We start from the raw sequence: 56057 nt of genomic DNA on the forward strand, positions 1-56057 counted from the left end.
GACCTGGCCGAAGAGGAAGTCGTAGACGCTGAGGTTCGGAATCTCGACGTCCGGAAACGGGCTCTTGAAGCTCACTGGGGCCTCTCCCTCGAAATGTTGCAGCAGCAGTTGTCGACACAAGTTTCTGTGAAAGTCAGAAACATGTACCTATCCTGTGATGACAGTCACAGGCTGCAGCAACTCTACCCGCGCGTAATTCGGTGCCGCGGGCGGTTGTCGAGACCTCATTCCTCCGTGTCGTCGATCAGATGCTCGAACGGTTTGAGGTTGGCGAGCGACTCCCCACGGGAGACCCGCCAGTCCCATTCCCGCTTGATCGAGCTGGCGAATCCCAACTCCAGGAGGGTGTTGAAATCGCCGTCCGCTGCCTCGAGGACCTGCCCGAGCACGCGGTCCAGTTCGTCCTCGTTCACGGCATGGCCGGCAAGCTGCCCGACCAGATAGATGTCGCCGATCTTGTCCAGCGTGTACGCCACCGAGTACAGCCGCCGATTGCGGCGCAACAGAAACTTGTACACGCCCTCGAAGTTCTCGTCGGGTTTGCGGCACACGAACGCCTCCACCCGAACACCGTGCGTGCCGACGGTCAGCAGGGTAGTGGTCTTCAACTTGCGCTCACCCGGCAACTCGACGATGAAATGCGTCGAGTCCTTCCTGGTGAACTCCATCTCACGCTCGGTAAGGGCAGACTCGATGACTTCGGCAAGATCGCTCATGCGCGCACTCCCCCGACCCGGCGCAGTTTCCACAATCCGCGTCCGCGGCGCGGGGAGAACTCGCTCGGCCCGATTCCGTAGTTGTAGTTGACTGTCGCTTTCCGGTAACTCTCGAGAAGCCCGTCCGCGGTGTGCTCCCACGAAAAATTCTCGGCATGCCGCGGTGCCGCGGCGGCCAGGGCAGCCAGCCGCCGGGGATCGGACACCAGCGAGTGCAACGCCGTCGCCCAGTCCCCCGTGCGGTGCCCGTCCACGAGAAGTCCGGTCTCGCCGTTGCGTACCGCGACACCGAGGCCGCCCACGTTCGCGGCGATCACCGGGGTGCCGCAGGCCTGCGCCTCGATGGCGACCAGACCGAATGATTCCGAATAACTAGGTACCGCAACGAGATCGGATGCGCGGTACACGTCGGCGAGTCGGTCGGGTGCCTGCGGAGGAAGGAAGGTGACGTGGGCCGCGATACCCAGAGAGGAGGCGAGTTCGATCAGTGCGTGGGGTCGGGCCAGCCCGGTACCGGACGGACCACCGACGACGAGGACCCGCAGGCTCGACTCGGGATCGCGGGCGATGAGTTCCGCGGCGGCACTCAGCAGCACGTCGGGGGCCTTGAGTGGCTGGATGCGGCCGACGAAGGTCACCACGGTCTCGCGGGGGTCGATGCCGAGCGCGCGCCGGGCCGCACCCTTGTCGCCGGGCCGGTACCGCGTCAGGTCGGCACCGGGGGCCACGACGTCGATGCGGCTCGGGTCGGCGCCGTAATGCCGGACCAGTTGCTCGGACTCTTCGGAAGTATTAGCGACGAGACGGTCCGATTCGGCAACGACCTGCTGTTCGCCGATCTGGCGAGCGGCAGGCTCGGGGGTGTCGCCCTCGGCGAGCGACGCGTTCTTCACCGCGGCAAGCGTGTGCGCGGTATGTACGAGCGGCACGCCCCACCGGTCGCGGGCGAGCCAGCCGACCTGACCGGACAGCCAGTAATGCGAGTGCACGACGTCGTAGTAGCCCGGTTCGTGGCGCGCCTCCTCGCGGAGCACACCCGCAACGAACGCGCAGAGCTGCGTGGGCAGGTCCTGCTTGTCCAGTCCCTCGAACGGGCCGGCCACCACGTTGCGGACCAGCACGCCGGGTGCCGCCTCCTGCACCGCCTGATCAGCGGACGACGTGGCCCTGGTGAAAATCTCCACCTCGACCCCGCGCCGGGCCATCTGCATGGCGGTCTGCAGGACGTACACGTTCATTCCGCCCGCGTCGCCGGTACCCGGCTGCGCCAACGGTGAGGTGTGGACCGAAAGCACGGCCACCCTGCGGGGGCGCGCACCCCGGCCGAGCCCGCCGAGGTCGTTGTACATGGGCGTCACGGGCTCCATACTGCCCCCTCGCTCGGCGGGGCTTCTAATCGAGGTTGCCGACGAACTCGCCGATCTCTTTGACGAACCGGGCCGGATCCTCGACGAACGGTCCGTGGTCGCAGCCGTCCCAGAACGACGCTTGCGCGTTCGGCACGAGGTCGGCGGCGTGCCTGCCTGCCGCGACGTCCACGACGGAGTCCTCGGTGCCGTGGATCACCAGAACAGGAACGTCGAGCCGCCGCAGCAGGTCGTCGTGACTCGCAGCGCGGTCGAAGAGGGCCGCACGTACCCGTGGCGGGGTGCTGAGGCTCGCACCGAACAGCGCCTGAGACTGCGCACCCTTTCCTTCGGGCGGGCCGGTGAGGGCGGTCCCGAACGCGCCGAGCGCGCGAATGGCGACGCGCGGCTCTTCCGACATCGCACCGGGAACCGCTTCCCGCATCGCGGGGCCGACTTTGCCGCCCTTCTCACCCCGGCCGATGCTGGTGATCGCACCGACGAGCACCACCCCGTCGACCGCGGCGCTCCCGTGCGTGGCGAGATAATCGCAGATGACGAGCCCACCGTACGACCATCCGAGGAGGACGGCCCCGGATGTGACGTCTTCGGCGGCGAGGACCGCGCGCACGTCCCCGGCCCAGACCGCGGAGTCGTCGTAGCCGGTGGTGGGCACGCCCGAATACCCGTGCCCGCGCAGATCGGGAGCGATCACCCGGTACCGGGCCGCCAGTTCGTCCAGCACCTCGGCGCCCCAGCACTTCGAGGACTGCGCCCAGCCGTGCAGCAGGAGGAGGGGGCGCGCGTCCTCGGCGCCGGTGACCGAGTAGACGAGCGGCGTTCCGTCGACGCCGAAGGTTTCACGAATAGCCATGCGGCCACCCTAGGGGGCCGCCGCCCTGCCGGGCGCGTGCAAGTATTGCCCTCATGAGTGTCCTGGTGTGTTTCCACGCCCATCCCGACGACGAAGTGTTCACGACGGGCGGTGTGATGCGGCAGGCCGCGGACGCCGGTCATCGCGTGGTCGTCGTCACGGCCACGGACGGGGCGCTCGGCGAGGTTCCCGACGGGATCCTCAGCGAAGGCGAATCGCTCGCCGAACGGCGCAGGCGCGAGCTCGAGCACTCGACCACCCTCCTCGGCGCCGCGCGGGTCGTGATGCTCCACTACGCGGACTCGGGGATGGCCGGGACGCCGGAGAACGACAACCCGGCTGCGTTCTGCAACGCCGACGTCGAGGAGGCGGCCGCCCGGCTGGCCGCCGTACTCGTCGAGGAAGCCGCCGACGTCGTCACCATCTACGACCCCAACGGCGGGTACGGGCACCCCGACCACGTCCAGGTGCACCACGTGGGTGTCCGCGCCGCGGAGATGGCCGGTGTGCCGCACGTGTACGAGGCTGCCGTGAGCCGCGACCACATCCGGGGTCTGCTGGCAGCCAACCCTCAATGGTCCGAGGACGCGCAGCCGCCGGATCTCGACAGCTTCGGCCTACCCGAGTCGGAGATCACCACGGTCGTCGATGTCAGTGGGGTTCTCGAGGTCAAGCGGGCGGCGATGCATGCGCACGCCACCCAAATCGGCGATTTCGGGCCCTTCCTCGCCATGCCGGACGAGCAGCTTCGTGCGGTGTTCGGCCAGGAGTGGTTCCGCCGCCGCGGGGCGCCGGACGGTCTCGCGGAATCGTCGCTCCCGCTCTGAGGAACTCGAGGCCCGTGAACTGCCTGCGGGAACCGGACTCCGCGCCTAGCATCCATGGGTATGGGACCCGCTGATCTCCTCACCAACGTCAGGTGGTCCTGCGACCGGCGCGCTGATCCGATATCTTCGTTGCTGCGCGCCTACCGCGCCACGGGAGCCGACCTGCCGTTCGGCAACCTCCTCGCAGCGCACGGCGTCGCAATGGAGGGTTACTTCTGGCGGTTCACCCAGCCGGCCACTGGCCAGGTGGTCGTCGCGCTGGCCGGCATCAACCGAGCTAAGGACGGCCAGTGGTCGACGCTCGGCCTGGCCGCCCATCCCAGCCGGTTCCTGCGCACCGACGCCTACCCGGAGGGACACGCGGAGTCCGCTGGGCTGGGAGCGTTCGCAGGCAAGGCGTTCCGCGGCACCGCCGACCGCGTGCAGGTAGATCTCGGACCGGATGCGCGGCTCGACGTCCGGGTGACCGATCGGGTCGGGTGGCCGCATCGCCGCTTCGGCGGATCCAGCGTCTTCCAGAGTGTTCCGGCGCTCAACCAGTACTGGCATCCGTGGTTGCTCGGCGGCAGAGCCGAGGGCACGGCGGTGCTGGGCGACGCCGAAATCGATCTCGGCGGCGCACAGGTGTACGCCGAGAAGAACTGGGGCAAGGGCGGTTTCCCTGACTCCTGGTGGTGGGGGCAGGCTCAGGGATTCGCCGACCGCCAGGCGTGCGTGGCGTTCGCGGGCGGGGAGATCTCCGCAGGTCCGCTGCGGACCGAGGTGACCGCCGTGGTCGTCGCCCTGCCCGACGGGACCGTGTTTCGCCTCGGCAACCCCGTCACCTCCCCGGTACGAGCGCACGTGACCGAGGATCGCTGGTCAGTGCGGGGGCGAAACCGCACCTGGAGCGTCGAGATCGAGGGCACTTCCCCGCTGGGCTCCGCACACGTGCTGCCGGTCCCACTGCCCGAGGAACGTCGCAACATCGCGGGCGCCCTCGAACATCTCGCCGGGTCGATGAGCGTCACGGTCCGTCGCCGTGGTCGTCTCGTGTGGGCAGACGAATCTCCTCTGGCAGCGCTCGAACACGGGGGCATCGAGCGCGCCCGCGAGGAACTGCGGCGACGGGGAGCCGCGCCGGACGCCACGTCGGCGCCACCCCTCAGCTGACCGCTGTCCGACGGCCCCATTGCCGACGGAAAGGTCAGCTACGCAGCCCAGTACGCGCGCGGCTGACCGATCCATCCGCACCTACTGGAGAGACACACGCCGCATCGCACCGACCGGGTCCGAGTACAGAGCGCTCAATGACACCACCGTCGACGCATACTCCTGCACCCGGTTTCCGAAGCCCGTGATGCGAATATCCTTGCGCTCCAACGACGACGCTCGAGCGAACGCCTCGGCCACGTGCGGAATTCCGGCCGGATACTCGGTGAAGGCCTGACCACCGAGTATCACCCGATCCGGATTGAACAGGTCCCGCAGCATGGCCACCGTCTTGCCCAGCACCTGGGCGCGCTCGACCAGAAGATCGTGCGCCGCAACCGATCCGGACGCCGCCACCTTGTACAGCGCACTCATCGACGGCAGCCGTGCCGACTCCGGCAGGATGCCCGCCGACACTGCGGCGCCGAGAATTGCACGATCGCTGATCGTCGCTTCGAGGCATCCGCTCGAGCCGCAGGAGCACTGCGCCGAGGAACCGGTGGGGAGGTGCGCGATGGAACCCGGCCCACTCGACGGCGTGTGCACCCGGCCGTCGATGGTGATGGCAATTCCCGCGGTTTCGCGCGCGTAGAAGTACAGCCCCGTTTCACCCTGCGCCACGAAATCCTCACTGTCCGGGCTCAGTAACAGTTCCGAGGCGGCCATCGCTTCGACGTGGGCGGCGACGGACACCGGCAATCCGAGCCCGGCGGCGATGATGGCTCCGACCTGCGCCGACTTCCACCCCAACCGGGGATGATCGACCACACCTGTCTGTGCATCGACGCGTCCACCGAGAGCGACGCCCGCCCACAGCGGACGGCGCCGGTGCCAGCGGGACGCGAAAGCCCGTGCGCTGCGGGCGATACCGGTCAGGGCCTCGGCGGACGGACCGCGCGGCGTCGGAACTTCCACAGCCCCGAGCACCTTCCCGCGCAGATCGCTCGCGAGGATGCTGGTCACCACGGCGCCGATGTGGATTCCCACGGTGAGGTACGGCTCGTGGTTCACCTCGAACGGGACGCGGGGACGACCGATCGCACCGGAGGGCGTAAGATCGCCGCGCTCGCGGAGCAACCCGAGATCGAGAAGCGTCGATACCTGACGATTGACGGTCGCAATACTGAGGCCGGTCGCCTTGGCGGCCACATCCCGCGACAGGGGGCCGCGAGCACGGGCCACACGCAGGACACCGGCGGCGGGACCGTCACTGATCCGCAGTTCGGGAGGAACGATGGTCAGGCGCGGACGAGACAGGGGGCGCTGGAGCCGGGGAGAGGCGCTCAGGTTCGAACTGGAAAGAGTGGGGGTAGACACGAAGTAGTCCTTGCGTACGGAGGCGGTGCGCACCTTCGTCCGAACACGGCGTCGTCCCTGCGGGGACGCGGACGGCTGATCAGGAGAAGACTGCGCGGGTCAGCTGGAGACGCTGAAACAGCGACAACACAGTTCCCGCGCCAACGGCAGCCGCGATCCCAGCGCGGAAGTCACATAGGTGACCCGCAGAGCGGTCGGCTGGCCGGAGGACATGCCAAGAAAAATAGCATCTTCGGTCGCTTTCACCAATCTCTGCCGATTCGGCGGTCCCCGCGACTCTTGCGATCAGAGTGACGCCAAACCTTCCAGCGGTGCCGCGCCGATGGTTCGGTTGCAGGACTGCACATCGCTCCCGATACCCGAAAGGCCCATCATGTCTATCGATTTCGCGCCCGATCAGGTTGCCGACTCCCCTGCCGTTCCGGGTGCCACCGGCGTCGTACAACTGGGCGAACACATCGGAGCCCGGATCGACGGTGTTCGGCTCGGCGGCGACCTCGACCCCGCCACGGTGTCGTTGATCCACCGGGCGCTGCTCACCCACAAAGTGATCTTCTTCCGCGGACAGCAGCACCTGACGGACGATTCCCAGTACGAGTTCGCGCAGCTGCTCGGCTCCCCCACCACGGCGCACCCCACTGTCACCTCCCGGGGAACCACGGTGCTGCCCATCGACTCCGACTACGGCAAGGCCAACAGCTGGCACACGGACGTGACCTTCGTCGACCGCATCCCGAAAGCGTCGATTCTGCGTGCCGTGCAACTTCCGACCTACGGCGGCTCCACCACCTGGGCGTCCGGGGTCGCGGCATACAACGCGCTACCGGAGCCTCTCAAGATTCTCGCCGAGAACCTGTGGGCCACCCACACCAACGTCTACGACTACGCCGCGACGAGCGCGGAGCGGGCGCAGAACGAGAAGACGCAGGAGTACCGCGCCGAGTTCCAGTCCACCTACTTCGAGACGGTGCACCCGGTGGTGCGGGTGCACCCGGAGACCGGCGAACGCACCCTGCTGCTCGGCCATTTCGTGAAGAATCTCGTCGGCCTGAGCTCTGCGCAATCGCAGGCGCTGTTCCGGATTCTGCAGGATCACGCCATCTCCCTCGAGTACACGACCCGGTGGAACTGGCAGCCGGGCGACGTCGCCATCTGGGACAACCGCGCAACGCAGCACTACGCCGTCGCCGACTACGGGGATCAGTACCGCCGGCTCAATCGCATCACCCTGGCCGGGGACGTGCCCGTCGACATCCACGGCGAACGCAGCCGCAGCATCGCAGGCGACGCGAGCAGCTACTCGGTCATCGACGAGCCCGCGCCCGTTCGCGGGTAAGGCCCCCGCCCTACCATGGCCGCATGATCATCTCACCCGACACCCGCGTCGCCGTTGTCACCGGAGCGAGCTCCGGAATCGGCGAAGCCACCGCCCGCACACTGGCTGACCAGGGGTTTCATGTGGTCATCGGAGCGAGGCGGGTGGATCGACTGGAAAAGATCGCCGGGGACATCGGGGGTACGGCGCTCGAGCTCGACGTCACCGACGACGACTCGGTGGACGCCTTCACGGCAGTCCTGCCCCGGGTGGATGTGCTGGTGAACAACGCGGGTGGGGCCAAGGGGCTGGCGCCGGTCCTCGACGCCGACCTCGACGACTGGCGCTGGATGTGGGAGACGAACGTCCTGGGAACCCTGCGGGTGACCAGGGCGCTCCTGCCCAAACTCGTCGACTCGGGCAACGGGCTGATCGTCACCATCACGTCGGTGGCGGCGCTCGAGGCTTACGACAACGGCGCCGGTTACACCACGGCCAAACACGCACAGGCCGTGCTGCATCGGACGCTGCGTGGAGAGTTGCTGGGCAAGCCCGTTCGCCTCACCGAGGTGGCGCCGGGCGCTGTGGAGACGGAGTTCTCGCTGGTGCGGTTCGAGGGCGACAAGGAGCGCGCCGACAAGGTGTACCAGGGGATCACTCCCCTGGTAGCCGCCGACGTTGCCGACATCATCGGGTTCGTGGCGTCGCGCCCCTCGCACGTCAACATCGACCAGATCGTCGTCAAGCCCCGAGATCAGGCCTCCTCGGGACGTTTCCACCGCACGACGTGACCTGAGACGTCAGAGACCGACAAGCTTCACTGCGGCTCGTCACCGGTCCCGTCCGTCGGCGCGGCGATCCTGATATTCGAGCAGTAGGACCACGGCCCACACCGCGGCAACGATCGACGCCACCGATCCCAACAGCATCCATCCCGCCACCGCAGGCCCCCTACCGTTCGACCTGTCCCGAAAATCGGGACTCGTTCAGGTAGACGCAGCGGGGGCCGGTTCGGTTCCCCTACGCGAGCGCGGACATGGACTGCCAGGTCGGCCAATCGATGCCCCAGTCGTAGATGTCACCGTCGGCTGCCGACAATTCGATGGAGGTGCCGGTGACCTCCACAGGATCGCCGTACATGGCCGTGCCGAAATACTGTTGGGCGTCGCCCAGCGACAGATTGATGCAGCCGTTGGTGACGTTCGACGACCCCTGCACACCGAGCGTCTCGGGATTCGCGTGGATGAATTCGCCGTTGTTCGAGATGCGCACCGCCCACCGCTCGCGGACGTTCTCGTAGAACGGCGGGTTGGACATGAGGAAGTCCTCGTGCTTCTCCGTCACCATGTGGATGCCGCTTCGCGTGACGTTGCGCGGTTCGTTGCCCTCGCCGTAGCTGACCGGGATGTCCATGATGGTCTGGCCGTCCCGCACCACCTGCATACGGTGGCTGGGCGCGTTGGCGATCACGATCTGGCTGCGGCCGATGGTGAAGTCGAGCGACAGATCCTCCGCTCCGTAGGCTCCGTCACCGAAGTCGAGCCCGTACAGCCTGGCGTCCAGATTCACGGTGGTGCCCGGTGCCCAGTAGTTCTGCGGTCGCCAGTGCGCGCGCGACCCGTTGTCGTCCGGCAGCCAGGCCCACGACCCCGGAGTGGGCGGCGTCGTCGTCACCGTCATCGCCTTCTCCACCGCGGCCTTGTCTTCGACGGTGTCGTGAAACTGCACGATGATGGGCGCGGCGATACCGACCTCTTGACCGTCACCGATGTTCAGGTTGGCCGAGATCGTCTGCTCGGGTTGCACGGTGGTGAAGCTGCCGTCCACGGTGACCGTCTTGCCGTCGGTACCGACTGCAGTGCCCTGCCACGTGTAAGTGGATCCGTAGCCGAGAGCCTCACCGACAGTGAACGTGGTTCGGTCGGGCGACACGACGCCCTGTACGGCACGGCCCTCCGCATTGACGAGAGCGATATCGGTGAAAGTGCCCTCGGCGGCGGTGGCCGAGACCGGCGACACCGGGTTCACGTCCTGCGAACCGGACTCCGGATTCTGGGTGACCTGAACCACCGGTTCGGGCGGGGCGACGGGCGTCCCGGACTGCGAGCCCACCGTGCAACCGGCGAGCAAGGCGCCGAGAGCGATCAGCGCCGCCGCGACACACGCGACCCGCTTCCGGCTTGTCCGAGAACCCAGTTCATGCACGACTGACACGTTACCTGCGCTACGGACCGACCTTTCAGATCGCGCAGCCCACCGTGACGGGTTCCGGTTCGAGGCGGACACCGAACGCCGACTGGACACCGTCCCGCACGTCCCGCGCAAGGGCCAGGAGATCCTCGGTCTTCGCCGCGCCGCGATTGGTGAGTGCCAGGGTGTGCTTGGTGGACAAGCGCGCTGCGGCGCCTTCGGCGGGATACCCCTTCGAGAACCCGGCCCGCTCGATCAGCCAACCGGCGGAGAGCTTGGTGCCCGTGGCGGCCGGATACTGCGGCACCGAGACGTCACCGAGTCGAGCTTCGACGGCAGCGAGAACGGCGGCCAGTTCGCTGTCGGGTACGACGGGATTGGTGAAGAAGGACCCGGCACTCCAGGTGTCGTAATCGTCGGGGTCGAGCACCATGCCTTTGCTTCTGCGCAGGTCGAGGACGGCGTTGCGGACCTCGACCGACGGTCGCCGGTCCCCTTCCTCCGCCTCCAGGGCAGAGAACAGTTCCCGGTAGCGCAACGGCTCGCTCAAACCGTCCCGGTGCACTGTCAGTTCCACCGCGAGCACGAGGGCGGCGTCGGTGTGTTTCAGGACGCTCGTGCGGTACCCGAGTCCCAGCGCGTCGGGCTGCGCCCATCGGACCTCGCCGGTGCGGCGGTCGAGGAGCCGCACGCGCCGCAACATGCTGCCGATCTCGACGCCGTACGCCCCGACGTTCTGCACCGGAGTGGCACCTGTCGAGCCGGGGATCCCGGACAGACATTCGAGCCCGCCGAGTTCGGCGGCGACGGTCTGCGCCACGACCTGATCCCACTCGGCACCGGCCTCGGCAGTGACGAATCCCTCGTCGAATTCCACGGTGGTGTTCGACACACGGACCACCACACCGTCGAAACCGTCGTCACCGACCACCAGATTGGAGCCGCCCGCGAGAATCAGCGTCGGTATGCCACTGGCGTCGAGCAGGCGGACCACATCGACCAGCACCTCGGTGGTCGGGCACTCGGCCACGATGCGCGCCGGCCCGCCCACCCGCAGAGTGGTCATTTCCGAGAAGTCGAGATTCTCGGACACGAAGGCGCCGGAATCGACGAGTTGACTGACAATGCTCACATCCCACACATCCGCAAACGGTAGCCTGCGGACCGTGAGCCGCCGCATCGAGCATTCCTCGACCTACTCCTTCCCCGTCGAACAGGTCCACGCCGGCCTGACCACCGAGCAGTACTGGCGCGACCGGATCGCCGAGGTCGGCGGGCCGGGAGCCACGCTCGACGAGGTCACGACCGGGCCCGGGACCATCTCGGTGTCCATGACGCAGTCGATTCCCGCCGACCATCTGCCGAGCATCGTCGCGAAGGTCCGATCGGGGGACCTCGTGATCACGCGCACCGAAACGTGGAACGCGCTCGACGGCGGTCGCGCGTCCGGCACCTTCACAGCTCGGGTCACCGGCGCACCGGCTGAGATCTCGGGTTCGCAAACCCTCACCAGCGAGGGCTCCGGCACGAAAGTCCAGGTCACCGGCAAGGCCGAGGTCAAAATCCCGTTGATCGGCGGCAAGATCGAAGGCGCCATCGGAGACGAGGTGCTGCGCCTGATCGACAAGGAGCAGGAGTTCACGCAGCGGTGGCTCGGCGCCTGACACCCGCCGAGCGGCGTCTCGACGGTCCCCGACCTGGGGCGGGCGTCGATTGTGTTCGGTCACAGTCCGGTAACCTTGACGATCATGGCTCGCCGCATCGACTACTCAGCCCGTTACAAGTACACCCCGAAAGAGGTGTACGGCGCGTTCACCAACCGCGACTACTGGGACGCGCGCATCGAGGAGATGCGGAAGTACTCCGAGAACCACATCGAGCACTTCGAGGTCAGCGACGACGGAATCGACATCGTCCTTCACCACATCCTGCCGCGCTCCGAACTCCCGGAGATCGCGCAGACCGTGATGAAGAAAGACATGGTCATCACCCGTAAGGAGTCGTACACCCCGTTCGGTGACCCGACCACCGGAACGTACGAGGCATCGATCCCCGCCGGACCCGGCAGCCTGACGGGCACCATGAAACTGTTCGCCACCGACACCGGATGCACGTTCCGCACGTCGTCCGAGGCAAAGGTGTACCTGCCGTTCATCGGCGGGAAGCTCGAGCAGTTGATGCTCGTCAATCTCATCGACCTCTTCCGCGCCGAGGCCGAGATCACCGAGAACTGGTTGTCACAGCAGTAGCTTCCACAGCACACAGCTCCCATGACTTCAGCGACGCTGAGGCGGCCCGGTGGTGCCCAGGCCGGCCTCACCCCCCGGGGTGTCATCACTCGGGGCACTACCGGCATCAACCGTCTGCGGCGCAGCGATCGCTGGCTTGTGAACGACGCGTTGGTGCGCCGCACGCTCGGGGACAGCGCCGACCCACTCGTCGTCGACCTCGGCTACGGCAATCGCCCGCACACCACCTTCGAACTCGCCGACCGACTCCTCTCGGTACGGCGTGATCGACGGGTGGTGGGTCTCGAGATCGATCCCGAACGGGTGGTCGAGGGCGGCAACGGAGTGAGTTTCGCGCGGGGCGGTTTCGAATTGTCCGGCCTGCGTCCGATCTTCGTCCGCGCATTCAATGTGCTGCGGCAGTATCCGGAGGAGTCGGTCGGGCCGGCCTGGGCGCTCATGCAGTCCGGCCTTGCGCCGGGCGGGCTGATTCTCGAGGGCACGTGTGACGAACTCGGCCGACGCTGCGCCTGGGTGTTGCTCGACGCCACCCGCCCCCTGTCGCTGACGCTGGCCTGGGATCCTTTCGACGTCGAGACTCCATCGGACATCGCCGAACGCCTGCCGAAGGCGCTGATCCACCGCAACGTTCCCGGCGAACCGATCCACGCGCTGCTCGCCGCCGTCGACCGGGCCTGGGCCATCGCCGCACCGCACGGCTCGTTCGGTCCCCGGGTGCGGTGGCGAGCGTCCCTTCAGCTGCTACGTGCGCAGGGTGTCCCGGTGCAACCGCAGCGCAGGCGTATTCGCGACAACGTGCTCACCGTTCCGTGGGACCTGGTGGCGCCGGCGCAGTCGCCGAGGTAATCCCGCACTCCCCCACAGAGCCGTCCCGTCACGTTCCTCGCCGAAAGACGTTGCACGTCGGGGTTGTTCGGCGGAGCCTTCGTCAGGTGCAGGTGGCCAGCGCATGCTCGACGCGCTGAGCGACCTGCGCGGGCAGCGACCCACACTCGCCGTGCAGGGTCCGCACATCCAGGCGACCGATCGCGACCCCGTCGGAGACCACCTCGTCGAGTAGTTCCTGTGAGATGCCGCTGGCGGCGAGGTCGAGCGCGGTACACGTCGGTGTGGTGATCCGCAGTGGTCCCACCTGCTCGCAGTCCTCCGCGCGAAGCGAACGGCGGTGCAGCGCCAGTTGCTGCGTGGGCGAGGGTGGCGACAGCACGGTGGAGAGGTGGATGAACCGTGGGTACAGGTGCCCGAGACCGTGCAGTTCGGCCGCGCTCTGGTGCGAGACGGCCGCGGCGGCACCGAACCACGTGCACCACTTCGCGAACTCGTCGAGGTCGGAGTGGGGACTGTCGTTCAGTCGGAACAGGTCTCGCTCGATCTTGTCCCAAGATCCTGCGCTGACGTGCTCACCGATCTCATCGGCCGTGAAGCCGAGGCGCAGTACTTGCGCCGTGGTGAAATATCCGGCTTGCGCCGTAGCGAGACGTGTCAGTTCTTCACCGACACCGTCACGCCCGGGGCCGCCGGGACGTGGAGCCAACCATCCGGACATTCCCTCACATTACGGTCTCTTGTGTCGTGAATCACACTTTCTCGCGAACTTCGCGTGCGCCCCGCGGCGGTATTCACAGAAATTGTTCAGAGTTGTCGGGAAGAATCCGTGCAATGGCAGCCCGAACGAACTCCGCATCCCGAAGTAACCGTGTGCTCGTCATCTCGCTGATCGTCATCGCCGCGCTCGTCGCCGTGCTGGTCGGCGGTGAACTCTATGTCCGCCACAGCGTGAAGAGCTGCATGGCAGATCAGTTCGAGAGCCAGCTCGGGTCCAAGGTGGACGTGGGCCTGAGCTGGAAACCCGTGTTGCTGCAATCGCTGGACAAGAACGTCCCTTACATCACCATCGACAGCGACGACACGAAGTTCGGTCCCGCAGTGGGAATGCAGGTCAACGCCCAGATCAACGACATCCGCATCGAGGACACCCCCGAGAGCAGCGGCACCATCGGCAGCTCGGACGCCCACATTCACTGGTCGACCGAGGGAATTCTGGCGACGCTGCAGCAGCAGGCGTTCGGCTCCCTCGTCAGCGCCGTCAAGGCGGATGCGGACGCCGGGACCCTGACCTTTTCGGTCGGTCCTGCCGGACTCGCCGAGCTGACCGTCCGGCCCGAGGCCGGCGGTGGAACGGTTCAGGTGAAGACGGTGAACGCCGAGATCCTGGGGTTCGGTCTTCCCACCGACCTGGTCGACGGAATCGTGCAGACCCTCACCTCGAGCCTGCAGACGTACCCGCTCGGAATGCAGCCGACCTCGCTGGAGGTCACCGACGACGCCATCGAGATCACCCTCGAGGGCGGCGCGTACACGATGCCGGCAGCCGGTACCCAGCAGCAGCAGGAACAGCAGCAGAGCAGCTGCGGACTGCTCGTCTGATCGAGCGGACGGGTCAGTCGGGCAGCCCGTCGAGGACGGCGCGGGTTCCCGACAGGCCTAGTCGCGTCGCTCCGGCGTCGATCATGTCGATCGCTGCCTGGGCGGTGCGGATGCCCCCGCTCGCCTTCACGCCGATCCGTCCCCCGACGGTCTGGGCCATCAGCCGTACGGCGTCGACCGACGCTCCGCCTGCAGGATGAAATCCGGTGGAGGTCTTGACGAAGTTGGCACCTGCGCGTTCGGCGGCGCGGCACGACTCCACGATGGCATGGTCGGTCAGGACCGCTGTTTCGAGGATCACCTTCAGCACCGGGCCGTCGCCGATGGCCTCGCGCACGGTGAGCACGTCGGCGAGGACGGCGTTGAAATCACCCGCGACCGCGGCGCCGATGTCGATCACCATGTCGATTTCCTGCGCGCCCTGATCGACCGCGAGCCGGGCTTCGGCACCCTTGACGAGTGAGTGGTGTTTTCCCGACGGGAACCCGACCACTGCCGCCGTGACCAGACCCGCGGCCCGGACGGGCAGCATCGACGGTGACACGCAGATCGCGAGAACGCCGAGCGAGCGGGCCTCGGTGATGAGCGCGTCGACGTCGGCGGTGGTCGCTTCGGGTTTGAGGAGTGTGTGGTCGACGAGGGCGGCCACCTGGGAACGGGTCAGTGCAACGTCCGGCATGCTCCGAGCTTCGCACAACGCCGCCGGCGACCCGCGTCCACGGCCTAGCATCGCGGTATGACCAATCCCGGAGCGATCTTCGACGAGGCCCGCCAGGAGTTCGATCGACTCACCACGGCAGTGTGGTCACCGGCCGGGCAGTCCCTCGTCTTCCAGCTCGGACTGCACCCCGGCGATGCCGTGCTCGACGTGTGTTGCGGTGCAGGAGCTTCGGCGATCCCCGCCGCTACCGCCGTAGGGCCCACCGGGCTGGTCCATGCCGTCGACCTCGCAGACGAACTGCTCGAACAGGGCCGGGTGAAGAGCGCGGAACGCGGCTTGAAGAACATCGAGTTCGTGTGTGCGGACGCCACCACCTGGGAGCCGCCGAGCACGGTGCCCTCGGCCGGCTACGACGCGCTCGCATGCTCGTACGGCGTCTTCTTCCTGCCACACATGGATGCGGCGTTCACCCGGCTCGCCGGTTTGGTCAGACCCGGCGGGAAGGTGGGGATCACCGTGTGGCGACGCGGAGCGCTGCGCGAATTCGCCGACGCGTTCCTGGCCGCAGTCGCCCGGCAGCAGGAACCCGCACCGGAGCAGAGCGCGTCTCGGTTCGACGTTCTCGATCGCATCGACACCCCGGACGGTCTCCATCAGTGGCTGGCCGACCTCGGTGCGGAGTCCACGGAGGTCCGTGAGTTGTCCAATCTGATCCCCGCGACACCGGAGTTCGCCTGGGATCTCGTGCTGGGTGGGGCACTGCGTGGTGCCCTCTCGCCCTTCGACGACAACACCGTCGAAGTGATTCGCCGGGACTTCCTGCAGCTCCTCACCGAGCGGGCAATCCATGACGTCGACGCCGGAACTCTGGTGGGTACCGCAGTCGTGACCGGCCGGCGGGCCACCTGAAAGACTGTTGCCCATGAGCACTGCTTCTTCCGACGATCACCGGTACGTTCTGTCCCTCGGCTGCCCCGACCGCACCGGCATCGTCGCCCGGATCTCGACGTTTCTCGCCGAGGTGGGCGGGTGGATCGTCGAGGCCGCGTATCACGCCGACGCCGACACCGGCTGGTTCTTCACCCGGCAGGCCGTGCGGGCGTCGTCGGTGAACATGTCGATCGACGAGCTGCGCGAACGATTCGCTGCCGTCGCGGCCGAGCTGGGCCCGGATACGGAATGGACGGTGTCCGACACGGGTGAACGCAAGCGTGTGGTGCTGCTCGTGAGCAAGGAAGCGCACTGTCTGCACGACCTGTTGGGTCGGGCGGCGGGCGGGGAGCTGCCGGCAGACATTTGCGCGGTGATCGGCAATCACCGCGACCTCGAGAGCGTCACCCGACGCCACGGCATCGACTTCCACCATGTGCCCTTCCCCAAGGATCCGGCCGAACGTGGTCCGGCCTTCGAGCAGGTCCGGGAACTCGTCGACGCGCACGATCCGCACGCTGTGGTCCTCGCCCGGTTCATGCAGGTGCTGCCCTCCGAACTGTGTGAGCACTGGGCAGGACGCGCCCTCAACATCCACCACAGCTTCTTGCCCTCGTTCGTCGGCGCCCGCCCGTATCACCAGGCTTTCGCACGGGGAGTGAAACTGATCGGCGCCACCTGCCACTACGTGACGGCAGAGCTGGACGCAGGCCCCATCATCGAACAGGACGTGATTCGCGTCGATCACGCCGACGAGGTCGCGGACATGGTGCGGCAGGGCCGCGACATCGAGAAGCTCGTGCTGTCGCGCGGCCTGCGCTGGCACCTCGAGGACCGCGTCCTCGTACACGGCCGCAAGACCGTGGTCTTCAGCTGAAAAACCACTGCGGCTACAGGTTGCGCAGCCGGACGATCTCCTTGTCGAACTCGTCGATGTTCTCGACGGAACTCATGTGCCCGACACCGGGGAGCACGATGAGCCGGTCGAGATGTCCCGCTTCGTCCAGCACGCGAGCGAGCTTGCGCGCGTGGACCGGTGGTGTGAGCCGGTCCATGGACCCGACGAGCACGGTGGTCGGCACGGTGAGGTGGTCGAGTGCTTCGTGGATGTCGAGCCCGCTCAGCGCGGCACCCCAGCCCCCGCGAATGCGGGGCTTGCACTCGCGCACGATGTTCTCGCAGAAGCTGACCTCGGCGGGACTGGCGTTCGGCGACATCGACACGTACTGGATCGCCCGGGTCATCACCGGCGAAGACACCAGCGGCATCGGTGCACTCAGCACCGCACGGCCGACCGGGACCGGCACTCGCGGGAAGCGATTCGGGAGGGGAATCACCGTGGTCTCGGCGATGAGCCGGTCGCAGGCGGTGCTGGCGAGCAGGACCGCGGACGCATACTTCTGTACCTCGTCGGGATGACGGCCGGCCCAGGCCATGATGCTCATGCCGCCCATGCTGTGGCCGACCAGGACGGCCTTCTTGTCCTCGCGGACAGTCGCCCTCAGCACCTCGGACAGGTCGTCGGCGAGGACGTCGGGGCCGAGAGCGAGGGAGCCGACGGTGCTCCGACCGTGCCCGCGCTGGTCGTAGGTGATCACGCGGTATTCGCCTGAGAGGGCGTTCACTTGCGGGTACCAGTACTCGGTCGAGCAGGTCCAGCCGTGGCTGAACACGATGGGGTCGCCGTCCACCGGACCATAGGCGCGCACATACAGGGTGGCGCCGTCGTCGGTGACGATCTCGCTGACGTCGGGTCGCAGGCTCGGGGTACGCAGCAGTTCGTTCGGCGCGACCTCGGTCGTCAGCGTCAAACCGCGAGTGATGCGCTTGTGCCGAATCGCCGCTGCTGCAACGAAGGCAGCGCCCACTCCGGCGACGCCGGCGAGTGCCCGTAGGGCGGTGGTGCGCGAACTGCTGGTCATTCTTACCCCTGTCATCTGGGTGACACCGCCGTGCGGCGACGTCCGTGAGTTGTCAACTTGCGCGGTCGTTGTCGGACGTCCGCGCGGAACTCGGCGGATCCCCGAGTTGCTGTGCGGCTTTCTCGAGGGCGCGGGAGATCTGCTCTTCCATCGCCTGCGTGAAAAGGGTCTGGACGGCGTCGTGTGCGAGTGGCCGCATCTGCTCGACGAGCCGCACGATGTCCGAGATCTTCGCCTCGTCGAGCTCGAGTTGCTCGCCCTCGGGTGCGAGGTACCGGTCGGCGACGACCGCGACGAATCGAGCGGCGACGTCGGAAAGGTCTTTGCGCACGGCTGCGGTCTGTTCGAGCACGTCCTCGAGTGGGATACCCGCGTCGACGAGAACCTGGGCCGCCTCCACGAGTCGAGGACTGTTCACCGCGTAGTCGTCACCGGAGGGGACGAGCACGCCGAGCTCGGTTCCCCGCGCAATATTCTCGTCGGTGGTCTGCGCACCGAACATCCGCCGGAGTTCCGCCAGGGTGAGTCGCGCGGCGCGCTTGCGTTTCCTCCACCGGCTGCCGGGATCATCGGTCTCGAGCACATCGGTGACGTGCAGTCCGTACTGGGCGGCCGTGAGCAGCTCGCTGATGGTGGCGAAGGTGTATCCGCGGTCGAGCATCCGGCCGATGAGGTGCAGCCGGGCCAGATGCGACTCGTTGTACCACCCGGTCCGCCCCTGTTTCCGTGGTGGCGGGAGAAGTCCGCGGTCCTGGTAGACGCGCACGTTGCGCACGCTCACCCGCGCCTCGCGTGCGAGGTCGTCGATCCGATATTCCTTCATCAGACGATGTGCGCCCGTTCGAGCAGAAGCCTCGACGGGCCACCGATGAGTCCCACCTCGTCGAGGAATTCGACGGTCTTGGCGCAGCCCTCGCGGATCTTGTCGTGATAGTGGCGATTCGATCTGGCTGCCCTCTTCGCCGCGTCCACGTCGAGACCCGCCGCCGCGTAGACCTGCGGGTTCACCAGACTGGTGACGATGAAATAGGCGATGACACCGAGCGCCAACCGCACCCGGGCCCTCGCGAACCAGGACGCCGATCGGATTCGCCGGATTGTTTCCTCACGTGCGTACTTGATGTGCCGCGACTCCTCGAGGACGTGAATTCTGCTGACCGTGCGTGTCACCGGCTGAACTCGCTCGTCCCGCATGAAGTCGCGCTGCATCATGTCGAGGATCTCCTCGGCGAACAACGTCCCGCCGTATGCCAGGGATCCGGTGGCAGTCGCCTTGAAGGCGCGAGCCGCCTGACGGATCCACCACTTGGGCCGGTACGACGGAATTCCGAAGCGCTGCGCCGACCTCGCGAACATCGTGGAGTGACGGCACTCGTCGGCAATCTCGGTGAGCGCGAACTGAACGTGCGGGGTGGCCGGATCGTGGAAGTAGATGTCCCGGACGAGCATCTGCATGAGGATCAGCTCGAACCAGATTCCGGTACCGGCGATACTCGCCGCCTCGTGCTTGGTGAGAGTGACGCGTTGTTCCTCCGTCATGGTGTCCCAGAGTTCGGTGCCGTAGAGGCTGCACCACTCGGGGGTCATGCCGTACCGGTCCGCGGGGATCGGCGCATCCCAGTCGACCTCGATCAGCGGGTCGTAGGACTTGCGTGCCGCGGAGGCGAGGAGCCGCTCAGCCGTGTCCTGACGGTCACTGACGTGCATTCTCCGGGATGTCGGATGGGCATCACGGAGGACGTCCCGTGCACTCTCGACGGACATCACCACTCCTCGGTCGACTTTCTTCACCACAATAGCATTGTCACAATGTCCATTGTCATCGTTGGGCGAGAATTGCGTGCGGAAACGCATGATGTCGAAAATCCAGCCCCGGCTCCGTCCCAGCGTCGAATCGGCAAGACGGTCGAATCGGCGAGACAACACTGGAGGATGGATCCCATGGCACACGTACAACGTTTCGACCACGTCGGCATCACCGTCGCGGACCTCGACTCGGTAACGGCGTTCTTCGTCGGACTGGGTCTCGAGGTAGAGGGCACCGGATCCGTGGAGGGTGAGTTCGTGGAGACCGTCTGCGGCATCCCTGGCGCGCGCTGTGAGATTGCGATGCTGCGGCCGCCCGGCGGCGGCTCCCGGCTGGAACTCGCGACCTTCGTCACGCCCGAACACGTGCCCGGATCGCCCAAAGCGATGGCCAACGAGCTCGGACTGCGCAACGTGTCCTTCGAGGTCGGCGACCTCCAGGCGGCCGTCGACGCGGTGGCTGCGGACGGGTACGGGCTCATCGGCGGCATCGGCGAGTACGAGAACAGCGTGCGGATGGCCTACGTGCGTGGGCCCGAAGGGATCATCGTGTCCCTGTTCGAGCAGCTCGGCTGACGCGCCAGGCTTGGCACCTTCCCGACCGGCGGGCCACTAGTGTGCAGATATGGACGCGCTGGAGCCTGACAACGGCGCGGTCGCCTTACGCGGCATCGCCGCGTCTCTACTGGCGAATGTGTCCAGCCTGGCTGACGACATGCTCAAGTATTTGGTCGAGCGAATTCCGGAGGTCGGCGGGGATGACGAGCTTCGCGGCCTGACCCTGGGGTCGTGCTCGTCGAATCTCGAAGCGGCACTGTCGATGGTTCGTCACGGGATCGACGTAGCGGCTGCGGAGGCGCCGGTGACGGCGCTCGAACACGCGCGCGCAATGGCGTCACGAGGGCACAGCGTCGATGTGATGCTGCGGTTCTATCGGTTGGGTCATGAGTACTTCACCGAGAAGCTTTCCGACTCACTCACTGACTGGATCGAGGACCCTGCGGTTGCACTGAGGACGTTTATCGATCTGGAGCGCTTCGGATTTCGATACATCGATCGCATTTCCAGTCTGGTGGCTGCCGAGTACGTCGCCGAGCTCGACCGACGCCAGAACCAGGCACGCGCCGAGCGCGCCGATGTCGTGCGGGCACTGCTCGCTGGAGAACGTGTCGACATCGCGCGCGCCGAACGTGTGCTCAGCCACCGGCTCACCGGTCGGCAGATCGGTTTCGTGTGCTGGGTCGACGAACGCGGTGTCGACCTCGAGGGATTCGCCAGGCGGGTCGGTAGGTTCCTCGGGGCTGGTCACTCACTCGTTGTGGCGGACGGCCCACTTGCGGTGTGGGGATGGGCATCGCTAACGGGGGACGTGCGGACGTCACCCAACGGCATGGCGACGGAGTTTCCCGGCGAACGCGAGAACGTTCACATCGCGGTGGGCTCACCCCATCCGGGGGCAGCAGGCTTCCGGACGTCCCATCTCGAAGCTCTACGCACACGCCGAATCATCGAACTGTCCGGGCGTGCGGCGCCCTCGATCACAGAGTTCAGCGATGTTGCCTTGGTAGACGCCATCTCGCGTGACCTGGATGCGGCGAGGGCCTTCGTTTCCGCTCAGCTCGGCGAGCTCGCACGGGACGACGCGAAAGAGCGCGGCGAGCGCGCCGCGCTCCTGGCTGTTCTCGACGCGCAAGGGAGCCTGGCGACCGCCGCGAGCACCTTGGGAATCCATCGGAACACGGTCCTGCAGAGGATGCGTCGGGCCGAAGAGCGCAGAGGCAGGCCCGCAACGAGCAACGTCGCCGAACTGCACGCGGCGCTGATCGTCTGCAATGTGCTGGGGGCCGCGGTGTTGCCCGAGCCGAAGCCGCGCTGACCGGGGCCCGAGCGCGCCGGATGTGCTGACAGCACACCGGGAAGGGCTGGGATGGCCTTGTCGACCGATGCCCGCCGTTTGTACGTTGTGAGCAATCTCATCCCAAAGCGCGCAGAGGAGTCCGATGTCGACCACGACTCGACACCCCCAACCCCCGGCAGCGGCCTCGCAGCACGCCCTGCCCGATCCCGGCGAACAGGTACCCACGCTGTCCTGGCCGATCGTCGGCATCGGCATCTTCGCGCTCGCGCTCTTCGGCGCATCGACCTGGGCCGCCCTCACCGACACGTTGCCTGCGATCGCTACCATCGCCGCGAGCTCGACAGCAATTTTCGTCCTGTTCACCGTGTTGCACGACGCCTCGCATTACTCGATCAGCTCACATCGCTGGGTCAACGTCGCCTTCGGTCGGGTGGCCATGTTCTTCGTCTCGCCGCTGATCTCCTTCCGATCGTTCGCGTTCATCCATATCGAGCACCACCGCAACACCAACGACGGTGAGTCCGATCCCGATCACTTCGTCAGCGCCTCACCCTGGTGGCAGCTGCCCCTCCGCTTCCCGGCCATGGACCTGCCCTACATCAGCTTCCTGGTGCGCAACCTGCGTCGCCGCCCACGCGCCGAAATTGCCGAAACGGCGGCCCTGATGACCCTGTCGGTGACGGTCATCGCGTCGGCTGCCTTCGCCGGACATCTGTGGACGCTCGCGCTGATCTACCTGATTCCCGAACGGGTGGCGATGTTCGTGCTCGCCTGGTGGTTCGACTGGCTACCCCATCACGACCTCGAAGACACCCAACGCGAGAACCGCTACCGCGCGACCCGTAACCGCGTCGGTTCGGAATGGATCCTCACTCCCCTGCTCCTGTCGCAGAACTATCACCTGGTTCACCACTTACACCCCTCCATCCCCTTCTACCGCTACGTCGCGGCCTGGCGACGCAACGAGGCCGCCTACCTCGAGCGCGACTCGGAAATCAGCACCGTCTTCGGGCAACACCTCGACGCCACGCAGTACCAGGAGTGGAAACGCCTCAACGGCACACTCGCCGCCCTACTCCCGGTCCGTATGCCGCGTTCCTCCGCGGCACGCCATGCCAGCACCTACCCGATCCCTGTCGCCAGCGTCGAGCCCCTCACTCCCGACAGCGTCACAGTCACCTTCGCCGTTCCCGACCACCTTCAGGACCAGTTCGCCTTCCAGGCCGGCCAACATCTGACCGTGCACCACCGCATCGGCGGAAAGAAGGTGCGACGCAACTACTCGATCTGCACCTGCGCCACCACGGGAAAACTGGCGATCGGCATCCGCCGCATCCCCGGCGGGACATTCTCGAGCTTCGCGGTCGACACACTGCGAGCCGGCGACGTCCTGGAACTGATGACCCCCACCGGCAGCTTCGGCGCACCCCTCGATCCACTCGCCCGGCACCACCATGTCGCGGTAGCAGCAGGCAGCGGCATCACCCCCATCCTGTCGATTCTGCGCACCACCATGGAAATCGAGACCGAGAGCCGCTTCACCCTCTTCTACGGCAACCGAACCGCAGAGTCGACCATGTTCGCCGCCGAACTCGACGAACTCGAATCCCGGTACGCAGACCGGCTACGCATCTTCCACCTCCGCTCCGCCGAGGCACACCACCCCGCAGCCCTGCGCGGCCGTATCGACCTGGCGACAATTCAACGCCTGCTCGCCACCGACCTCACCACGATCGACCGGTGGTACCTGTGCGGCCCGAGCGAACTCACCACCACAATCCGCGATGACCTCGCAACCGACAAGGTGCCGACCGAGCGGATACACCTCGAACTGTTCCGCGGCACGAACCGACCCGCACACCTCGACAACTTTCCCGCCTCCCAAGTGACCATCACCCTGTCCGGCGCACAGCACACCGTGGAACTCGCCCCCGGTGAGACCGTCCTCGAATCCGCGCTGAAAAACAATATCGACGCCCCCTATGCCTGCCTCGGCGGCGCATGCGGCACCTGCAAAGCCCGAGTCATCACAGGAAAAGTATCCATGGAGCAGAACTTCGCACTGCAGGCGGCCGAGACCGAGGCCGGCTTCATCCTGACCTGTCAATCCCATCCCACCACCCCCACAGTCGCAGTCGATTACGACAGCTGAGCCAACACAGATTCGAGGGTGGAACGATGAGTAACGCATTACACCGGAACAAGACCGAACAGGACTCCACTGGGCCGTTCGCGGCGGGTGAGCATTTCCGACACGGCCTCCCGATCCGTCGACAGGCACAACAGGCTTTGGCCGACTTCAAACCGGCACAGATGCCGCTGCTACTGGATGCACTCGACGACACCGCCACACCCGTCGTCGAACACCTCGAGCCATTCGCCTGGGTGGTGCCCGAGTTCGAAGAGTTCCGCGCCACCCGAACGATCGGCCCCACTCTCGCGTGGTGGTCCGAATTTTACGGTCAATCAGCTGAATCACTGCTGGTCCACAGCGAGCGCTACTTCTGCTTCGGGCCCGAAGGGTCCGCCATCGGCGCCATGGAAGAGCACGCGATGCTGGGAATGTACGGCGCATATCGGTGCACCAGCGGAGCTACTGCCGACCGGTACGCGTACTACGCCTCCGAGGAAATGACAGCCCACATCCTCACGCGCAGCGAGACGTCTGCCGAAGTGAGCGTCACGCCCGAGAACCTGCCCTCACCTTCCGGAGTGGCGTACCTCGCCCGACCCGAAGGCGGACTCGTCCTCCTGTGGAAAATCCAGCACGACACCCTTCTCTCCGTCCAGCTCGTATCGGCATCCGAACTTGCAGAATTCCTCGGCAACGACGGTGAGCCACGCGCAGGTGCGGCATACCGGTACGTCAACCATGTCTACCTGCCGATCCCGACCGCGGAAGTTGAACTCAGCCCACAGGGAAGCGGCACTCCACCGAGCCTGCACACGATCGGCGGCCTCACTCCCGTCGGCATGGATTCCGATGTCCCGCACGAAGCCCTCACGAACAACCGCCGACGGACATCCGCCGAAATACTCGAGGTTTTCGTCGCCTTCACTCACATGCTCCGGCAGAGGACGACCCAGACCGAATCAACCACTGTGTCCGCCGCGAACTCTGCGACCACCGCGCGACGCAAGAAGCCAACACAAATCACGCATATGTCCTACCGGACCCAGTCCTCGATGCGGACCACCGACGACGAGACACCAACGCGCACATACACGCACAGTTAGACACCGAACACCTCGAACTTTCCGGCCTCAACACCGGGGGCAGTCCGCCCGGCGGAGCGGAAGCTCCTTTGCGCACTGCCCAACCATTGATCAATGATCCGGATCTTGTGAGCCGTACGCGGCACGAACTCTCCTTCGCCTCGCCAACTCCCTTGCCACATATACACCAATAAATCCAAAGAGCGTGTACTTGATAAGACTCGGGATCGTGGCAACAAAAGCCGCGCGGAGGCCATCAGAAAGGTCGACAATTCCCAACTTCAAGTTGATTGCGATATAGGTTGGGATTGCGTAGAAATACGAGAACACCACAGGTAGCCTGCCACTCCGGCCAGCAGCGATTTCAGAGCGCGCAATCGCAATACAAAGCGGGGTGAAGCCTACGACCATGAGCGCCCACATCCAGGCCTTCGATCCCATCGAGGGCTCAGCGAACCACCACAAGGTCGGCCACATGAGAACAAATGCGCCGACTATAACAATAAAGCACATTACGATAGCGATTCGCATCAAAAGGAGACGGCTTCGCTCCACCCATTCAGAAATCGGCGAAAAGACTGGGTTAGGAACTCCCCCAATTGGCCCATCTGCGACAACGGCGCCGCCGCGATGCCGGCGACCCGACCGCATACGCGAGCCTACTTCAGGAGTGCAACCAGTCTCAATGATGTAAGTTCTCAAAGTTCTCAGAACAGCATCGGTCGACCGATCGTCGAGAACCGAATGCTCTTCTAGGACTATCGACGTAGACGTGAGTCGCGATTCCGCGGATTCACGTAGCTTCTGCGTCGCGTTTATCCAGAACAGCTTCCGCAATTCGGGGTCATAGACAATACATATCACAGGTATCGAGGAATAAATCCAATCCTGCCGGTGCTTTCTTACCGAGATCGCATATCCGCCAGAACTTCTACGGAACGACACCCCACCTTTAACCTGAACTAGAATCCGATCGCCGGTCCTGATTCCACCTTCAGTCAGCGACACAATGAGATCCTCGCCTAAATCGCTCCCTCCGTCGATTTCTTGAACGATCTGCGCATGCTTTTCAAACAGAATTCGAACCTCGTTGACGGCCCGCCGCGACGTTACCCAACTCGTTGCCACCCGTGTGAAAGATCCCCAATCCGCCGTGGAATACGGCTTAAATTCGAAGCCCAGCGAATCCTGATGGACTTTCCTATCGCGCCAAACCGGTCAGCTAACGCTCCGCTAGTCCGTCATGTCCGTTCAATCCGATGAAGAGATGCAAGAAAACTATCTCTACCAGAACAGGTCGAACAAGGTGGCGCGCCGATCGATGGTCCAAACACCTGTGACATCCGTCCGTGGGTCCTTGCCAACCTCCAGGGGCGCGAGACGGCAGAACCTTCAACCACAGCAATATCGTTGGTGAACTGTTACTTGCCCGCCAGTGCGTCCACCAAATCGCTGGCGAGGAACGCCACCGCGACGGCAACCTCCTCAGGTTCACCAATACCCTGCTCGGCACGCCCTGCCATGTCCGATCCAATCGCATCCGAGCCGGACGCGAACAACGTGCGAAGGTGTGCTAGAGCCTGCGCCGTCACCGGACCACTCAGCTCGTCAGCCAGCAGGCGCGCAAACGAACTGCGCAACTCCTCGGTCTCGACCGCCCGGAGAATCCGGTAGATGTCGTGCGCGTCCTTGTCCTTCAGACGACTCGGCTTCTCGACTCGCTCACCAATCTTGTGCAGCTTCGCGACCAGGAGCGCCGCTGGGCCTGCGACTCGAACTTTCTGACGTCGCCCGTCAGCTGGGTCAAGAGGGTCTATCCACGTCGGCGCATTGTCGACAACTGCTGCCTCCAACCCACGCGCCCGACGTGTTGCCCGATTGTCGTGGGGAGGAATCCGCCCTCCCCGCCGGCTTTTCGAACTCGGACCCGCCAACGCCTCCGGCACCATGAGGTCGACAGGGATTCCATCGGCGTTCCGCCACGAGCCCGGCTGTCCACTGACACGATCGAGAAGAAACCCTGCCGCCATCATGGCTTCCTCGAGCCTCGGATCTTCTAACAGGCCTCGAGGATCCAGCGCGAGATCGGCGTCCTTGGTCGATTCAGCAAGGGCGACGGGTGCGCCTCCCGTGCGAATGTAGATTGCCTGTGCGCCAATCACCACGAACGAGTCCCGGTGCTCGCCGAGCGCTTCGACCGCATCCAGCAGAGCCGCCCGAGTCCGGACGAGGAGATCGTCGCTAGTTTCGGCGCCATCGTGACTCATTTCGCACCATCCAATCCATAAGCTCTTCAGCTTCGGACGGGCTGCGGCCCGGTCCGGTTAACAGATCGACCACTACTTGCCCCGGGGCAGCGCATGTCACACCGCCAGGGTTCTGACGGGTTCTGACAAACACCACGTCGGTGTCCGGTTCTGCAAGAAGCACATTCGCGCCTGCCTCGGTTGCGCGCAGGCCCCACTGCTCCGCGCAACCGGTGCTGTCTGCGACATACATCATCGCGTTGCGCGCCGGGGCATACTCAGCCAAGTCGGCCGCCGCGATCGTCCCGGTCACCGCGTAGCGTTCGGTGCTGCCTGCGGCATTCTTCATTAGTGCAGGAAGGCCACGTGGTGCAATCCAACGCGTGACCCGGCTGTTGCGAACAAACTCGTAGTCCGCGCTCCACCGCCGCAACAATTCACGCCAGTCCGGCACGGTTACGGCTCCTAAATCCGTTCGAGCAACGAGTTCCTCACCTTCGAGGAACTCAATTACGCGGTAGGTCGACCCTGTCGACGTGCCTGCCGCCTCGATCAGTCCGCGGATGGTCCATTCTCTATCGAAGTCGACGAGCGCCCTAACGACCTTCGCCGCCGGAGCCCCTTTTAATGTGCCTCGCGGTCGTCCTGGCCCACTCTGCGGCGCACGATTGGCGCCTGCACACCAGATGAACAACCCAGGTAGGTCAACGTCGACGCGAATGTTCCCTGTTGTATCGATGTACGAAATGCCCGCGTCGGCGAGTCGGTCCCGTACCGGCGGGGACAAATACTGGGCAACTACCACTCCTCGAGCAGAGTGATTGCCCCTAATCTGACGCTCAAGACGCTCGCGAACAGATGCGATGTCGCGGCGCTCGACTATCCGTCGAACCGCTAAAACGAGATCGACGAAATGCTCGTCAGGCGCGGTAACCCTTAGGACCGCATCGACGCGCACATCCGATTGAATCGGCAGCTCCACGGCGGCCCACCTCTTTGGCAGTCTATCCAGGAGTGCCGTGATTCCATCACGCAGAATCTCCCTCTCCGTCCGCGGCCCTGCACTTAACTTCATAGCGTCCCTCCCTGCGTTCAGCAATTATGCTATCTCCACCGACAGTGGAATGAGGCATTTTCCTGAACACCCGCAGCGTCCGCCCCCGATTGCGCTGCCGCGTCCACAAGCACCTTGATGTGTTCAGCAAAATATCTCATCTCCACCGACACCGGACTCGATATTTCTTGAACATTCCTTGGACGTTCCATGTGTCCGCATGCGTCTGCCGTACGCACCTGCTGGTGGCAGTTGAGGTATACCCCTGGATCGGTGATCAAGAGGCTTCACACCCTCGTACACCAGCTCCGCGTTCCAGCACCTGTCCGCCACTTCCACGACCGCCCGCAAGCACAACCGGTACCGGCACCGGCGTGCCTCTGCGCGGAGGATCTACACAGAACAAACTGGCCTCGAGACGAGGCGGAGCGTGACGTCACCACCGCCCGGGCTCGCTAGCATTGAAGAGTCTCCAGGAGGTTGCGGTGACACACAGTGCTGCGTCGGCTGAGACGTCCGTGCGGGTAGAGCGCTGCGACGTCTGCATCGTCGGTGCGGGCATCGCCGGAGTCAATGCCCTGTTCGTCGCCAGTCGATACTTGTCCCGCTCGCAGAAGATCATCCTGGTCGACCGCCGCGATCGTCCCGGCGGCATGTGGGTGGATACCTATGCGTATGTGCGACTGCACCAACCGCATGGCCTGTTCACCGCCGGCAACATCAAGTGGACGCTCGGCCGGGATCGGTCCTACCTGGCAACAAAGGACGAGGTGCTCACGCACTTCGAACACTGCCTCGACGTTGTCAAGCAACGAGTACACGTGGACGAGTACTTCGGCTGGACGCTCGAGTCGCATGACGAGTCAGGTGGGATGGTGCGCGTCACCTGCACATCGTCGGACGGCCACGTCATGGTCGTCGAGGCGAAGCGACTGATCAAAGCCAGCGGATTTGGAGTCGTGCCCAACGACCCGCTCGAGATCTCCAGCGCGCGCGTCCAGTCGGTATCACCCGATTTCTGCGACATGCGAGGGGACGACATGCGGGCGAGTAACGCCCCTGTGTGGGTCGTGGGCGGCGGAAAAACGGCGATGGACACCGCTCACACGCTGATCACGGAATACCCCGGCCGGGAAGTGAATCTTGTGGCAGGTTCGGGCACCTTCTTTTCGAACCGCGACCGGTTGTTCCCTACCGGCGGCCGACGATGGTGGGGCGGCACGCCCGTGACCCGCATCTTCACGGAACTGGGTCGGCGCTTCGACGGGACCAACGAGACCGATGTCGCGACCTGGTTCCGCACTACCTATGGCACCTGGCTGACCCCCACCGCAAACAACTACCTGCTGGGCTTGCTGTCCGAATCGGAGAACAGGACGATTGCCGCCGGTCTGAACGAGGTGATCATGGATCACGTCGTGGATGCCGTCGACCGCAACGGCGACACCGACTTGGTATTCCGCAGCGGCTCCGCGAAGACAATTCAACCGGGCAGCTGGATAGTGAACTGCACCGGATACTTGCTGCGAGGCGAGAACCCCTACGAGCCCTACGTTTCCGACAGTGGTGCGGTCCTGTCGATTCAACCGCGTTCTGCCACATTACATCTGACTTCGTACGTGGGATACTTCCTGACCCACCTACTGTTCTTGGACAAGATCCAGGACCTCCCGCTGTATGAACTCGACGCGCCGGATCTACGGAAGAAGTCGAAGGCGGCATTTCCCTATACGCTCGGATCGCTCACCATGTACAACCTTAGTCTCATCGTCGACAGCGTGCCGAACAAGGTATTCCTCGATTGCGGACTCGATCTCGATCGCTGGTACCCGCGGCCACGCCGCATGATCGGAACAACGCGGTTCCTGCTCACCCACCGCCGCGGACGCGATCACCTCCGCCACACCCTGGACACTGTGCGTGAGCGATTCGATGTTCGCTGCGGTCCACTGAGGTAGTCGTAACCATCAGTTCCACATGCGAATTCACCAATCGAACCTCTGCAACCGAGGTTGTGTCCGGCCGGGGCCGGCTGAAGTTCAGGCGGGCACTGCCCGCCCAGTGATAACGCAACGAAGCGTCAGTCCGGCGTGTGCTCGGTGGACTCCGGCATGAGCAGTTGCTCGGACAGCACCTCCAGTGCCTGTCGTGCGTAGCCACGCCACATCGAGGCGATCAGCGGCATGACGAGTGTCCCAGGGCCCCTCGGGTGCAGGACCCATCGCCAGGTGATTCTTGTCCCGGTCCCGCAGGGGACGAACTCCCAGATTCCGTCGATGCTGTCAACCAGCGGCCGCAGTGGGCCGGTGATGTCGCTGAGCCGGTAACCGAACGAGTGTGGGGCATCGACATTGGTCAGCACCTCGCGCATCGTTCCGCCGTCCGTGGTGACCACTGTGCGCGACTGTCCGACCCGGCCCCAGATTCCGTCCTGTCCGCGAACCTGCTTGATGGGCGGCAGCAGGGCGTAGCGGCGGGAGAAGATCGCATCCAGCGGGATCGACAGGGTCCTGTCGAATGCTTGCGCGCATGTGATCGGGATAGCCCGCGACTGGTCGACTGTGGTAGGCGTGGCCATCACGCGAGCCTAACGTAGGCGAGCAGTTGCCAAACTACCAGCGGGGTCCGCGTTGGACGTCGTCCACCCGCGGCCGGACATCCACGAGATAGACGCAGACTGCCACCACCGCGACGATGCCGAACAGCTGCACGGCGGGGAACAGCAGCAGCACGAGGAATGCCACGGCGAGAATACTCAGCCAGATGGGTTTGCTCAGCTTGTCGACGGCCGTGAAGGCGTCTTTGCGCTGGCGAGCAGCGTGAAACAGGGCGAACGCCGCGCCGCCGAGGGCGACGATGCGAATCACCAACAAGATCACCGAGACGATGCCGTCAACATGAATCACACGCTCATACTACGAGCTGAAGACGCAAACGGCCCCCGCACCGTAAAGTGCGGGGGCCGAGAGCGCGAAAAGGTCAGACCTTCTTGGCCGGAACCGTCTTCTTGGCCGGAGCCGTCTTCTTGGCGGGCGCGGGCGGAGTTGCAGCAGCCTTGGCCGGAGCAGCCTTGGCCGGAGCCGGGGCCGGGGCCGGGGCCGCCTTCTTCGCCGGGGCAGCGTGCTTGGCCGGCGCTGCCTTCTCTGCGCGGGCCTGGACGTCGGCAGCCGTAGCGTTCACCCGATCGGCAGCCTCCTTCGAGACCTCTTCCGCCTGGTCACCCAGGTCGAGAACACGAATCGCGGCCTCGTCGCCGGCGTCGGCAATCGCTTCGCCGACGCCCTCGGCAGTGTCGGAAATCCGGACGGACGCGCGGCCGGCGAGCTTCGCGGCCTGCTCGCCCACAGCGCGGGTCTGGCGCGCTACGGTGCCGAGAGCTTCCTCGGTCAGCTCGACGGCGTCACCGAAGGCCGACTCGGCGCGACCGAGACCCTCCTCGACGACCGGCTGCTTGCGGATGCGCTCGACTGCATCTTCGCCACGCTCCGCGAGGGAGGTGTAGAGGTCGGACGCAACCTTCAGGTACGCCTCGGCGACCTTGCGCAGTTCGTCGGCGGTGAACTTCTCGCGGAGCTCGGCGAGCTCCTCGGGCAGCTCGGACGGCAGGCCCGCGAGGCGCTCGCGGAGGTGCTCGACACCCTCGGTGACCTCTTCCTGCAGACCGGCGATGCGTTCGCGGGCGCCACCGACGCGCTCCTCGACATCATCCTGGGTGGTCTCGGCGCGCGAGCGGACCTGGGCGACGACGTCGGCCACGGCCTGCACCACGACGTCACCGGCACCTACGGCTGCGTACAGCGAGGTCTTGACGCTGTCGATGGTTTTCTGGTCAGTCATCGGCTATCTCCTGTTCAACGTTGGGGGGTCGGGTTCCGGCGTCTCGGGTCCGGACCGATGTGGTTCGTGGGTCCGAACCTCGGACATCCTGGATTCGGCGGACTCTGCCGAGTCGTTCTCACGACAGAAGGACTCGTAGATCTCGAGCAGCACTTGCTTCTGCCGCTCGGTGATGGCCGTATCCGCAAGCAGGGCGTCGCGAACAGGACCGTGGGGTCGTTGCTCGAGGTACCCCGCCTGGACGTACAGGACCTCCGAGGACACCCGGAGACCCTTCGCTATCTGCGCCAGCACTTCGGCCGAAGGCTTGCGCAACCCGCGCTCGATCTGACTCAGGTACGGATTACTGACGCCTGCGAGTTGCGCCAGTTGTCGCATCGAGACCTGCGCGGCTTCACGTTGTGCACGAATGAAGCCACCGATGTCGTGTGCGGCATTACTGACTACGCGAGCGGCCACATCTCCTGCACCGGCTGCCTCGCGGTCGTCGCTGGCCATCAGTCCTCCCGAATTGCTGGGCAATTTCGAGTGTAAGAGAGGGTGCTAGCAATTGCAAGCGCTCTGCTAGCAGTCGGCGCGTGGCCGTCGCCACAGGGTGCCGGGCGGTCCGAAGATCAACCCGGCGGTCAGCCGAACATCAACCCGGCGGTCAGCCGAACATCAAAGAGGAGACCGTGTAGATCAGTAACCCGGCGATCGAACCGACCACCGTGCCGTTGATCCGGATGAACTGAAGGTCCCTTCCCACCTGCAGTTCGATCTTCTTGCTCGCTTCCTCGGCATCCCAGCGTTCGACGGTGTCGGAGATGATCCCGGTGATCTCGCCGGTGTAGTTGTCGACGACGTATCGCGTGCCTGCCATGACCCACCCGTCGACCTTGAGTCTCAGCTCGTCGTCGTCGCGCAGTCGTTCGCCGATCCGGACGACGTTCTCGGCGACCTTGGTCCGCAGCGTGCTGCCCGGATCGTCGACGGACTCCATGATGAGGCGCTTGGCGACCTTCCAAGTGGCGGCGGCGAGCCCGGTCACCTCCTCGCGACCCATGATCTCGGCCTTGATCTTTTCGGCCTTCTCCATCGTGACGGGGTCGTTCTGCAGGTCGTCGGCGAAGTCGACGAGGAAGCGGTTGGCCGCCTGACGGACCTCGTGCTCGGGGTTCGAGCGCACCTTCCACGTGAATTCGACCAGCTCACGGTGGATCTTCTCGCCGAGCATCAGGTCGACGAACTTGGGCGACCAAGACGGCGAGTCGCGGGTGACGATGCGGTCGATGGTTTCCTGGCTTCCCAGGGCCCACTGGTGGGCGCGCTCGGCAAGCAGGTCCAGGATCGGCAGCTGACGGTTCTCGCGGAGTAGTTCACCGAGCACCCGCCCGATCGGCGGCCCCCATTCCGGCTCGGCCAGCCTGCGCACGATGGTGCTGTCGATGATCTGCTGCACGTCCTCGTCGCGCAGCACCTCGACGAGTCCACGCAGGACGGTCGCTGTCTCGGCGGCGATTCGCGCGGCATGTTTCGGCTGCGCCATCCAGGTGCCGAGCCGTAGCGGAATCTGGGCGGCCTCGACCTTGGCCGACACCACTTCGGGCGCCAAAAAGTTCTGACCCACGAAACTGCTCAGGCTGGCACCGAGCTGATCCTTCTTCCGTTTGATGATCGCCGTGTGCGGAATGGGCAGACCGAGGGGATGACGGAACAGAGCCGTGACGGCGAACCAGTCGGCGAGCGCGCCCACCATTCCGGCTTCCGACGCGGCGCGCACGTAGCCGACCCACTCCCCCGCGCCACGCGATTCCTGCCACCGGCACACGAGGTAGACCACGGTGGCGAACACGAGGAAACCCGTCGCCACGGTCTTCATCTTGCGGAGATCGCGCCGCTTCTCCCCGTCGTCGAAAGCAGAAAGACTCAATTGATGCACAGTTGCCATTGTGCCGAAGGTCGATGACGCGGCGCTTCCCAAAGGAGTGACGAGCGAGCTGCACAGACGGCATTGTGCGAGCCGACAACACACGAGCACTAAGCTGAGAGAAGAATTGCGATACGAAACGGATGTGAACAAGCTCAGTGGCGAATGACGACCTGAAGGATGCCGAGCAGGTGACGGAATCGATGACGAAGCTGGAGAAGGCGACCAAGCCCGACGGGCGTAAGCGCCGCTGGCGTGAGCACAAGATCGCGCGCCGGGAGGAGCTCGTCGACGGAACGATCGCCGCCATCCGCCTGCGTGGGCGCGACATCGGCATGGATGAGATCGCCTCGGAAATCGGCGTCTCCAAGACCGTGCTGTACCGGTACTTCGCCGACAAGAGCGATCTCACCAATGCCACCATGGCCCGCTACGTGGAAACCACGCTGGCACCCCGGATCTACGAGGCCATCGGCGAAGATCTCGACGACTTCGAACTCACCCGCGCCACGATCACCGCCTACGTGGAGACGGTCGCATCCGATCCCGACGTGTACCTGTACATCATGTCGAACGGTTCAGGGCCGGGCCGGGACACGGTGGCCGATTCCGAACGGATGATCGCCGAGGTCCTCTCGACGGTGCTCGGCGAGCGACTGCGTCAGATGGAGATGGATTCCGGAGGCGCGGTGCCGTGGGCGTACGGCATCGTCGGCGGTGTCCAGTTGGCTACCCACTGGTGGATCTCGAACCGATCGATGTCGGTGGAGGATCTGATCAACTACCTGACGATGATGACTTGGGGAGGCATCACCGGCATCGCTGCCTTCAACGGTTCCCCCGCGCGATTCAACGCGGCTCCGCACCCGCTGCTTCCCACAACCGACGAGTAGACGCTCACTCAATACTGTGTAACCAGAAGTAACAGGTAAACTCGGGGTCATGAACGACTCCGAGGAAGAAGTGGGTTACCGCGGGCCGGCCGAGGTCGTGGTGGGTGCACTACCCGCCGTGAGGGTCCAGGTCCAGCTCGCAGGGAACTTCGAACCCATCAGCGGTCGCTACGTCTGGCACGGGCGGGTACGCACGCTGACGGACACCCTGGGCGAGGACGCCGACCTCTCCCCCGGCACCGAGTTACGGATTACGGGACCGCAAGGTACCGCCACCGCCAGGATCACGGGCGTGGATCTGTGGGGCAGCCACCTCGTCGACGGGGTCACCCCGCCACCCTTCAGCCGAGTGTGAAACCGAGTTCGCCTGTCCGAAGACCCCGACTGTGGCACTGTTCGTAGATGGCAGACAACGCAGCAGGGTTGTGGGAGACACCGGCCGCCGAAGTGCTGCGCTTCCGGCCCGGCATGCAGATCGCTGATCTCGACAGTCGCAGCACACCCGGATTCGTCAGCGACAAGACCGACGGGAAGCGCGTTCTCCACGAACGGGGAACGGTCCTCTCCTCGTTGCAGGAGAAGCTCTACGCCAACGGTCGATCCGGCGACAACCGCTCGGTGCTGCTCGTCCTTCAGGGCATGGACACCGCGGGCAAGGGCGGAATGGTTCGTCACGTCATCGGGCACGTCGATCCGCAGGGTGTCGATCACGTGGCATTCGGGGTGCCCACCGACGAGGAGAAGCGGCACCACTACCTGTGGCGGGTCACGAAGGCGCTGCCCCGGGGTGGGCAACTGGGCGTCTTCGACCGCTCCCATTACGAGGACGTCCTGGTGGTGCGCGTACACGGCTTCGTTCCCGAGACCGTGTGGCGTGGCCGCTACGACGAGATCAATCAGTTCGAGAAGGAACTCCTCGGCACCGGCACCACCCTGGTGAAGGTGGCCATGTTCGTCTCCCTCGACGAACAGAAGTCGCGGCTGCAAAAGAGACTGGAGCGCCCGGACAAGTACTGGAAGTACAACCCGGGTGATGTGACCGAACGCAAGTTGTGGCCGGCGTATCAAGACGCCTACCAGGCGATGCTCGACAAGACGTCCACCGGGGACGCGCCGTGGTATGTGGTTCCGTGTGACCGGAAGTGGTACAGCAGAATCGCGGTCACCGAGCTGCTGATCGACGCGTTCGAACGCCTCCGCCTCGAATGGCCGCCACCTGATTTCGACGTTGACACGGAGAAGCGCCGACTCGCGGAGTCGTAGGCGAACGCGGTCGCTTCAGAAAAGGTGCGGCGTGTCGTGATGCACCCGGTGATCGTGGTGCACTGTGCCACCGTACAGCGCCATTGCTGCTGCGAGGGCGACGACGCACAACGAACCGGCGATCACCGCCCAGCCGCCCTCACCGGATCCGGCAGCGACGAGGAACCCGGCGATGCAGACCACCGCGAACAGGACGAGCGCGAAGCTTGTCCACGCGGCGAAGAGATTGAGTTTCATCAGTACTCACCTCACCTGGTGGAATCTGTTCCCGACGCTACGCCGCACTGCAATCGGCGACAAGATGTCTCAGCGGCGTCAACGGGGTTTCACGTCGTCCGGCCGGGGTAATCGAGCCGAATGAACGTACCCGGTCTGTTACGCAAGACGGAGTCCGCCGACTTCCTCGACAACGTCAGCGCACTGTTGCAGCGCAGGATCGCCGGCACGCTCAGCGGTACCGGAGCCCGCGAAGTTCTGCGGGGTTCCTGGTTGGGTCACCCGCTGCATCCCGTGCTCGTCACCGTCCCGATCGGCGCCTGGTCCGGGTCCCTGGTCCTGGACACCGTGCTGCGCGACCACGTCGCCGCCAGACGGCTGATCGGACTCGGTCTCCTCTCGGCAGTGCCCACCCTCACGACCGGCTGGGTGGACTGGGCCGAACGCGATGCGACGCAACGCCGCGTCGGCCTCATTCACGCGGGTGCGAACGCACTGGGGATCGCCGCCTTCACCGCGTCGTTCCTGCGCCGCCGCCGCGGTACCGACGCGCAAGCTGTCGCGCTGAGCGTCGCCGGGTTTCTCGCGGTCGGCGTCGGCGGAACGCTGGGCGGACATCTGACCTACGCAATGGGCGCAGGAGTCGGCGACGTGGAGCGCAGTCCGTCAGCGGACACGCTTCCCGCGTCGAGAGGATGAGGAAGAAACGAGGAACGTCATGATCGTGCTCGGGTTGATCTTGCTCCTGATCGGATGGCTGGCCAATCTCAACTGGCTCTGGGTTCTCGGCATCATTCTCCTGGTGATCGGCGCGGTGCTGTGGATTCTCGGTTCCACCGGACGCGCTGTCGGCGGCAGGCGCCACTGGTACTAGATCGCGACACCGACCGGTCCCGTGAACCCTGTCCTGTGACAGAGTGCGAGCCGGTCGGTTTACAAACCCACAGTTCGGGAATCCCCTGGCATGACCGCCACTCATCGCCAGCCGAGACCCGACTCCTGCGTCGGTCAGCCGATCAGAACCGCGCCTCTCGTCACCGCCAGGCGGTTACGAATATCGATGGTCTCCGGCAACGCGGGTCCGCTGACCGATTCGGACGGCGACGGAGGCGGTCAGAGCATCCATCTGGCGGAACTGTCCGCTGCCCTCACCCGCGAGGGCCACGACGTCACCGTGTACACGCGCCGCGCCGACGAAACCCTCCCGGACCGCTTCACGATGCCGGGCGGATACACGGTCGTGCAGGTACCCCTCGGCCCGCCCCGGCCGATGCCGGAAGCCGAAATACTGCCCCTGATGGGTGGTTTCGGCAATTTCCTGAAGAACGAATGGGAGGCCGAAAGGCCCGACATCGTTCACGCACACTATTGGATGTCGGGTATTGCGACGCAGCTCGCGGCGCGCCTCCTCGGCATCCCCACCGTGCAGACCTTCCACGCCCTCGGCGTCGTCGAGGAGCGGTTCCAGCGTCCGATGACGAGCCAGTCCAACCGTGTTCACCTCGAGCAGTTGATCGCCCGCGGAGCCACCCGGGTGGTGGCAACGTGTACCGACGAGGTTTTCGAACTGGCCCACCTCGGTCTGCCGCGGTCCCGGACATCGGTCGTTCCTTCCGGTGTCGACGTCGCGGAATTCACTCCGGACGGTCGCGCCGATGACAAGGGGATGCGTCATCGCATCGTGATGGTCGGCAGGCTGGCGCCGAGCAAGGGCTACGACACCGCCATCGCGGCGCTCACCCATCTTCCCGATACCGAACTGGTCATTGCGGGCGGACCGGCCGCCGAGCGGGTCGCCGACGATCCGGAGGCGATGCGACTGCTGGCTCTCGCGCGTGAGAGCAAGGTGAGCAACAGGGTACGGATCGTCGGCCACGTTCGGCACGACGTCATGCCCTCCCTGCTGCGCTCCGCGGACGCTGTGGTGTGTACCCCGTGGTACGAGCCATTCGGCATGGTTCCCCTGGAGGCGATGGCCTGCGGCACACCGGTGGTCGCTTCTGCGGTCGGCGGCATGCGGGACACGGTGGTCGACGGAATCACCGGGCGGCTGATCTCACCCCGAAATCCGGTGCGACTGGCCGAGGCACTACGGCAAATCTTCGACGATGATGCGCTGCGTGCGGGTTTCGGCATGGCGGGCTGCGACCGTGCCCGCGCACGGTATTCCTGGGATCGAGTCGCCACCGACACACTTCGTGCGTACGGACGTTGCGTTTCCGCTCCCCCGCGTACGAGTCGAACCGGTGCGCACTGATCTCCACACCGGTTCCGTCCGAGGATCTGCCGTCAGGCGGTTCTTCCGTGCCACGCCCCGAGCGCGCTGTCGACCGACGGGAAACACGGGTAACTCGATTCCTGACCCGCCGCCCGTAGCAACCGACAGAGCGGGCGCCCGCAGATCATTGCCCAGTGCCGGCCGTCCCGAAGGTTCGATGCGTGGACGCTGTCGAGGACCGACAGTCCTGCCGTCCCGATGAAGTCGACCTTGGACATGTCGAGGATGAATTGTCCCTCAGGCGAGATCTGGGTGCAGACGTATTCGTGGAACACGGGCGCACTGAACAGATCGATGTCACCGCGCACTCCGAGAACCATCACTCCTGAACCTATTCGCTCGGAAGAGAATTTCGCACTCGCACAGCGTGTCGGAACGGTATCGACCGCTGCGAGGACTACTTTCGGTGTGTAGTCGACGCCGGTACCCGCTCCCGAACAGGCCAGTTCAGGTTCTGGGACCCCTGGAACAACAGACATGGCTCACCCCATCTCGAACTATTGAGAGGGGAAGCGGAGCACCTGCAGACAAACCCGACCTCGGACACCTCTCACCGTCTGCTACGGCAGCGCTTCCCGACATCGGCTGTGTGTTCAACCTCGGTTCGAGACTACTCCCGGCAGTGATGTGTCACAAGGAAATAACAGATCCCCTTGCCGACATCTGCGCAGGTGAGCTATTACAAAGCGTTACCTACGGGCGCGCGTCTCGCGACGGCGCGCACTACTTGCTCGGCGACCACACGCAGCTTCACGTTCTCCTGTTGCGAGCGCGCGACGAGGACGCCGAACGCGGCCCCGGCATCTACTCCCCGCAACGCCATGACGATGCCCTTGGCCTGATCGATGACAGCCCGCGAATCATTTGCTATCCGCACTTGTTCGATCAGGCTTCTCGCTTCCTCGCATCGTCGTACCTGACGCAGTGCGGCCGTCGCCGCGTCGACGTGCAACCCGAGCACCGACTGATCGAGGTCGTCGAAGGCGTGCGGGCAGCTGCCGTACAGGTTCAGGGCACCCAGCGTCTCGATATCCCCCGACCGGGAGTCTGCCCGTGTTGTCCCGTCGGTCAGCGGCACCGACAAGGAGCTACCGCCGGTACCGAACACTGGGGCCTCGTGCAAGTGGAGGACCTCGTCCGAGGTTGCGGCCACGAATGCCGGTCCGGCTGCGCCCAGTAGCGTGATTCCGGCCATTTCCGCACCGGGAAATGCCTGAAGCGCCTGCCTGCACAAGTTGTTCAGGAGGGCAATGACACTGTCTTCGGTCTCGAGGAGCCGGAGCACCGCCTCGAGCGACACGGTGACGGGATCGACGTCCGTGGGGGCGTCGACGCTCGTCGCAGTCTGCCGTCGGAGATCCTTCCGCATCCCACCCGTCTCCTCTGACCACATGCCCCATCGAGAGCCTGAGGAACGCTCATCGCTTGCGCTAACCCTACCTGCGCATACGTACCGCACGGACTGGTTTGATCGGGGTTGTTCTGCGGTATCCCACCTGCGGTGTCCCCGGATCGCTACCCTGACTTGTCACCACCCGCGAGCCGGCAACACTCCCGCCGTCAACCCGGTAACGCCCGACCCGGAGGTCTCATGGCCATCGCCAAGACAATCGAACCCGACCAGGATCACACTCATCCCGTCGTCGAACTGCGCGTGCGAGCAACGCCCGATCAGCTGTCCGTACTACGCGCCCTGGCAGCCACCGTTGCCATTCACGAAGACTTCGACCTCGACTCCATCGCCGACATCAAACTGGCCATGGACGAGATTTGCACCCAATTGATCGTCCGCGCGACGCCCGATGCAGTCCTGGTGTGCCGGCTGCAGTACCTCGACGGCACACTGCGAGTGGCCGTGTCGAGCACCACCACGACCATTGATTCGCTCGGACCGCGCTCGTTCGGCTGGCACGTACTCCATGCCCTGACCGATTCGGTCGACATGCGCCACGAGCCGGACCCGCCCTCGTCGGGATTTGTCACCACCATGGAATTCACCAGGGTGAAGAACGGCTCGATTCTGTGACGTCCGGTACTCGCGGTGGGGGGCAGACGGCACGCTGGCCGGACGAGTATCAGGATGTGGCAGCACTGTTCGAGCGGAAGGCCGCGCTCGACGAGAACGATCCCGAAAGACGAATTCTCCGCGACGCGCTGGTGACGCGTTGCCTCCCCCTCGCGGAGCACATTGCCCGTCGTTTCGACGGCCGAGGCGAGGCGCACGACGACCTGGTACAGGTGGCGCGCCTCGGCCTCGTCAATTCGGTGGATCGGTTCGACGTGACCCGTGGTTCCGACTTCGTGTCGTTTGCGGTGCCCACGATCATGGGCGAGGTACGCCGGCATTTTCGAGATACCGGCTGGGCCGTGCGCGTACCGCGCCGCATGAAGGAACTGCATCTCGCGCTGAGCCTCGCGGTGGGCGAACTGTCGCAGACTCTCGGCCACGCCCCCACCGTCAGCGAGCTGGCCGAACATCTCCACATCGACCAGGAGGACGTGGCGCAGGGCCTCCTCGCCGGCAACGCCTACCAGACGGTGTCCGTGGACAACACGTCGTCCGACCGGTCCGGCGAACTGTCCATGGTCGAGACGATCGGTGACTACGACGCCGCGATGGACGAAGTCGAGAATCACGAGACCCTGCGCCCGCTGCTCGAGTCACTGCCCGAACGGGAGCGGACCGTCCTGATGCTCCGGTTCTTCGGCAACATGACGCAGACCCAGATCGCCGACCGCGTCGGCATCTCGCAGATGCACGTCTCGCGGCTGCTGGCGAAAACATTGGCGTCGCTGCGGGATCAGCTCGGCGAGGCGTGAGTCAGATCGTTGCCGCGTCGATCACGAACCGGTACCGCACATCGCTGGCGACGACGCGGTCGTAGGCGGCATCGATGTCGCTCGCCGGAATCACCTCGATCTCCGCGCCGATACCGTGCTCCGCGCAGAAGTCCAACATCTCCTGAGTCTGGGCGATACCGCCCACCATCGAACCGGCGAGACTGCGCCGATTGGCGGCGAGACTGAACGCGCGTACCTCGATCGGCTTTTCCGGCAGGCCGAGTTCGACGAGGGTGCCGTTGATCGCGAGCATCGACAGGTACGCATCTATGTCCAGGTTTACCGACACCGTGTTGACGATCAGGTCGAACCGGCTCCGCAACGATCTGAACGTTTCCGGATCCGAGGTGGCGTAGTAGTGATCGGCTCCGAACTTCAGCCCGTCTTCCTTCTTGCCGAGGGACTGGCTCAGAACCGTGACCTCCGCGCCCATCGCATGAGCGATCTTCACCCCGACGTGTCCCAGCCCGCCCATGCCGATGACGGCGACCTTCTTGCCCGGGCCCGCACCCCAGTGCGCGAGTGGTGAGTACAACGTGATTCCGGCGCACAGCAGCGGCGCCGCGACGTCCAGTTCCAGCCCGTCCGGAATGGAGACGACGAAACGTTCCGTCACCACGATGTGCGTCGAATATCCGCCCTGCGTCCACTCGCCGTCGCGGCCGCGTGCGTTGTACGTGCCGGTGACGCGATTCGCGCAGTACTGTTCCTCACCGGCGCGGCAGGCGTCGCACTCACCGCAGGAGTCGACGAAGCACCCGACTCCGACGCGGTCACCCACGTGATGGCGGGTCACCTCGGAACCGACGGCGGTCACCACACCGGCGATCTCGTGGCCGGGGACGACGGGATAGTGGGTCCCGCCCCACTCGTTGCGGGCGGTGTGGATGTCCGAGTGGCAGATGCCCGCGAACTTGATCTCGATGAGAATGTCGAGCGGTTCGAGCTCCCGACGTTCGATGGTGGTCTTTTCGAAAGCGCCCTCAGCGGACGTGACTGCATATGCGGCGGCGGTAACCATGCACACATGCCTACCTGTTCGCGTCGCTCGGCGTCCAGGCGGGCCGTGTCCGAGGACAACGGCCCGCCGAGACGAATCGACTCAGTCCTCGAGTTCTTCCTTCTCGGCCCGGCGGCGGAGCCGCCGCGCGGCCGCCACCAGATTGCGCAGCGAGGGTTCCAACTGCCAGTAGTGACGGGTCTTGAGACCCCCGTCGGGGTTGGCCCACAGTCGCTCGAGAGAGACGGATTCGCTGGCCTCGGTGAGCAGTTCGTCGAGCTCGTCGATATCGGGGATCCGCGCCGACCTGCTCTCGTACACACCGGGACCGACCCCGTGAGTCAGCGCCCGTTCCTTGAGCGCATCGAGCACCCAGGTAATGGACCGGGTGGCCACGATGGCAGTGACGTCCGCGTCGAGGCGTTCGATGGCATCGACGACCGACGCGCGGCTCGTGTAGGTGAGGTGGGTGTGGATCTGCGTCCCCGCTTTCGCACCACCGGTGGCGAGGCGGAACGCATCGACAGCCCACTCGAGATACGCCTCACGACCGTCCTCGCGCAGAGGCAGCAGCTCACGGATGGCCGGCTCGTCCACCTGGATGATCGCGATACCCGCGGCCTCCAGATCGGCGATTTCGTCGCGGATCACCAACGCCAGCTGGTCCGCCGTTTCGTACAACGGCTGATCCTGGCGGACGAACGACCGCGCGATCATCGTGACAGGACCGGTGAGCATGCCTTTGACCGGCTTGTCCGTCAAGGACTGTGCGTACGAGATCCACTCGACCGTCATCGGCTTCGGCCGCGAGACGTCCCCGTAGAGGATCGGCGGACGCGTGCACCGTGAACCATAGGCCTGCACCCAGCCGTTGTGGGTGTACGCGTAGCCCTCGAGCAGCTCCGCGAAATACTGGATCATGTCGTTGCGCTCGTGCTCGCCGTGCACAAGAACGTCCAGACCGATGTCTTCCTGCAACCGGATGGTGTTCTCGATTTCGGCCTGGATCCGCTTGTAGTACTCGTCCCACTCGAGGCGTCCCTCCCCCAGCTCGTAGCGAGCCTGACGGATCTCGGTCGTCTGAGGGAACGAGCCGAGCGTCGTCGCGGGAACCAGGGGCAGATTCAGCCGCTCCTGCTGCGCGACGCGCCTCTCCTCGTACGAGACCCGCACACGGTCGGACGGCGTGATCGCATTGACCCGGGCACGCACGGCGTGCTTGAGCTTGAAGTGCACCGAAGTGGGGCGCTTGCGCCACTTCTCCGACGGCCCCTCGGTGAGAGCCTTCGCGAGCGACACGACCTCGCCGACCTTCTGCTTGGCGAACGCCAGCCGGTCTGCCACGTCACCTTGGATGTCGTACTCGGACAACACGTCGTAGGGAACGTGCAGCAACGACGTGGACGTCGAGACCACGAGATCCGGCACGACGTCCTTGATCGTGTTCAGGTACGTCAGGGTGTTGTACCGGTCGACCCGCCACACGTTGCGGCCGTCGACCACACCGGCGTAGATGCGCTTGCGCCGAATGCCGGGGATCTTCGCCAGGTCGTCGGCGCTCATCCGGTGGCTGACCAGGTCGAGACCGAGAGCCTCGACCTTGGTCGCGGCGAGGAGGGCGAGTGCCTCACCCAGGTGTCCGTACGGCCCGGTGACGAGGATGCGGGGACGCAGCGGTGCGTGCGACAGCTTCTCGTAGGCACGCGCGAGCGCGGCCAGCTCCTCGGGGGTGCGGTCTTCGGTGAACGACGGTTCGTCGAGCTGGACGCACGTGGCGCCGGCCTTCGCGAGCTGCTCGAACAACAGCTCGTACTCCGGCAGGATCTCGTCCAGCAGGTCGAGCGTCGAGAAGCCGTGCCGCCGGGACGCCGGCCCCACCTTCGACAGGAGCAGCAGCGACACCGGGCCGAGCACGACGGGACGCAGTTCGATTCCGCGCGCCTTCGCCCGTGCGAACTCGTCCATCAGTGTGTCCGAACGCAGGGAGAAGGTGGTGTTCTCGTCCAGTTCGGGCTGGCGGTAGTGGTAGTTGGTGCCGAAGAAGCGCACCAGCTCGAGAGGCGGGAAGTCGGGCCGGCCGCGACACATCGTGAAGTAGAAGTCCAGCGGATCCAGGTCGCTTTCGAGCGCGGCGAACCGCTCGGGCACCGCACCGAACAGCAGCGCGTTGTCGAGTACGTGGTCGTAGTACGAGAACGTGTTGCCCGGGACCTGGGTCAAACCGGTCGCGGCGAGCTCACTCCACGTCTCTTCCTGCAGGTCCCGCCCGACGGCGACGAGTTCTGCCTTCGTGCTGGTGCCATGCCAGTAGGACTCGAGTGCGCGCTTGAGTTCGCGGTGCGGCCCGATGCGGGGATACCCCAGGATGCTGGATCCGTATGTTGCGGTGCTGGACATGCGGTCGACCTTTCTGGGCTCAGTCCGGGGGCGGAAAGCACCGCGGACTCGATGCACCTGTGCGCCTCTCACAACCGGGGTCGTGAAAGGCGCACAGGGTAGTCGCCTACCTACCTACTAGCTTGCTTTCTTGCTGGCCCGGCCGTTCTCGGCGTACTCGTAGAAGCCGGCGCCCGCTTTCTTGCCGACGAGTCCCGCCTCGACCATGCGAAGCAGCAGCGGCGGTGCCGAGTACAGGGGCTCCTTGAACTCCTCGTACATGGAGTCGGCAATGGACTTGACCGTGTCCAGACCCACCAGGTCGGTCAGCGCGAGCGGACCCATCGGGTGTGCGAGGCCGAGCACCGTTGCCTTGTCGATGTCTTCCTTGGTGGCGAACCCCGACTCCACCATGCGAATGGCGGAGAGCAGATACGGCACCAGCAGGGCGTTGACGACGAAGCCGGAACGGTCCGCGGAGCGGACGACCTGCTTGCCCAGTACATCGCTCGCGAAGGCCTCGGCCCGCTCGGCCACCGCTTTGCTCGTCTTGAGCGTGGTCACGAGCTCGACGAGGGGAAGCACAGGAACGGGGTTGAAGAAGTGCATCCCGATGACCCGTTCCGGGGACTTCGTGGCAATGCCCAGCTTCATGATCGGGATCGACGACGTGTTGGATGCCAGCACGGCATTCGGATCCGTCACGACCGAGTCGAGCTCGGCGAAGATGTCACTCTTCACCTTCTCGTCCTCGACGACGGCCTCCACGACGAGCTGGCGATCCGCGAAGTCACCGAGATCGGAGGTGAACCGCAGCCGCCAGGCCGCCTGTTCACGTTCACGTTCGGTGATCTTGCCGCTGCTCACGCCGCGGTCGAGCGAACGCAGGATGCGTGAGCGCCCTGCAGCCGCAAGCTCACGGGTCTGCTCGAACACCAGAACATCGACGTGCGCGCGAGCGCACACCTCTGCGATTCCGGCGCCCATGATCCCGGCGCCGATAACGCCGACGCGCTGAATTTTGTCGCTGGTCACGTCGTCAGCTCCTTTTTCGTCTAGTGGAGTCGTCGCCCCGGGAGGGGCCCTGGAACAGGCCCCTCCCGGGGGTCGGGATTGATCAGGTCACACCGTGATCGGTCGAATCCTTGTTGTGGACAAGGATCAGTGGAACTGACCCTCTTCGGTGGAACCCTTCAGAGCTGCCGTCGACGTGTTGGGGTCGACCGTGGTGGCGATGCTGTCGAAGTAGCCGGCACCCACCTCACGCTGGTGCTTGATGGCGGTGAAGCCACGCTCCTCGGCTGCCTTGAACTCGCGCTCCTGCAGGTCGACGAAGGCGGTCATGCCCTCGCGGGCGTAGCCGTGGGCCAGGTCGAACATGCCGTAGTTGAGCGAGTGGAAGCCGGCGAGGGTGATGAACTGGAACTTGAAGCCCATCGCGCCGAGCTCCTTCTGGAACTTCGCGATGGTCGAGTCGTCCAGGTGCGCCTTCCAGTTGAAGGACGGCGAGCAGTTGTAGGCGAGGAGCTGGTCGGGGAACTCGCTGCGCACGGACTCGGCGAACCGCTTGGCAACCTCGAGGTCCGGCACGCCGGTCTCCATCCAGATGAGGTCGGCGTACGGCGCGTAAGCCTTGGCGCGAGCGATGCAGGGCTCGATGCCGTTCTTGACACCGAAGAAGCCCTCGGCGGTGCGGGTGCCGTCCAGGAACGGCTGGTCGCGCTCGTCGACGTCCGACGTGATGAGGGTTGCGGCCTCGGCGTCGGTGCGTGCGATGACCACGGTGGGAACGTCCGCGACGTCGGCCGCGAGGCGAGCCGAGGTCAGGGTGCGGATGTGCTGCTGCGTGGGGATGAGCACCTTGCCACCGAGGTGGCCGCACTTCTTCTCCGACGCGAGCTGGTCCTCCCAGTGCGAACCGGCGACACCGGCCGCGATCATGGCCTTCTGCAGCTCGTAGACGTTGAGTGCACCACCGAAGCCGGCTTCACCGTCGGCGACGATCGGGGCGAGCCAGTTGTCGACGGACGTGTCGCCCTCGACCTTGGCGATCTCGTCGGCGCGCAGCAGCGCGTTGTTGATGCGACGCACAACCTGCGGAACCGAGTTGGCCGGGTAGAGGCTCTGGTCCGGGTAGGTGTGTCCGGACAGGTTCGCGTCACCGGCGACCTGCCAGCCGGAGAGGTAGATGGCCTTGAGGCCTGCACGAACCTGCTGAACGGCCTGGTTGCCGGTCAGCGCGCCCAGCGAGTTGATGTAGTCCTCGTTGTTCACGAGGTCCCAGAGGATCTCGGAACCACGGCGTGCGAGGGTCTGCTCTTCGACAACGGTGCCCTGGAGCTTGGTGACCTGCTCCGCCGTGTAGTTGCGGGTTACTCCCTTCCAGCGCGGGTTGGTGTCCCAATCCTGCTGAATCTCAGCTGCGGTCTTCGGGGTGCCGGTGGTCGACATCAAGACTCCATCTCTTCGATCTGCTGGTCCGGTACGGATGTACTGCTTCACATCCTTGCCAGGCCCTTCCTAGTTACTCATCGAGAATGACACACACAAAAAGTGCCGTCTACCTGTTGCTACTGCCAATCTTCGCTAGCTTTTCACCGCGCCTTGCAAACTTTGCGAAGAAGGAATGGGTCATGACCTGCCCTGTCGGCGAGGAAAGATACCCGCCAGTAGTAAGAACGTGCAGGTCGCGAACACAATGCACGCAACCCCTCGTACACAGGTAATTGCGCCCCTGCGGCCCGCACCTTTCCCGCAGCGGCACACCCCCCGACGAACCGTTGTGATGGCAATCACCGATCGGGGCGGATACCGCGCTCGCGGCCGTTACCGCGCTCGCGTCCGATGGCCGGACCCCGGCGTCGGAGGCGAATGTACCTTTCGGCGCGTCCACAGCGCCGGAAGGTACATTCGCCCCGGGACCACGGCACCCGCGAAGGCTGCGAAGCCCCTCTTGCGAACCCCGCGAACCGTTCGTAGGCTGGGGAAATGTCGAAGACCTTCGTCGGTACCCGGTTGCGTCAGCTCCGCACCGAACGAGGCATGAGCCAGGCAGCACTGGCCAAGACGCTGGAAATCTCCGCCAGTTACCTCAACCAGATCGAGCACGACGTCCGGCCGCTCACCGTGCCGGTTCTGCTGCGCATCAGCGAGGTGTTCGGCGTCGACACCACCTTCTTCGCCTCCCAGGACGACACCCGCCTGATCGCCGAGATGCGGGAGGTTGCCCTCGATCAGGAGATGGGTATCGACGCCGACGCTCAGGAGATCGCGGACATGGTGGCGTCGCATCCAGGCCTGGCGAAGGCCATGGTCAACATGCATCGCCGGTTCCGCAACACCACCGCGCAGCTGGCGGCGGCCACGGAGGACCGGTTCAGCGACGGCAGCGGCAGCGGTTCCATCACAATGCCGCACGAAGAGGTCCGGGACTACTTCTACCAGCGTCAGAACTACCTCCACGAGCTCGATACTGCTGCAGAAGAGCTCACCGCCCGCCTGCGTTTCCACCGCGGCGACGTGGGGGGTGAGATCGCCCGCAGGCTGGAAACGGTGCACGACGTACAGATCGTTCGCCGCATCGACCTGGGCGAGAACGTGCTGCACCGGTACGACCCCGAGTCGCGGGTGCTGGAGATCTCGCCGCACCTTTCGGGCGGGCAGCAGGTGTTCAAGTTCGCCACCGAACTGGCCTACCTGGAGTACGGCGACCTCCTCGACAAGATGGTGGCGGAGGGCGGCTTCACCAGCGACGAGTCGGTGGCGCTGGCCCGGCTCGGACTCGCCAACTACTTCGCCGCCGCGACCGTGCTGCCCTATGGGCAGTTCCACGACGTCGCCGAGGATTTCCGTTACGACATCGAGCGCCTGTCGGCGTTCTACTCGGTCAGTTACGAGACGGTCTGCCACCGCCTCTCCACCCTGCAGCGGCCGAAGCTGCGCGGGGTCCCGTTCATGTTCGTGCGCGTCGACCGCGCCGGGAACATGTCGAAGCGCCAATCCGCCACAGGCTTCCACTTCTCCACGAGCGGTGGCACCTGCCCGCTGTGGAACGTCTACGAGACGTTCGCGTATCCGGGCAAGATCATGAACCAGATCGCGCAGATGCCCGACGGCCGCCGGTACCTCTGGGTCGCTCGCACCGTCGAGCGTCGCGCCGCCCGCTACGGGCAGCCTGCCAAGATCTTCGCGATCGGGCTCGGCTGCGAGATCAGACACGCGCACCGCCTGGTCTACGGCGACGGACTGGACCTCGACGAGTCGAATCCCGGGACGCCGATCGGAGCCGGCTGCCGGGTGTGCGAGCGGGTCAACTGCCCACAACGGGCTTTTCCGCCCCTGGGCAAGCAACTCGACATCAGCGAACACCGCAGTTCGGTGTCCCCCTACCTCATTCGGTGACAGACTGCACTTTCCGCCGCGCACCGCTGCCGCTGTGAGCGCTTGTTCACACGTCTGTAATTCGCGACACGAACACGTCACCGACAGACATTCAGGCGCAACAACCGCGGCTTAATGTTCGCCCCACGAATACACCTCTGTATACGTGGGGCGGATACATCCGTTCCGGAATACGGGGTTCCCCACCTCCTCCGACGGAAAGGCCCGTACATGCGCACCTTCTCCAAGCGCGCCCTCGCTGCACCGACCGCGCTCGCCGCGATCGGGCTCGTGCTGACCGGTTGCGGCAGCAAGGCATCCGACACGGCCACGGAGTCCACCGCGGCATCCTGCGTGGACACCTCCGGGGACACGATCAAGGTCGGGTCGTTGAACTCGCTGTCCGGCACCATGGCGATCAGTGAGGTGACCGTCCGGGATTCGATCGCGCTCGCGGTCGACGAGATCAACAGCGCGGGCGGCGTGCTCGGCAAGAAGATTCAGATCGTGGCCGAGGACGGCGCTTCGGAACCCACCGTGTTCGCCGAGAAGGCCGAGAAGCTGATCAGCAGCGACTGTGTCGCAGCAGTTTTCGGCGGCTGGACCTCGTCGAGCCGCAAGGCGATGCTTCCGGTGTTCGAGGACAACAATTCCCTGCTCTATTACCCCGTCCAGTACGAGGGTCTCGAAGATTCGAAGAACATCTTCTACACGGGTGCCACCACCAACCAGCAGATCGTTCCTGCCCTCGACTACTTGAAGGAGAAGGGCGTCACGTCGCTGTACCTGGTGGGTAGCGACTACGTGTTCCCACAGACCGCGAACCGCATCATCAAGGCCTACGCCGAGGCCAACGGCATCGAGATCAAGGGCGAGGACTACACGCCGCTCGGTTCCACCGACTTCTCCACCATCATCAACAAGGTTCGCTCCGCCGACGCAGATGCCGTGTTCAACACGCTCAACGGAGACTCGAACGTCGCGTTCTTCCGGGAGTACAAGAACGTGGGGCTGACCGCCCAAAACATGCCCGTCGTGTCGGTGTCGATCGCCGAGGAGGAAGTCGGCGGTATCGGGGTCCAGAACATCGAAGGCCAGCTCACGGCCTGGGATTACTACCAGACCATCGATTCGCCGGAGAACAAGACGTTCGTCGACGCGTACAAGGCGCGGTACGGCGCCGCCAAGCCGACGTCGGACCCGATGGAAGCCGCCTACACCTCCGTCTATCTGTGGAAGAACACCGTCGAGAAGGCGAATTCGTTTGCTACGGCTGACATTCAGGCCAACGCGGACGGAGTGACGTTCGACGCCCCCGAGGGAAAGGTCACGATCGACGGTTCCAACCACCACATCAGCAAGACGGCCCGAATCGGTGAGATCCGGGGAGACGGCCTGATCTACACGGTGTGGGATTCCGGCACCCCGATCGAGCCGGACCCGTACCTGACGTCCTACCCCTGGGCCGAGTCGCTCGGTAGCTAGTACCACGTCCGACGAGTAGAGGGAGAGAGGACATGCATCCATGGATGTAGTGATCGGGCAGTTGTTCACCGGGCTGAGTATCGGATCCATCCTGTTGCTCGCAGCGCTGGGACTGTCATTGACGTTCGGTCAGATGGGCGTCATCAACATGGCCCACGGCGAGTTCATCATGGCGGGCTCGTACACGGCTTACGTGGTGCAGCAGGTGATCTCGAGCGCCACCGGATCCCTGTTCGTCTCTCTACTCGTCGGCTTCGTGGTGGGTGGTGCCATGGGCGTCCTCCTCGAGGTCACTCTGGTCAAACGCATGTACCACCGGCCGCTCGACACCCTGTTGGTGACGTTCGGTGTGGGCTTGATCCTGCAGCAGCTCGCGCGGGACATCTTCGGTGCGCCGGCGGTCAACGTCGTCGCACCGGGGTGGCTCTCGGGCGGTGTGGAGATCTTAGGAGCGGTGGTCCCCAAGACACGTCTGTTCATCCTCGTGCTCGCCGTTGCGTCGGTGGTGGCGCTGTCGCTGGCACTGAAGAGATCGTCGATGGGACGTCGTATACGGGCGGTCGTGCAGAACCGCGATCTGGCCGAAACGAGTGGAATCTCCAGTCGCCGTACCGATGTGACGACGTTCTTTATCGGATCCGGTCTCGCCGGTGTCGCGGGTGTGGCGCTCACCCTGATCGGTTCGACCAGCCCGACCATCGGTCAGAGCTACCTCATCGACGCCTTCCTGGTGGTCGTGGTCGGCGGTCTGGGGCAGATGAAGGGTGCGGTGATCGCCGCGTTCGCGCTCGGCCTGCTGAACTCGTTCATCGAGTACTCGACCACGGCGTCGATCGCCAAGGTCATCGTGTTCGTGGTCATCGTGGTGTTCCTCCAGGTTCGGCCACAGGGCCTGTTCGCCGTCAAGACGAGGAGTCTCGTATGAGCATCCTGACGAGTGGCCGTTACCGTGCGTGGGCGGGCTTCGCGCTCGCCGCCCTTCTCCTGTTCGTCGCCGCCCCTGCCGTTCTCAGTGATTTCCGGTTGAGCCTGCTCGGGAAGTTCCTGTGCTTCGCGATCGTCGCGGTCGGTATCGGCCTCGTGTGGGGCCGCGGCGGGATGCTCACCCTCGGGCAGGGCGTGTTCTTCGGGCTCGGCGCCTACATGATGGCCATGCATCTGAAGATTTCCGACGCCCAACTCCGCGGCGACACCGTGCCCGACTTCATGCAGATTGCCGGTATCCGCGCCCTGCCCGGTTACTGGGTGCCGTTCACGTCGCCGGTCGTGACGGTGCTGGGCGTTCTGCTGATCCCCGGACTCGTCGCTTTCGCGCTGGGTCTCGGCGTGTTCAAACGCCGGGTGAAGGGAGCGTATTTCGCGATCCTCAGTCAAGCACTCGCTGCCGCGTTCGCGATCCTGCTCGTCGGGCAACAGACCACCGGCGGCAGCAACGGCCTCAACCGGTTCCGCACCTTCTTCGGTTTCAACCTGAACGATCCCGCCAACAAGCAGATGCTTTTCTTCATCACCGCCGGTGTTCTCCTCGCGGTGGTGGCGATCGTGCGGCAACTGATGAACAGCCGCTACGGTGAACTGCTCGTCGCCGTCCGTGACCAGGAAGAGCGTGTCCGCTTCCTCGGGTACGACCCGGCGAACATCAAGCTCGTCGCCTACGTGACCGCCGCCTTCTTCGCCGGGATCGCGGGTGCGCTGTTCGTGCCGATCGTCGGCATCATCTCCCCCGCCGACGTCGGAATCGTTCCCTCGATCGCCTTCCTGATCGGGGTCGCCATCGGTGGCCGCGCCACCCTTCTCGGTCCGGTTCTGGGTGCGATCGGTGTCGCGTGGGCGCAGAGTGCCTTCTCCGAGTCCTTCCCCTCCGGATGGATTTACGCCCAGGGCCTGCTGTTCATCGTGGTGGTCGGATTCTTCCCGGCCGGTGTCGCCGGCGTGTTCGCACTGCTGAAACGCAGGCAGAAGGCGTCCCCAGACGAACCTTCCTCGCCCGGACCGGAGGACGACACGGAGTCGACGGAACGAATGGAGATGGCGCGATGACCACGTCCACCACGTCCAAGGAACCTGTGCTCGGCGGCAACGCCGGGATGTCCAGCGAGTACCTCGAGGTGCGCGATCTACGCGTCAGCTTCGACGGGTTCAAGGCTGTCGACGGTGTCGATCTCACTCTGTTGCAGGGTGATCTGCGGTTCCTCATCGGACCCAACGGTGCGGGCAAGACCACGCTTGTCGACGCCATCACCGGGCTCGTCCCTGCGACGGGATCGGTCACCAAGTCCGGTGTCGAGCTGATCAGTAAGAAGGTGCACCGCATCGCCCGGCTCGGGGTGGGACGCACGTTCCAGACTGCGAGTGTGTTCGAGGAGTTGACGGTTCTCCAGAATCTGGACATCGCCGCGGGTGCGGGCCGCTCGGCACTCACACTGCTGCGCCGCCGCAAGACGGTGCTCCCCGCCATCGAGGAGGCTTTCGAGGTCACGGGTCTCGGCAGCCTCCGCGACACCCCGGCCGGGATTCTCGCGCACGGGCAGAAACAGTGGCTCGAGATCGGGATGCTGCTGGTGCAGAACTGTTCGGTTCTCCTGCTCGACGAGCCGGTTGCCGGGATGAGTTCCGAGGAGCGGGAAGAGACGGGAAACCTGTTGCGTCGCATCGGCGGTGAGCGGACCGTCGTCGTGGTCGAGCACGACATGGATTTCATGCGCGCGTTCGCCACGTCGGTGACCGTGCTGCACGCCGGAAAGGTGCTGAGCGAGGGCACCGTCGAACAGGTGCAGGCAGACCCGCGCGTGCAGGAGGTGTACCTCGGGACCGCCGCCGCCGGCGCCGCTCCCGAGTTGCAGCCCGAGGTTTCGAAGGAGGACAGCGATGCTCGAGCTTGACGACATCCGGGCCGGGTACGGCCGGACCGAAGTAATCCACGGGGTCTCGCTGACGGTGCCGTCGGACGGCGTGGCAGCGGTGATGGGTCACAACGGCGCGGGCAAGACGACGCTTCTGCGGGCTGCGGTCGGACTGATCAAGGTCGCTTCCGGGCGGGTGCTGTTCGACGGTGAGGACGTCACGGCGCTGCGCCCGAGCGCCCGCGTGGCGCGCGGCCTCGCGTACGTCCCGCAGGGCCAGCAGTCGTTCGGGCAGCTGACCACCGCCGAAAACCTCCAAGTGGTTGCCGACGGCCGCAAGCGCGGAAAGGAGCTCATCGGGGAGGCACTCGATCTCTTTCCCGCGTTGCGTGGCCTTCTCGACCGACGTGCCGGTCTCCTCTCGGGTGGTCAGCGTCAGCAGCTGGCCATTGCCCGGGCGCTCATCACCGAGCCGAAGATGTTGATTCTCGACGAACCGACCGAGGGCATTCAGCCGTCCGTGGTCGCGGAGATCGAACGCACGATCATGGAGCTCACGCGTCGGGGCGGGCTCGGCGTCCTGCTCGTCGAGCAGCACATCGGCTTCGCGCTCGAATCGGCGGAGCGCTACTACGTGCTCGAGTCGGGGCGGGTCACGTCGTCGGGTGCCGGTGGCGCCGCACCCGAGACCGACGTCCGTACCGCGGTGTCCGACGTCCGCGCGGCAATGGCCATCTGATGGCTCGCCGAGAATCAGCCGGTCCACTCAGCGACCAGGTGTACCTCGCGCTGCGGACCGACCTGATGAGCGGACGAATTCCGCCCGGACAGCGTCTCGGCGAGGAACGCCTCGCCGAGACGTACGGCGTGTCCCGGACGCCGGTACGGGAGGCCCTGGCTCGTCTGCTGGCGGACGGGCTCGTGCAACGCGATGTGGGTGGGCTCTTTCCGTACCGTCCGCGCATCGACGAACTCGCCGGGCTCTACGAACTCCGCATCACACTCGAACTGCAGGGCATCGCGCGGGTCAGGGACGACGAGTCGAGGCAGCACGACTCCGACGTCCTGGGACCCGAACTCGACAAGTGGTACGCCCTGCGCAAGGACACGCCGGAGCCCGACGCTGGGTTCGTGGCACTCGACGAGCAGTTCCACACCGTTCTGTTGCGGGCCGCGGGCAACACAGCGTTGTCGGACGCCCTCGTCAACGTGAATGCGAAGGTACGACCGGTGCGGATGTTCGACTACCTCACCCCCGACCGCATGACTGCGACCATCGACGAGCACATCGCGGTGGCAGAACTGACCCTGGATCGCAAACTCGATGCCGCCTACGACACCCTGCTGGCGCACATCAGCGAGTCGCGAGAAGTGGTGATCGAACGCGCCGAACAGGCGCTTTCGCTGGCGCGGATGGCGTGGGCCGTCCGGGATTGAGACCGCGTTCCCCTCGCGCGGGCTCCCTTTCTCGACCGGGAAGCCGAGCGAGTGCTAGCGTCTTGCTACCGCTCGGTAACACAGTCTCGACGGAAGGGAGCGGCATGAGCGCACGCATTCCACCAGGACGGCTGAAGGAGCTCGGACCGGTCAACTGGGTGTTGTGGCGGATCATTTCGACCGTCGCCGGTGTTCCCGACGCGCATCTGTTCAGCACGGTCGGCCGCGCGAGGGGCCTGTTCCGGGCGTGGCTGCGCTACTCCAGCAAGTTGATGCCCGGTGGAAAGATCTCCCGGCACGAGACCGAATTGATCATTCTCCGCGTCGCTCATCTGCGGAAGTGCGGGTACGAGATGGATCACCACGTCCGTCTCGGACGCCGCGCCGGCGTCACCCCGGCCCTTCTCCAGCAGGTGCTCGACGGTCCGGACGCCGAGGGCTGGGATGTGCGCCGCCGCGCCATCCTCACGGCCGTCGACCAACTCGTCACCACCGACAATCTCGACGATGCAGCGTGGTCGGCGCTCAGCGCCCACTTCGACGACCGCCAGCTGATCGAGTTCTGTTTCCTGGTCACGCAATACGACGCGCTGGCCACGACCATCGGCACATTGCGGATCGAGCGGGACTACACGTAGACGCCGCGGTCCGGTCCACTCCCCTTCGCTACGCCGGGCGGACGGGCTGCCGGAGAACCGTCCGGAGTTTCGCCGGTGCCGTCCGCCGGGGGTCGCTGAGGTAGATCTCGTGATGATCGCCGTTGAAGACCAGTCCGTGCTCGGGCATGAACTCGTCGTGTAGTCGGGCGAGGGTAGGCGCCTCGTCGTCGTAGGAGCCGAGGTGCAGGATCTGCACGCTTACGCCTTCGATGAACGTGAGCGGGCGCAGCAAATCGAGAGCGGGAAGCTCCTTCTTGGCGGCGACCGCCGACCGCGCATCCTCGATGTCGGCCATGGTGATCCAGTCGGGTTGCACGATCATCATGGTCCAGGCCCAGCTGTCCATGTCGCGGGTAATGAAGCTGCGTGGGTCGGCGGCACGCCACAGACCTTCGAGCGGACCGACGACGAAATCGCGACCGCGAATATTCTTGCTGGCGAATTTGATCGTGTACGCGGTGGCATACAGTGCCTCGACGGCCGCGGCGTACTCGG

Annotated in this window: 58 protein-coding genes (1 of these 58 running past the window's edge); 31 read left to right on the forward strand and 27 right to left on the reverse strand. The window is 65.1% G+C overall.

Going from position 1 to position 56057, the window contains the following annotated elements:
- Window positions 1-224 precede the first annotated feature (224 nt).
- The 3 genes from ACH49N_RS34160 to ACH49N_RS34170 are packed head-to-tail and all read right to left on the reverse strand — an operon-like array spanning window position 225 to window position 2936.
- On the reverse strand, window positions 225-716 hold the full coding sequence (locus ACH49N_RS34160) for a YbjN domain-containing protein (RefSeq protein ID WP_109327811.1): 492 nt from the start codon (window positions 714-716) through the stop codon (window positions 225-227).
- Window positions 713-2083: a D-inositol-3-phosphate glycosyltransferase gene (gene mshA / locus ACH49N_RS34165; protein WP_397504961.1), complete on the reverse strand. Its 1371-nt coding sequence runs from the start codon at window positions 2081-2083 to the stop codon at window positions 713-715. The genes ACH49N_RS34160 and mshA overlap by 4 nt, the downstream gene beginning before the upstream one ends.
- Before the next feature lie 25 nt (window positions 2084-2108).
- Window positions 2109-2936, reverse strand: coding sequence for an alpha/beta hydrolase (locus ACH49N_RS34170; protein ID WP_358277234.1), 828 nt, complete (start codon window positions 2934-2936; stop codon window positions 2109-2111).
- 53 nt (window positions 2937-2989) lie between these two features.
- Between ACH49N_RS34170 and ACH49N_RS34175 the strand changes: the two genes are divergently transcribed.
- Window positions 2990-3763: a PIG-L family deacetylase gene (locus ACH49N_RS34175; RefSeq protein ID WP_208962371.1), complete on the forward strand. Its 774-nt coding sequence runs from the start codon at window positions 2990-2992 to the stop codon at window positions 3761-3763.
- A 120-nt stretch (window positions 3764-3883) separates the two neighbouring features.
- Window positions 3884-4915 (forward strand): tocopherol cyclase family protein, encoded by a 1032-nt coding sequence (locus ACH49N_RS34180; protein WP_358277243.1) that lies wholly within the window; start codon window positions 3884-3886, stop codon window positions 4913-4915.
- 81 nt (window positions 4916-4996) lie between these two features.
- Here ACH49N_RS34180 and ACH49N_RS34185 read toward each other — a convergent pair whose 3' ends face one another.
- On the reverse strand, window positions 4997-6271 hold the full coding sequence (locus ACH49N_RS34185) for an ROK family protein (RefSeq protein WP_358277232.1): 1275 nt from the start codon (window positions 6269-6271) through the stop codon (window positions 4997-4999).
- Window positions 6272-6644: 373 nt separating this feature from the next.
- Here ACH49N_RS34185 and ACH49N_RS34190 point away from each other — a divergent pair, with 373 nt between their 5' ends.
- Both ACH49N_RS34190 and ACH49N_RS34195 read left to right on the forward strand, forming a co-directional pair.
- A complete protein-coding gene (locus ACH49N_RS34190) occupies window positions 6645-7607 on the forward strand; it encodes a TauD/TfdA family dioxygenase (protein WP_358277230.1) in 963 nt (320 codons plus the stop codon).
- A gap of 23 nt (window positions 7608-7630) precedes the next feature.
- A complete protein-coding gene (locus tag ACH49N_RS34195; RefSeq protein ID WP_358277228.1) occupies window positions 7631-8377 on the forward strand; it encodes an SDR family oxidoreductase in 747 nt (248 codons plus the stop codon).
- 229 nt (window positions 8378-8606) lie between these two features.
- Here the strand turns inward: ACH49N_RS34195 and ACH49N_RS34200 are convergent, their stop codons facing one another.
- Window positions 8607-9791, reverse strand: a complete 1185-nt coding sequence (locus ACH49N_RS34200; protein ID WP_358277226.1) for an Ig-like domain-containing protein — start codon at window positions 9789-9791, stop codon at window positions 8607-8609.
- A 34-nt stretch (window positions 9792-9825) separates the two neighbouring features.
- A complete protein-coding gene (locus ACH49N_RS34205; protein ID WP_397504977.1) occupies window positions 9826-10917 on the reverse strand; it encodes a UDP-N-acetylmuramate dehydrogenase in 1092 nt (363 codons plus the stop codon).
- Window positions 10918-10942: 25 nt separating this feature from the next.
- Here ACH49N_RS34205 and ACH49N_RS34210 point away from each other — a divergent pair, with 25 nt between their 5' ends.
- From ACH49N_RS34210 to ACH49N_RS34220, 3 genes are all read left to right on the forward strand, one after another.
- Window positions 10943-11440, forward strand: a complete 498-nt coding sequence (locus ACH49N_RS34210; RefSeq protein WP_201453525.1) for a DUF2505 domain-containing protein — start codon at window positions 10943-10945, stop codon at window positions 11438-11440.
- 84 nt (window positions 11441-11524) lie between these two features.
- On the forward strand, window positions 11525-12025 hold the full coding sequence (locus tag ACH49N_RS34215; RefSeq protein WP_109327795.1) for a DUF2505 domain-containing protein: 501 nt from the start codon (window positions 11525-11527) through the stop codon (window positions 12023-12025).
- Between the two features lie 21 nt (window positions 12026-12046).
- Window positions 12047-12871 carry a class I SAM-dependent methyltransferase gene (locus ACH49N_RS34220; protein WP_358277224.1) on the forward strand — a complete coding sequence of 275 codons (825 nt, stop codon included), beginning with the start codon at window positions 12047-12049 and terminating at the stop codon, window positions 12869-12871.
- Between the two features lie 82 nt (window positions 12872-12953).
- Here the strand turns inward: ACH49N_RS34220 and ACH49N_RS34225 are convergent, their stop codons facing one another.
- Complete coding sequence (locus ACH49N_RS34225; protein WP_159920236.1) at window positions 12954-13571, reverse strand: type IV toxin-antitoxin system AbiEi family antitoxin domain-containing protein; 618 nt, start codon at window positions 13569-13571, stop codon at window positions 12954-12956.
- 113 nt (window positions 13572-13684) lie between these two features.
- Here ACH49N_RS34225 and ACH49N_RS34230 point away from each other — a divergent pair, with 113 nt between their 5' ends.
- Window positions 13685-14452: a DUF2993 domain-containing protein gene (locus tag ACH49N_RS34230; protein ID WP_109327789.1), complete on the forward strand. Its 768-nt coding sequence runs from the start codon at window positions 13685-13687 to the stop codon at window positions 14450-14452.
- A gap of 13 nt (window positions 14453-14465) precedes the next feature.
- Here the strand turns inward: ACH49N_RS34230 and deoC are convergent, their stop codons facing one another.
- A complete protein-coding gene (gene deoC / locus ACH49N_RS34235) occupies window positions 14466-15131 on the reverse strand; it encodes a deoxyribose-phosphate aldolase (RefSeq protein WP_159920234.1) in 666 nt (221 codons plus the stop codon).
- A gap of 57 nt (window positions 15132-15188) precedes the next feature.
- On the opposite strand from deoC, the gene ACH49N_RS34240 reads away from it, so the two are divergent.
- Entirely contained in the window at window positions 15189-16022 is an 834-nt protein-coding gene (locus ACH49N_RS34240; RefSeq protein WP_317765256.1) for a methyltransferase domain-containing protein, read from the forward strand.
- A gap of 13 nt (window positions 16023-16035) precedes the next feature.
- Window positions 16036-16920 carry a formyltetrahydrofolate deformylase gene (gene purU, locus ACH49N_RS34245; RefSeq protein WP_159920230.1) on the forward strand — a complete coding sequence of 295 codons (885 nt, stop codon included), beginning with the start codon at window positions 16036-16038 and terminating at the stop codon, window positions 16918-16920.
- Between the two features lie 13 nt (window positions 16921-16933).
- Here the strand turns inward: purU and ACH49N_RS34250 are convergent, their stop codons facing one another.
- From ACH49N_RS34250 to ACH49N_RS34260, 3 genes are read right to left on the reverse strand one after another with little or no spacing between them, the layout of a single operon-like run.
- Entirely contained in the window at window positions 16934-17965 is a 1032-nt protein-coding gene (locus ACH49N_RS34250; RefSeq protein WP_159920228.1) for an alpha/beta fold hydrolase, read from the reverse strand.
- A 52-nt stretch (window positions 17966-18017) separates the two neighbouring features.
- Entirely contained in the window at window positions 18018-18788 is a 771-nt protein-coding gene (locus ACH49N_RS34255; protein WP_159920226.1) for a MerR family transcriptional regulator, read from the reverse strand.
- Window positions 18788-19672: a diiron oxygenase gene (locus tag ACH49N_RS34260; RefSeq protein WP_236603486.1), complete on the reverse strand. Its 885-nt coding sequence runs from the start codon at window positions 19670-19672 to the stop codon at window positions 18788-18790. Before ACH49N_RS34260 ends, ACH49N_RS34255 begins: the two co-directional genes overlap by 1 nt.
- A 234-nt stretch (window positions 19673-19906) precedes the next feature.
- Between ACH49N_RS34260 and ACH49N_RS34265 the strand changes: the two genes are divergently transcribed.
- From ACH49N_RS34265 to ACH49N_RS34280, 4 genes are all read left to right on the forward strand, one after another.
- Window positions 19907-20347, forward strand: coding sequence for a VOC family protein (locus ACH49N_RS34265; RefSeq protein ID WP_250772746.1), 441 nt, complete (start codon window positions 19907-19909; stop codon window positions 20345-20347).
- Window positions 20348-20396: 49 nt separating this feature from the next.
- Window positions 20397-21647 carry a helix-turn-helix domain-containing protein gene (locus ACH49N_RS34270; protein WP_358277220.1) on the forward strand — a complete coding sequence of 417 codons (1251 nt, stop codon included), beginning with the start codon at window positions 20397-20399 and terminating at the stop codon, window positions 21645-21647.
- A 124-nt stretch (window positions 21648-21771) separates the two neighbouring features.
- The gene (locus tag ACH49N_RS34275; protein WP_358277218.1) at window positions 21772-23781 is read left to right on the forward strand and encodes a fatty acid desaturase; all 2010 of its coding nucleotides are present in this window, start codon (window positions 21772-21774) and stop codon (window positions 23779-23781) included.
- A gap of 26 nt (window positions 23782-23807) precedes the next feature.
- Window positions 23808-24866 (forward strand): hypothetical protein, encoded by a 1059-nt coding sequence (locus ACH49N_RS34280; RefSeq protein ID WP_358277216.1) that lies wholly within the window; start codon window positions 23808-23810, stop codon window positions 24864-24866.
- 90 nt (window positions 24867-24956) lie between these two features.
- On the opposite strand, the gene ACH49N_RS34285 is transcribed toward ACH49N_RS34280, so the two are convergent.
- The 3 genes from ACH49N_RS34285 to ACH49N_RS34295 form a co-directional block, all read right to left on the reverse strand.
- Entirely contained in the window at window positions 24957-25973 is a 1017-nt protein-coding gene (locus tag ACH49N_RS34285) for a DUF4365 domain-containing protein (protein WP_358277214.1), read from the reverse strand.
- Between the two features lie 293 nt (window positions 25974-26266).
- Window positions 26267-27112, reverse strand: a complete 846-nt coding sequence (locus tag ACH49N_RS34290; protein WP_358277212.1) for a GSU2403 family nucleotidyltransferase fold protein — start codon at window positions 27110-27112, stop codon at window positions 26267-26269.
- Entirely contained in the window at window positions 27087-28073 is a 987-nt protein-coding gene (locus ACH49N_RS34295; protein ID WP_358277210.1) for a type IV toxin-antitoxin system AbiEi family antitoxin, read from the reverse strand. Before ACH49N_RS34295 ends, ACH49N_RS34290 begins: the two co-directional genes overlap by 26 nt.
- A 557-nt stretch (window positions 28074-28630) precedes the next feature.
- Between ACH49N_RS34295 and ACH49N_RS34300 the strand changes: the two genes are divergently transcribed.
- Complete coding sequence (locus ACH49N_RS34300; protein ID WP_358277208.1) at window positions 28631-30103, forward strand: FAD-dependent oxidoreductase; 1473 nt, start codon at window positions 28631-28633, stop codon at window positions 30101-30103.
- 122 nt (window positions 30104-30225) lie between these two features.
- Here ACH49N_RS34300 and ACH49N_RS34305 read toward each other — a convergent pair whose 3' ends face one another.
- From ACH49N_RS34305 to ACH49N_RS34325, 5 genes are all read right to left on the reverse strand, one after another.
- Entirely contained in the window at window positions 30226-30723 is a 498-nt protein-coding gene (locus ACH49N_RS34305) for an SRPBCC family protein (RefSeq protein ID WP_358277206.1), read from the reverse strand.
- Between the two features lie 34 nt (window positions 30724-30757).
- Window positions 30758-31051, reverse strand: a complete 294-nt coding sequence (locus tag ACH49N_RS34310; RefSeq protein WP_159920206.1) for a DUF2516 family protein — start codon at window positions 31049-31051, stop codon at window positions 30758-30760.
- Window positions 31052-31124: 73 nt separating this feature from the next.
- Window positions 31125-31982: a major lipid droplet protein TadA gene (tadA, locus tag ACH49N_RS34315; protein ID WP_358277204.1), complete on the reverse strand. Its 858-nt coding sequence runs from the start codon at window positions 31980-31982 to the stop codon at window positions 31125-31127.
- 3 nt (window positions 31983-31985) lie between these two features.
- Window positions 31986-32480 (reverse strand): helix-turn-helix transcriptional regulator, encoded by a 495-nt coding sequence (locus tag ACH49N_RS34320; RefSeq protein WP_358277203.1) that lies wholly within the window; start codon window positions 32478-32480, stop codon window positions 31986-31988.
- A gap of 151 nt (window positions 32481-32631) precedes the next feature.
- Window positions 32632-33903 (reverse strand): DUF445 domain-containing protein, encoded by a 1272-nt coding sequence (locus ACH49N_RS34325; RefSeq protein WP_159926975.1) that lies wholly within the window; start codon window positions 33901-33903, stop codon window positions 32632-32634.
- A gap of 146 nt (window positions 33904-34049) precedes the next feature.
- Between ACH49N_RS34325 and ACH49N_RS34330 the strand changes: the two genes are divergently transcribed.
- The 3 genes from ACH49N_RS34330 to ACH49N_RS34340 are packed head-to-tail and all read left to right on the forward strand — an operon-like array spanning window position 34050 to window position 36047.
- On the forward strand, window positions 34050-34784 hold the full coding sequence (locus tag ACH49N_RS34330) for a TetR/AcrR family transcriptional regulator (protein WP_159920202.1): 735 nt from the start codon (window positions 34050-34052) through the stop codon (window positions 34782-34784).
- Window positions 34785-34833: 49 nt separating this feature from the next.
- Entirely contained in the window at window positions 34834-35139 is a 306-nt protein-coding gene (locus ACH49N_RS34335; protein ID WP_358277201.1) for a DUF4873 domain-containing protein, read from the forward strand.
- A gap of 47 nt (window positions 35140-35186) precedes the next feature.
- Window positions 35187-36047 carry a polyphosphate kinase 2 family protein gene (locus ACH49N_RS34340; RefSeq protein ID WP_358277199.1) on the forward strand — a complete coding sequence of 287 codons (861 nt, stop codon included), beginning with the start codon at window positions 35187-35189 and terminating at the stop codon, window positions 36045-36047.
- 15 nt (window positions 36048-36062) lie between these two features.
- On the opposite strand, the gene ACH49N_RS34345 is transcribed toward ACH49N_RS34340, so the two are convergent.
- Window positions 36063-36284, reverse strand: a complete 222-nt coding sequence (locus ACH49N_RS34345) for a hypothetical protein (protein WP_159920196.1) — start codon at window positions 36282-36284, stop codon at window positions 36063-36065.
- Window positions 36285-36404: 120 nt separating this feature from the next.
- Between ACH49N_RS34345 and ACH49N_RS34350 the strand changes: the two genes are divergently transcribed.
- The 3 genes from ACH49N_RS34350 (at window position 36405) to ACH49N_RS34360 (ending at window position 38520) form a co-directional block, all read left to right on the forward strand.
- Window positions 36405-36962: a DUF2231 domain-containing protein gene (locus tag ACH49N_RS34350; RefSeq protein ID WP_358277197.1), complete on the forward strand. Its 558-nt coding sequence runs from the start codon at window positions 36405-36407 to the stop codon at window positions 36960-36962.
- Window positions 36963-36981: 19 nt separating this feature from the next.
- Window positions 36982-37137, forward strand: coding sequence for a DUF6131 family protein (locus tag ACH49N_RS34355; RefSeq protein ID WP_201453523.1), 156 nt, complete (start codon window positions 36982-36984; stop codon window positions 37135-37137).
- Between the two features lie 186 nt (window positions 37138-37323).
- Window positions 37324-38520, forward strand: coding sequence for a glycosyltransferase (locus ACH49N_RS34360; protein WP_159926973.1), 1197 nt, complete (start codon window positions 37324-37326; stop codon window positions 38518-38520).
- A gap of 32 nt (window positions 38521-38552) precedes the next feature.
- Here ACH49N_RS34360 and ACH49N_RS34365 read toward each other — a convergent pair whose 3' ends face one another.
- Window positions 38553-38861, reverse strand: a complete 309-nt coding sequence (locus ACH49N_RS34365; RefSeq protein WP_159920192.1) for an STAS domain-containing protein — start codon at window positions 38859-38861, stop codon at window positions 38553-38555.
- 359 nt (window positions 38862-39220) lie between these two features.
- A complete protein-coding gene (locus ACH49N_RS34370) occupies window positions 39221-39910 on the reverse strand; it encodes an ANTAR domain-containing protein (RefSeq protein ID WP_358277195.1) in 690 nt (229 codons plus the stop codon).
- A 222-nt stretch (window positions 39911-40132) separates the two neighbouring features.
- Between ACH49N_RS34370 and ACH49N_RS34375 the strand changes: the two genes are divergently transcribed.
- Together ACH49N_RS34375 and ACH49N_RS34380 are read left to right on the forward strand one after the other, a co-directional pair.
- Window positions 40133-40567: an ATP-binding protein gene (locus ACH49N_RS34375; RefSeq protein WP_159920188.1), complete on the forward strand. Its 435-nt coding sequence runs from the start codon at window positions 40133-40135 to the stop codon at window positions 40565-40567.
- The gene (locus tag ACH49N_RS34380) at window positions 40564-41361 is read left to right on the forward strand and encodes a SigB/SigF/SigG family RNA polymerase sigma factor (RefSeq protein WP_358277193.1); all 798 of its coding nucleotides are present in this window, start codon (window positions 40564-40566) and stop codon (window positions 41359-41361) included. Before ACH49N_RS34375 ends, ACH49N_RS34380 begins: the two co-directional genes overlap by 4 nt.
- Before the next feature lies 1 nt (window position 41362).
- Here ACH49N_RS34380 and ACH49N_RS34385 read toward each other — a convergent pair whose 3' ends face one another.
- The 4 genes from ACH49N_RS34385 to aceA all read right to left on the reverse strand — a co-directional run bounded on the left by ACH49N_RS34385 (window position 41363) and on the right by aceA (window position 47209).
- On the reverse strand, window positions 41363-42403 hold the full coding sequence (locus tag ACH49N_RS34385; protein ID WP_358277191.1) for an NAD(P)-dependent alcohol dehydrogenase: 1041 nt from the start codon (window positions 42401-42403) through the stop codon (window positions 41363-41365).
- 81 nt (window positions 42404-42484) lie between these two features.
- Window positions 42485-44779 (reverse strand): 5-methyltetrahydropteroyltriglutamate--homocysteine S-methyltransferase, encoded by a 2295-nt coding sequence (gene metE, locus ACH49N_RS34390; protein WP_358277189.1) that lies wholly within the window; start codon window positions 44777-44779, stop codon window positions 42485-42487.
- A 117-nt stretch (window positions 44780-44896) separates the two neighbouring features.
- Window positions 44897-45793 carry a 3-hydroxybutyryl-CoA dehydrogenase gene (locus tag ACH49N_RS34395; protein ID WP_109327740.1) on the reverse strand — a complete coding sequence of 299 codons (897 nt, stop codon included), beginning with the start codon at window positions 45791-45793 and terminating at the stop codon, window positions 44897-44899.
- Window positions 45794-45919: 126 nt separating this feature from the next.
- A complete protein-coding gene (gene aceA, locus ACH49N_RS34400) occupies window positions 45920-47209 on the reverse strand; it encodes an isocitrate lyase (RefSeq protein WP_109327738.1) in 1290 nt (429 codons plus the stop codon).
- A gap of 537 nt (window positions 47210-47746) precedes the next feature.
- Between aceA and ramB the strand changes: the two genes are divergently transcribed.
- The 8 genes from ramB to ACH49N_RS34440 all read left to right on the forward strand — a co-directional run bounded on the left by ramB (window position 47747) and on the right by ACH49N_RS34440 (window position 55541).
- Window positions 47747-49159 carry an acetate metabolism transcriptional regulator RamB gene (ramB, locus tag ACH49N_RS34405; RefSeq protein WP_109327734.1) on the forward strand — a complete coding sequence of 471 codons (1413 nt, stop codon included), beginning with the start codon at window positions 47747-47749 and terminating at the stop codon, window positions 49157-49159.
- Window positions 49160-49369: 210 nt separating this feature from the next.
- Window positions 49370-50623 (forward strand): urea ABC transporter substrate-binding protein, encoded by a 1254-nt coding sequence (urtA, locus tag ACH49N_RS34410; protein ID WP_358277186.1) that lies wholly within the window; start codon window positions 49370-49372, stop codon window positions 50621-50623.
- A 40-nt stretch (window positions 50624-50663) separates the two neighbouring features.
- Window positions 50664-51548, forward strand: a complete 885-nt coding sequence (urtB, locus tag ACH49N_RS34415; RefSeq protein WP_109327729.1) for an urea ABC transporter permease subunit UrtB — start codon at window positions 50664-50666, stop codon at window positions 51546-51548.
- Window positions 51545-52663, forward strand: coding sequence for an urea ABC transporter permease subunit UrtC (gene urtC, locus ACH49N_RS34420; RefSeq protein ID WP_358277183.1), 1119 nt, complete (start codon window positions 51545-51547; stop codon window positions 52661-52663). The genes urtB and urtC overlap by 4 nt, the downstream gene beginning before the upstream one ends.
- Window positions 52660-53505 carry an urea ABC transporter ATP-binding protein UrtD gene (gene urtD / locus ACH49N_RS34425; RefSeq protein WP_358277181.1) on the forward strand — a complete coding sequence of 282 codons (846 nt, stop codon included), beginning with the start codon at window positions 52660-52662 and terminating at the stop codon, window positions 53503-53505. Before urtC ends, urtD begins: the two co-directional genes overlap by 4 nt.
- Window positions 53492-54205 carry an urea ABC transporter ATP-binding subunit UrtE gene (urtE, locus tag ACH49N_RS34430; protein ID WP_250772799.1) on the forward strand — a complete coding sequence of 238 codons (714 nt, stop codon included), beginning with the start codon at window positions 53492-53494 and terminating at the stop codon, window positions 54203-54205. Before urtD ends, urtE begins: the two co-directional genes overlap by 14 nt.
- Window positions 54205-54903 carry a GntR family transcriptional regulator gene (locus tag ACH49N_RS34435; protein WP_358277179.1) on the forward strand — a complete coding sequence of 233 codons (699 nt, stop codon included), beginning with the start codon at window positions 54205-54207 and terminating at the stop codon, window positions 54901-54903. The genes urtE and ACH49N_RS34435 overlap by 1 nt, the downstream gene beginning before the upstream one ends.
- A gap of 104 nt (window positions 54904-55007) precedes the next feature.
- Window positions 55008-55541, forward strand: a complete 534-nt coding sequence (locus tag ACH49N_RS34440) for a carboxymuconolactone decarboxylase family protein (RefSeq protein WP_159920172.1) — start codon at window positions 55008-55010, stop codon at window positions 55539-55541.
- Window positions 55542-55569: 28 nt separating this feature from the next.
- Here ACH49N_RS34440 and ACH49N_RS34445 read toward each other — a convergent pair whose 3' ends face one another.
- Window positions 55570-56057 carry the 3' portion of a GyrI-like domain-containing protein gene (locus tag ACH49N_RS34445; protein ID WP_358277177.1) on the reverse strand. The gene runs 130 nt beyond the window's last position, so 488 of the gene's 618 nt are visible here — the last part of the coding sequence; its start codon lies beyond the right edge, outside the window; its stop codon occupies window positions 55570-55572.

This window comes from Rhodococcus sp. NPDC019647 (assembly GCF_044389235.1).
GTDB classification, from domain to species: Bacteria; Actinomycetota; Actinomycetes; order Mycobacteriales; family Mycobacteriaceae; genus Rhodococcus_F; species Rhodococcus_F oxybenzonivorans.

Bases quoted from the DNA above. Each gene is read 5' to 3' on its own strand.
- ACH49N_RS34160 (WP_109327811.1), bottom strand. From the start codon at position 716: ATGAGCGATCTTGCCGAAGTCATCGAGTCTGCCCTTACCGAGCGTGAG.
- mshA (WP_397504961.1), bottom strand. From the start codon at position 2,083: ATGGAGCCCGTGACGCCCATGTACAACGACCTCGGCGGGCTCGGCCGG.
- ACH49N_RS34170 (WP_358277234.1), bottom strand. From the start codon at position 2,936: ATGGCTATTCGTGAAACCTTCGGCGTCGACGGAACGCCGCTCGTCTAC.
- ACH49N_RS34175 (WP_208962371.1), top strand. From the start codon at position 2,990: ATGAGTGTCCTGGTGTGTTTCCACGCCCATCCCGACGACGAAGTGTTC.
- ACH49N_RS34190 (WP_358277230.1), top strand. From the start codon at position 6,645: ATGTCTATCGATTTCGCGCCCGATCAGGTTGCCGACTCCCCTGCCGTT.
- ACH49N_RS34195 (WP_358277228.1), top strand. From the start codon at position 7,631: ATGATCATCTCACCCGACACCCGCGTCGCCGTTGTCACCGGAGCGAGC.
- ACH49N_RS34215 (WP_109327795.1), top strand. From the start codon at position 11,525: ATGGCTCGCCGCATCGACTACTCAGCCCGTTACAAGTACACCCCGAAA.
- ACH49N_RS34220 (WP_358277224.1), top strand. From the start codon at position 12,047: ATGACTTCAGCGACGCTGAGGCGGCCCGGTGGTGCCCAGGCCGGCCTC.
- ACH49N_RS34225 (WP_159920236.1), bottom strand. From the start codon at position 13,571: ATGTCCGGATGGTTGGCTCCACGTCCCGGCGGCCCCGGGCGTGACGGT.
- ACH49N_RS34230 (WP_109327789.1), top strand. From the start codon at position 13,685: ATGGCAGCCCGAACGAACTCCGCATCCCGAAGTAACCGTGTGCTCGTC.
- deoC (WP_159920234.1), bottom strand. From the start codon at position 15,131: ATGCCGGACGTTGCACTGACCCGTTCCCAGGTGGCCGCCCTCGTCGAC.
- ACH49N_RS34240 (WP_317765256.1), top strand. From the start codon at position 15,189: ATGACCAATCCCGGAGCGATCTTCGACGAGGCCCGCCAGGAGTTCGAT.
- purU (WP_159920230.1), top strand. From the start codon at position 16,036: ATGAGCACTGCTTCTTCCGACGATCACCGGTACGTTCTGTCCCTCGGC.
- ACH49N_RS34250 (WP_159920228.1), bottom strand. From the start codon at position 17,965: ATGACCAGCAGTTCGCGCACCACCGCCCTACGGGCACTCGCCGGCGTC.
- ACH49N_RS34255 (WP_159920226.1), bottom strand. From the start codon at position 18,788: ATGAAGGAATATCGGATCGACGACCTCGCACGCGAGGCGCGGGTGAGC.
- ACH49N_RS34260 (WP_236603486.1), bottom strand. From the start codon at position 19,672: ATGCACGTCAGTGACCGTCAGGACACGGCTGAGCGGCTCCTCGCCTCC.
- ACH49N_RS34265 (WP_250772746.1), top strand. From the start codon at position 19,907: ATGGCACACGTACAACGTTTCGACCACGTCGGCATCACCGTCGCGGAC.
- ACH49N_RS34270 (WP_358277220.1), top strand. From the start codon at position 20,397: ATGGACGCGCTGGAGCCTGACAACGGCGCGGTCGCCTTACGCGGCATC.
- ACH49N_RS34275 (WP_358277218.1), top strand. From the start codon at position 21,772: ATGTCGACCACGACTCGACACCCCCAACCCCCGGCAGCGGCCTCGCAG.
- ACH49N_RS34280 (WP_358277216.1), top strand. From the start codon at position 23,808: ATGAGTAACGCATTACACCGGAACAAGACCGAACAGGACTCCACTGGG.
- ACH49N_RS34290 (WP_358277212.1), bottom strand. From the start codon at position 27,112: ATGAGTCACGATGGCGCCGAAACTAGCGACGATCTCCTCGTCCGGACT.
- ACH49N_RS34305 (WP_358277206.1), bottom strand. From the start codon at position 30,723: ATGGCCACGCCTACCACAGTCGACCAGTCGCGGGCTATCCCGATCACA.
- tadA (WP_358277204.1), bottom strand. From the start codon at position 31,982: ATGACTGACCAGAAAACCATCGACAGCGTCAAGACCTCGCTGTACGCA.
- ACH49N_RS34320 (WP_358277203.1), bottom strand. From the start codon at position 32,480: ATGGCCAGCGACGACCGCGAGGCAGCCGGTGCAGGAGATGTGGCCGCT.
- ACH49N_RS34335 (WP_358277201.1), top strand. From the start codon at position 34,834: ATGAACGACTCCGAGGAAGAAGTGGGTTACCGCGGGCCGGCCGAGGTC.
- ACH49N_RS34340 (WP_358277199.1), top strand. From the start codon at position 35,187: ATGGCAGACAACGCAGCAGGGTTGTGGGAGACACCGGCCGCCGAAGTG.
- ACH49N_RS34345 (WP_159920196.1), bottom strand. From the start codon at position 36,284: ATGAAACTCAATCTCTTCGCCGCGTGGACAAGCTTCGCGCTCGTCCTG.
- ACH49N_RS34350 (WP_358277197.1), top strand. From the start codon at position 36,405: ATGAACGTACCCGGTCTGTTACGCAAGACGGAGTCCGCCGACTTCCTC.
- ACH49N_RS34355 (WP_201453523.1), top strand. From the start codon at position 36,982: ATGATCGTGCTCGGGTTGATCTTGCTCCTGATCGGATGGCTGGCCAAT.
- ACH49N_RS34360 (WP_159926973.1), top strand. From the start codon at position 37,324: ATGGTCTCCGGCAACGCGGGTCCGCTGACCGATTCGGACGGCGACGGA.
- ACH49N_RS34365 (WP_159920192.1), bottom strand. From the start codon at position 38,861: ATGGTTCTCGGAGTGCGCGGTGACATCGATCTGTTCAGTGCGCCCGTG.
- ACH49N_RS34370 (WP_358277195.1), bottom strand. From the start codon at position 39,910: ATGCGGAAGGATCTCCGACGGCAGACTGCGACGAGCGTCGACGCCCCC.
- ACH49N_RS34375 (WP_159920188.1), top strand. From the start codon at position 40,133: ATGGCCATCGCCAAGACAATCGAACCCGACCAGGATCACACTCATCCC.
- ACH49N_RS34385 (WP_358277191.1), bottom strand. From the start codon at position 42,403: ATGGTTACCGCCGCCGCATATGCAGTCACGTCCGCTGAGGGCGCTTTC.
- metE (WP_358277189.1), bottom strand. From the start codon at position 44,779: ATGTCCAGCACCGCAACATACGGATCCAGCATCCTGGGGTATCCCCGC.
- aceA (WP_109327738.1), bottom strand. From the start codon at position 47,209: ATGTCGACCACCGGCACCCCGAAGACCGCAGCTGAGATTCAGCAGGAT.
- ramB (WP_109327734.1), top strand. From the start codon at position 47,747: ATGTCGAAGACCTTCGTCGGTACCCGGTTGCGTCAGCTCCGCACCGAA.
- urtA (WP_358277186.1), top strand. From the start codon at position 49,370: ATGCGCACCTTCTCCAAGCGCGCCCTCGCTGCACCGACCGCGCTCGCC.
- urtB (WP_109327729.1), top strand. From the start codon at position 50,664: ATGGATGTAGTGATCGGGCAGTTGTTCACCGGGCTGAGTATCGGATCC.
- urtC (WP_358277183.1), top strand. From the start codon at position 51,545: ATGAGCATCCTGACGAGTGGCCGTTACCGTGCGTGGGCGGGCTTCGCG.
- urtD (WP_358277181.1), top strand. From the start codon at position 52,660: ATGACCACGTCCACCACGTCCAAGGAACCTGTGCTCGGCGGCAACGCC.
- urtE (WP_250772799.1), top strand. From the start codon at position 53,492: ATGCTCGAGCTTGACGACATCCGGGCCGGGTACGGCCGGACCGAAGTA.
- ACH49N_RS34435 (WP_358277179.1), top strand. From the start codon at position 54,205: ATGGCTCGCCGAGAATCAGCCGGTCCACTCAGCGACCAGGTGTACCTC.
- ACH49N_RS34440 (WP_159920172.1), top strand. From the start codon at position 55,008: ATGAGCGCACGCATTCCACCAGGACGGCTGAAGGAGCTCGGACCGGTC.